Genomic DNA, 52,859 nt, shown 5'->3' with positions numbered 1-52,859 from the left:
GGGCCGGTGGTGGCGGTGTTAGCGCCGCTCTCCCTTAACGGTCTTCGTAACGCTGGTGCTTGAAGAAGATACCGGTGTCACCGAATTGGGACAGGGTGAACTCGGACTGGGTGACCAGTTCGCCGATTTTTACGGCGCTGTTGCGACGCTCTCGGGCATAGCGTGCGGTGACCCAGGGCCAGATGGATTTACGGATCTGCATGTCGGTGCCGTAGACGTCGTACACCTTGGTGCCCGCCGGGATGGCCGTGAGGTCGTCACGGAAATCATGGGGGGCGGTGCTGATGGTGTTTCTCAGATCCGGATTGGGCACGAAGTAGACCTGCGTCGGTGTTTTGACGCTGCCTGCCGCGCTGCCGTCCTGGTTCACTTTGGCCATGTCGCTCATCACCAGCAGCGTGGGCTTGGTGGATACCAGCGAGAACAGCGTGGTGGTTCCCAGGGTTTCATTCACTTCCGCCTGCACGTAGTTAGACAGTTCGTTGGCGAAGATATTGTGGTTGTTGCCCTGGCCGCTGAGGGTATAAAGCGCCGAGACGTTTTCCGAGCGCTTGCCGTCCACCAGCAGTTTCAGTGCCAGGCCGGGAGCGAAGCCTCGGTCGGACGGGTCGCCGGTAACGGACAGGCGTAGCAGGCCGTGGTCCGCGCCCTGGAACAGGCCGCTGTAGTCATGGCCCGCTACCGACTGGAACTGCACCTTGGCCAAAGCACCGCGCGGGTGAATCGGCTTGCTATAGCCTGGGGGCGCCACATCGGTGACATCCTGCACTTTCTTCCACAGTACCGAGTTGATCAGGCCGCCGATGTCGATGGGTTCGATGGCGGGCACTTCGCTTTCTTCGTAGCTGGTGCGCAGGGCGCCGTTGACCCACAGGTGGTCCTGTTTCGCCTGGGCCGACCAGTCCTGATAGTCGTCGGGCATGTTCAGGCCCCAGGGTTTGAAGGCGTTGTCCATGCCTACCAGGCTGGTGGCCAGCGCCGGGAAGTGACGACGAATCACGTCCACCATGGTGTGATCTTCCACCCAGTCGATGCCTCCGGCGGTGTAGACCTCGTCGGTGTAGTCGGTGGTGAAGAAGCGGTCGGTCATCAGACGGCGGGAGGCATTGAGGATGAAGATCTGGAAGGAAGTCTCGCCGAAGCCGAAGCCTTCCGGACGGGTTTCTTCTGCCAGCTGCCCGACCAGGGTGTCGATCATTTCGATGTCGTTGTTGTAGAGAGACTTCAGATCCGCTAACAGCTGGGGATCGCTGGTGAGGTCCTCGAAACTGGTGATTGGCTTGAGGCCGATCTGGCGGCGGAATTCGTTGTAGCGCGGCACGCCACGTTCCCGGTCACGCAGTACGTCGATGGCGGCCATGTCGATGTCGCCGATCAGCGGCATGGACAGGTTACGCAGGAAATCCGGGTAGTTGTTCAGGGTCAGCGACCCCGGATGGGTGATACCGAAGGAATACCACAGGCGGTCCTGACCCACGTCGCCGAGCAGGTCTTCCGCGTCGCCGTTACGGGTGTCCTCAATAGGAATTTCCTGATCGACGATGTTGGAACCGATGTCGTACACCTTGATCTCGTCGCGCAGCAGCGGGTGCATGCGGTACACGGAGACAAATTCTTCGGTCAGGGTGTAAGGCACGCCGTAGTTGTTCGGGGTACGCGAGCCGACCAGGCCGGCCAGGGCATGCTCGATGGAACTGGTGGGGCTGTCGCCCAGGCCGGTGTCGATACCGACCAGATCAAACAGGCTGCCCAGTTGACCCAGGTTGTTGTTGAGCACATCCAGGTCTTCCTGGAATTTGTCGCGGGTGTCGCGATCGCCGCCCAGGCCCCACCAGTTGGCGTACATGGCCCGCTCGAGCACCGGGTTGGCCAGAATCGCCGGGGTCCATTCCACGGTGTGGATCTTGGCCATCAGCGCGGAGTTGATCAGGCGCGCCTTGTCGAACAGCCACTGATCAGACTTGCCCGGATTGTTGGCCTTGAGCATGTCGGCGATGGCGTTGTGCTCCAGGGTGAACAGATGATGCATCATGCTCAGCCCCACCCACCAGTTTTCATTGAAGCCGGTGATGGGTTTGCCGCTGAGAAATTCCGTGGGCAGGCGGCCGTTGCCGTCCACTTTCAGCTTGCCGTCCACGAACGAGCGCACTTCGTCGTTGGTGTCCTTGTCGCTACCGTAGAGCTGCGAGCCATCCCACCAGTGGGTGTTGATGTTCTCGTAGGTGACGATGGATTCATCGCCGCTGACATCCGGGTCCGGGCGGGTACGCTGCACGGACATGGTGCCATCGCCCAGCACATCGCCCGGCGGCAGCGGGAATTCAATCGGGTTGGCCTCGGTGCGCGGACCATGGTCGAACCAGTCGTGCACCATGAACTGAATCCAGGAGGTGGCGATAAAATTCAGGGTGGTGGCAGGCTTGAAATCACCGCCACGGGACATGATCAGGTTACTGACTTCCCGGGGGTTGGGGGTCAGCAGGTTGCCACTGGCGTTTTCCGCATACACCGACGCCGGGTCTACGTTACGGCCGAAGTTGGCGTGGGCGGAGCCTTCCGCCGGATTGTCGAGAATATTACAGGTGCCGTCTTCGGTACGGGCGGTGAGACTGCGTTCGTCGCAGACAATGCTGGCGTTCTTTTCGTCCCAGCTTTCCATGTCGAACATGTTGTTTTCGAGCAGGTCTTCCCGCTGCCCGGCCAGTACCAGCAACGCACCCATAACGCCCAGGGTGCCGAATTTGGTGAGGGCCGGCCAGGTAACCCAGGGGGTCATAGCCATGATAAGCCTCCGTCTTTTGTTCTCGGGTATGTCGGATGACAACGCCCGGACTCTAGCAACGGGGTCGACCCCTCCACCCCCTCCTGCGGGAGGGGGTAAGCGGAAATCGCGAACCGGGTCATGGTTTGCAACGATAGGATTAAGGAGCCTCTGTAGGAGCGGCGCTCCTACAGGTGGGGTTTAGGAAGGCTATCTCGATGCGGCGCGCAGGACGGCTTCGGTGCGGCTGGAGACGCCGAGTTTGCTGTAGATGTTTTTCAGGTGCCACTTGGTGGTGGTGATGGAGGTGCCGGTCTTTTCGCTGATGCCCGCATTGCTCAGGCCACCCTGCAGCAGCTCGAAGATCTCCAGTTCTTTCGGCGTGAGTACCGAATCCGGGTCCACTGCCAGGGGATCGTTGGCGGGTGCCGCATCGAACACAGTGGGGAACAGCTGGGTATAGAAATCCGGCAACATCAGGGCACCGCTGCCCCATAGCCCCTGCATCAGGCTGGCCAGCCCCGGCGCTTCGTCAAACACGGAGCGGTTGATGTTGAGCAAACCGTAACGGGTGATCAGTTCATCCACCCGCTTGGCCTGCTCGCTGGCAGAAAGCCCCTTGCCGGTGATCACCAACAGGTTGGCCTCGATGATGGAGGCCCGAGTCATGATGCCAGCCGCCTTCACTACCGCCAGCAGCCGCTGCAACACGGCTTCCGCTTCGGCAAGACGGCCATTAGCGATCAGCCAGTAGGCCGCGGCAAGCCCTTTGCGTTCCCAGCTCTGGCTGTAGGTGGCCGGGGTACGCGTGGCGTTGTCAGCCACCCAGCCGGCCAGGTCGAAGCGTTCCGCTACCGCATCCAGTCGGGCCCAGTGACCGGTCGTGAACGCCTGGCGCATCATTTCCAGCACCGCCATGTTGACGAAGCGTTGGTAATTTCCCAGCTGCAAGATGCCGAGCAGTTTTTCCAGCATGCGCTCCGAGGGTTTCTGCTTGCCCTGCAAGTGTTGCAACCGCGACAGCGTCAGGTAGACGGTGGAAATCACTTCCGTTGCCGAGGCAGATGACACCATGGGCAACAGGTCTTCGCACAGTTGCTGGGCTTCTTCCAGCCGGTTCTGGTCGTACAACACCACCACCATCCCCGTTGCCCACAGGGACCAGGTGGGGCACTCCCTGGATGTGCCATGGAAATGCTCGTTGATAAAGGCCACCGCTTCACCGATATGGCCAAGCTGGTGATTGGCCAGGGCGGTAATCAACCCGGCGTAACCGGCGGTGAAATGATGCCCCAGCCGCAGCAGCACGTCCCGGGCCTGACAGGAAAACGCCAGTGCGGATTCCAGACGGCCATGCTGCAAATGGTAATAAGCCACCACGGCCAGGGAGAAGGCGCGGATATCCCGGTGCCCGCTACTTTCCATCAGCAGCGACAGATTGGCGCCTTCCATGAAGTCGGTGTCGTGTTGAAACAGTTGCAGGTGCATTTCCAGAAAATCGATCACCCGGGCATGGTTTCCCCAGGCAGCTTCGCCAGTGCGTGTCGCCTCCTTCAAGGCATCCAGGTAATAGCGGGCGCGAAAGAAACGGCGTGACAGGGTCAGGGTGCTGATCAGGGGCGCGGACAGCTCGTCGCGACTGAGAATCACGCTATCGGGCAGAGTTTCCGCCCAGTCGAGAATATGGGCGGTGTAGCCTTCGCGCAGCCAGTAATCGAACGCCTGCTCCAGGCAGTGAATGAACAGGCTGTCGTCCCCGGCCCGCTTGGCATGCCACACCGCCTGACGAAAATTCTGCTGACGCACGAAATAGCGGGTGGCCCGGCGATGAATCGGCGCGATGCAGTCGGGCATGTCGATGGCCACCCGGGCACGCAGGAAATCCTTGAGCAATGCATGGTAACGATACCAGCCGGGCTTGCCGGGTACCGGGATCAGAAACAGCTCCCGGGAGGTGAGCTCTTCGATCAGGCGGGCGGCGCGATCGCTTTGCAGCACCTGGTCGCACAGCTCGGCATTGAAACTGTCCAGTAGCGAGCTCTGCATGAACAGGGTGCGGGCGGTATCGGGCAGGCCCTTCAAGACCGCATGGCCGAAGTACTCCATCAACTCCGGCTGGCTGGCATCAAAGTCCTGCAGGGTCTGCATCCCTGAGCGCATGGCCGCCAGCAGGGCAATCTTGACCCCGGCCATCCAGCCTTCGGTGATGGTGAGCAGGTGGGCCAGCTCGTCCTCGTCCAGGGCCGTGCCACCCAGGCCTTCATTGAGCGCGGTAACTTCCTCGCGACGGATCTTCAGGTCGGCAGCGCCGATCTCCACCACCGCATCGTCCAGCCGCAGGCGACTGACATCAAAGGACGGCTGGGTACGACTGGCAATAATCAGATGGACGTCTGCCGGTGGCTGATCCAGCAGGGTGCTGATGACGCTGAGGGTTTCCGGGCTGCGGATATGCTGAAAGTCATCAAAGACAATAAACAGGGGCTCGCGGACCTGCTCCAGCGCATCAAAAAGGGCATCGGCAATGGAAGATGGTGGCAACTCAGCCACGTCAAAAGGCATGAACCAGGAGGTATCAAAGGCCGGCACCACTGCCCGGGTGCGTTCGGCAAAACGGCGCAGGAAGCGCACCGGATCATCATCCGCCGGGCGCAGGTTCAGGGACACAACCGCACGGGACTCGCCCCCGCTCTGCCACTGGCTGAGCAGCGTGGATTTGCCCGCCCCGGCCGGGGCCAGCAACAGGGTCAGCGGAACCCGGACACAATGATCCAGCAATGCCACCAGTTCCTTCCGGTAGAACCGACCCGCAGCGGGCCGGGACGCATCAGTCGCACTCATTTCTGGTCTGCCTAGCGTGTTTTTATTGTTGTCGGCCTGGATGGGACGCCAGTACCGATATGCAAACTAGCGGATATCGGTACGACCGGCCCGGCATTTGATCACAACTTGAGCAACCGGGTAGCACCGTGGCCGCAAATCACAAAGGGAGGGGGCGCAACGAAGGGGACGGGGAAAAGTCGAAATGGTGGAGCCATCAATACGCTAACGGTGCCAGCCCTTCGCGATGCAAGCATCGCTTCCCACAAGGACCTGAAGGCCCCGGCAGCCACAAAAAAGCCCCCTTCCCGTTAAGGAAGGAGGCTTTAAAGAATTCCCTGATTGGATCAGGGAATCGGCAGGTAGCCACCGTCCACTTCTTTGGTGACGATCGCCACCGCGTTGTGGGCATGCAGGCTTTCCAGGTGGTTCACACGCAGCCAGAAGTCCTTGTAGCACCCCTGCGGGTTCAAGGCCTGCTTGAGACGGCGCGCCGCATCCTCGCAGAACATCAGGTTCTGACCGTTAAGCAGGGCAAATTCCTGCTCGTCCACCCGTTTCACGGCGGTCTGCACCGGCGTTTTCAGGGAACCCTCGATGGAATCGATCAAGGCGGTGATCGGGAAGGCATCCCCTTCGGTGTGGTCCAGCAACACCCGCACCTGGGCCACGGAGCGCTGGCTGTGTGGGGTCGCCAGGATGCCCTCTTCGGTACCAAGCCATTCGAACACCGCATCCGCATCCACTTTGCCTTCGGCAAAATCGCGGCGGAACTGTTCCTGAATCAGCTGGCGGGACAGCGCTGCAGAACAGGGGCAGGTAGAGGAATATGGCACTTCCACGTACATCTCGATACGCATGCCTTCTTCACACAGGGTGCCCTTGATGCTCACCGGATAGCTCTTCCAGCCGGAGTAGCTGCTTTTCAGGGCCGGGCGACGCATGGAGTATTCAAAGTCCAGCTGCACAAAGCCACGCGTACTGAGGCCTTCATGGGTCTGCAGGAAATTACGCAGCAGCTGCTCGATGGACGCGGCACTGACCGAATGGTCGCCGAAGGTCTCTTCCAGCATCAGGAACAGCCGGGACATATGAATGCCCTTGGCGTCCGGATTGGCCAGGTTCACATAGGCCTGAATGGACGTGCTCACCGGGCGCTCGCCGGCCAGGGTGTCACTGACCCGGGCTGGCAGATGAATTTCGCTCATGCCGACCCAATCCAGGGTGCTATGGATGTGATCCACCATGGAATTGGACGCAACGTCCGGCATCTGTTTGGTGCCACCGGCACCCGTTTCACGTGTCATGGGATTCTCCATAGGGGCGTGCAAGGGGCCATGATAGGACCCTCCGGGTGAACAAAACGGTAACCCGGCCGTCATCGCCCTGACTGACAAGGGGGGCAAGTCTAGCAGAAAGTATCCCGCAAATTGACCATTTGCGGGCGCGGCTTTGTCTATGGGATTGACAGAAGCGGGCTATCAATCAGCCAGGCCGCTATCGTCAGTAACTCCAACCAGTTCCTGGAAGCGGGCCAACTCGTGCAGCGGCCGGAACATTTCTTCGCTACGGGCGTGGCGACGCAGGGTTTCCGAGGTCTGGATGGCAGCCTCCAGGTCGGTGAGGGCATTATCGATTTCGCCCAGCCCGGCCCAGGCGCAGGCGCGCTGGTATAGGGCATGGGAGTTCTCTTCATCCACTTCCAGTACCCGGTCGCACAGGCTCAGGGCCCAGCGCTGCTCGCCCAGCTCCAGGGCCGCATCCGCCTTCCAGGCCAGGGCTTCCGGGTCGTCCGGGCGCAGCTCCAGAATCCGGTCATAGAGCTCGATCTTGGCCTGGGCACTGGGCTCCTTGGTGGCCTTGAGCCAGAGGCTGTGGATCTCGTTGGTACGCTCGATCTCTTCCTGGTTTTCGGCGATGGTCAGGGACTTCTTGCGCAGCTCCCGTTCCAGGTCCGCCAGGCGCGCCTCGTACTCACTGGTCAGGCGGGCCATTTCCTTTTCCGCGTAGACTCGCACGTTGTCTTTCAAGTCACGGATGGTGGACCAGCCCACCAGGGCCAGAATGGAGGCGGCGCCGGCAATCAGATAGAAGAAGTAGGTCACCGTATTGGTGGCGTAGCCCATGGCCTTGTCCGCCACTTCCAGCTCCCGGTCGGTGACCAGCAGGTTCATCTGGTTACGGTACTCCATCATGTCCTGACGGAGGTTACGCAGCTCGCCAAGGATCCAGTTTTCCCGAAACTGGGAAATCACCGGCCCCTTTTCGATTTCGCTTTCAGCTTCCTGGCGGGGAGCCTCATCGGGTTCCGCCATTACCGTGGGCGCCAGGCCCATAAACAACACCCCCAGCAAAGCCAGGCGCGCAAGTCGCATTGTCTGCAAGACTCTATCCTCAATCTGTCGACTTACGTTCAAAAACGGCCCACGAAGCGGTCGCTTCAGGCCCAGGGTATGGTCGCATTAAGCCCTGCCATGCGCCACCACTGTGGCCACATTGGCCAGGACAGCTCAACCCCGGGAACGGTTTTGCCCAGCGCGCAATATTGATTCAACTAAGGGAGGGGTTTCGGCCCATGACAGGGCTTGAGGCAAACCCCGCGCAGGCCAGAGAAGACGTAGAGTGGCGCGGTTTTGGCGGGTTCCCGCCGGCAGTTACTTTGACTTCTAAATGTTTTATCTCTAAAATAGCTTATCACTTTTAGCAAGGAATTACTTGGCGTTGCCCTGAACGGTGCGAGGTCAAGGAGCCTCTGAATAACTCCTTGCATACTCAGTCTTTCAGGCTGGTTTGCAATCTAGGCGCGCTTTTGAAGGTGTATGTCCATCCATCGAAAAAGCGCAACAACGAGTGCGGGCCAGCCTGGAAGACCCGGAGGGCGAGGCCAGAAGGGCACATCTGCTGCGCTTTGTCGCTAGGAAAGGGAACCACCCTGTCCGTCGCGACAAAACACAACAGCTGCACCCTTCTGGCCTCGCTGAGTACGCAAGGGGCTTTTCAACAGCCTGCCAGCACTGCGGGATATCTTCGAAGCTGTGATTCCCGGCTACCACATGAACAAGAAACACTGGAATACCGTCAAGCTGGACGGCTCCATCCCGGTGGGGGAAATCCAGCGCATGATTGACCATTCCTATGCGCTGGTAGTGGGTGGTTTGCCGAAAAAAGTCCGCGAAGGCATGGCGGTCCGGCACGGCCGTGAGGCAGTCTACGCAGAACAGCAACAGGAGCGTTAACGGTGGCAGTGATTATTGGTGGTCTGATTGTTATCTGGCTTGGCCTTGGCATGGGCGGTGCCGCTCTGCGCTGGTTGGGCATTGAGCTGCATTACCCGGCTCGATTGGCGGCGCCCATGTTGCTGGCGGTGCTGGAAACCGTGTTGTTCCTGGTGTTTGTTCCCGGTACCGAGCTGCTGCCGGAAACTTGGGGCTGGCCCATGGCCGGCGGCCTGGTCGCCGCCGCCTGGTTGATCAACGGCGCGGTCAGTGGTCTGGATTGGTATCGCAACCGGTTGGTGAAAGAACCCCCGGTGACGGAATAACCCCCGGGGCTTCATGGGCCCGTAGGAGCGTGCTTGCACGCGAATTGCTTGCGGCAAGTCACGGGTTCGCGTGCAAGCACGCTCCTACAGGGGCCTTTGCGCTTACAAAGGACGCGTGTTGTTTTTACTCAGTGGCCTCTGTGCCCTCTGTGGTAAAAAAATCGCCTTTATCCTAAAAACTGCTCCACCCGGTAAATTCCATTACCCGATACACCCAGTACTTCCAGGTCGCTTCATCCGCGTAGACCCCGTAATCGGTACTGTGTTTCTCCCCGTCACGATTGTCCCAGCGTCTGGCAAAGGCGGATCGGGCATCGACCATAAGGGCGTGATCCGTTTTTGCCAGCACTCGCACGCTGCTTTCCAGGTTCAGGTTGTCCAGATTGCGGCGGGTGAAGTTAGCGGAGCCGATAATCACTTCCGAGCGTTCTGCTCCCCGTCGCAGCAGCATCTTGGTATGGCATTGCTCACCCTGGGTATTACACCAGCGCACCTCAATGCCCGCGGTCCGCAGCTCCGCCCCCACCTGGCGATTGGGGATGCCGTTTTTCTGGCGGCCGAAGGCATCCTTGTTGGGGTCCAGCAGCACGCGCACGGTTACGCCCCGCTCATGGGCCGCCAACAGCGCCTTCACCAGGGGGCGGTGGGACAGGTAGAACACAGAGATATCCAGTGCCTCTCCGCTGCGGCTGCGCTCAACGGCGGCCAGCAGGGCATCGCGGATGGCGCCTTCGGTGAGTACCTGAAGCTGGGCCGGGGCCGTGTCGGCAGGGGTCCCGGTCGAGAGTGTCGGCAGATCGGGCAGGCTGACGCCCGCCATTCGCGCCACGGCCAACTCGCTCTCCAGCATGTCCGCCACGGCCGGGCCCTGGAACGTGAGGCCCAGATTGCTGTGGGCGCTGCTGGCATCGTGGGGATTGGCCGTGGTGACCAGCGCGGTCCACCGGTCGCCTTCATCCACCACCAGGGTCTTGCGGTGGTTGGCCTTGAAGTTGAGCAGGGTAAGGTAACTGCGCAGGGTGACCTTGCCCGGCCCCATAGGGTTGGGCAGCCAGCCACCCTCGTTGCTGTTGCCCAGCCACTGACAGCAGATCCGCCAGATCCCTGACCAGCTCGGGTTGGAGTCGCGCAGGCGTGTCAGCGGGGTGGTGATCACCACCACCCCGGCGTCTTCCAGGCGCTCCAGGTGCTCGCTGTGCAGGCCACCGTAGAGGGTGTTGATCGGGTCACTGATCAGAATCACCGGCAAGTCAGGCTGCTGCTGTTTCTTGTCCAGCAGTGCTTGGGTCAACTGCGCTGACAAGGGGCGGTAGCTGGCATCGTCGGTGCCCTGAAAGGCATTGAACAGAAACATGTCCACCACCACCAGTTGCCGGGCCTGGCCGATCAGGCGCAGGGTCTCGTCGAAAATGCGCTGGCGCATCGCGCGCTTGCCATCGGCGGTTTCCCAGGTGTCATCCACCAGCAGGGTCAGGCCCTGGGCAGGCAGTAACGGCGACTCATGGGCCAGGCCGTCCGGCAGCGGTTTGTATCGATGCCAGAGGGCGGTGCAGGCGATCAGCGCCAGTAGCATGAGCAGGGCAAGTTTCAGTCGGATCATGGGCAGTCCATCCAGTGATTGCGGCTACCTTAACAGGGTGGGTCGTGAGCCTGAACCAAGTTGAATAATGGGTGGTACATACGTGCAACATTCTGCAAAGAATGTCGCCTCCCGGTAACTATCCTGCTACCGCACATCAACAGTAAGTCGGCACGCTGTCCATGAGAATGGGTTAACACTGATGTTAACAACAATAAGCCGGCCAGCGCGCCGGCCTGGAGTGTCCCATGAAAGCCCTTTCTCTTTTGCTGGCTACCGGCCTGGTAGCCCTGCTGGCCGCCTGTGGTGGTGGCGGTTCTTCATCGTCGCCGGCTGCCAGTAATCCGGTCCCGAACACTCCCGATCCGGATATTCCCGATGCCCCGCGGGCCGGGGAAGGGAACATCAGCGTGCTGTCCAACCGTGCGGACCTGATCAGTGGTGGTGATGCGCTGGTGGAAATTACCGCTGACGATAGCGCCTTGTTGAATGGTGCAATAGTGATGCTGGGGGATCGGGAGGTGACCCAGCAACTGACTGCCACCAGCGATGGGGGCCTCAAAGGGCTGTTGCAGGGTATGGGCCTGGGTGCCAATACCCTGACCGTGGTGTTGGCGGATGAGTCGGTGCTGGAGCAACAGATCATCAACCATCCCAACGGCGGCCCGGTGTTTTCCGGCCCCCAGTTGCAGCCCTGGCAGTGCACCAATGCTCAGGCTGTAGATGCCCAGTGCAATCAGCCAGCGGAGTACAGCTTCCAATATGTGCCGGCCAACAAACTGGAAAGCCTGCTGACCGGTTTCGACCCGGAAAACCCCGGATTGCCGGAAGCCTTCCAGCCTTATGATCCGGCGAATCCGCCTGCGGATGACAGCATTGCCCGGATAACCACTGATGAAGGGGTAGAACTGCCCTTTATCGTGCGCATGGAGGAAGGGGTTCAGAATCGTGACCGTTACCTGATCATGGCCCTCTATCAGCCGGATCAGCCCTGGACCGCCCTGGCACCGCAACCGCAATGGAACGGCAAGCTGCTGATTCATCATGGCGGTAACGTGGGAGTCAGTTATGGCATGGGTGAAGTGCCCCGCGGCGATATCGCCGGCACCGCGCCGGCGGGCGCCGAGCTGTTACTGGGTGACAGCATTACCACCGCTCTGGCGCGAGGTTTCATGACCCTGTCTACCGCCCAGGCCAACCTGGGCCATAACGCCAACCTGGTAACGGCGGCGGAATCGCTGATGATGGGCAAGGAGCGCATCATCGAACAGTACGGGGAAATCCGTTACACCATCGGCACCGGTTGCTCCGGTGGCTCCATCACTCAGCACCACGTGGCCAATGCCTATCCGGGCATTTATCAGGGGTTGATCGTGCAATGTTCCTACCCGGATGTCTGGACCACCGCCACCCAGTTCGCGGACTACAACCTGCTCAGCAACTACTTCGGCAACCAGCTGCCCACGGACCCTCAGGGTTTTCAGGAGGTGGTCACCTCGCTACTGACTTCCGGGGTGATTCCGGCCGCGCAGTGGTCCGCCTTCTATGGCCACTTGCCATTGAACCCGGTGTTCTCCGACCTGGCCTTCTTCCCGGCTGCCTACCCGAACCAGGAAGATTGCCCCGGTCTGCAGGAAGGGGTGGAAGTCTATGACGCCGAGTCGCAGCCGGACGGACTGCGTTGTGGATTGCTGGATTACATGATCAATCAGTTCGGCCCCCGTGACCCGTCGGTATGGTCCAGCAACGAGCAGTTGCTCGGTCGCGGTTTTGGCGGTATTCCGCTGGATAATGTGGGTGTCCAGTATGGTTTGAAAGCATTGCAAAACGGGGTAATCAGCGGCGAGCAGTTTCTCAAGTTAAATCGCGAAATCGGTGGGTTGAGCGTGGATATCGACTACCAGGCCGAGCGCACCGTGGCCGACCCGCAAGCCCTGCGTAATGCCTATCGCACCGGCGCCATCAACACCGCCGAGCATCTGGCCAAGGTGCCGATCATTGATCTGCGTGGGCCGGACCCGGGCATTGCCCACGATGCCTACCATTCCTGGCAGATGCGTGCGCGACTGGAGCAGAGCCAGGGCCATGCTGACAACCATGTGATCTGGTATGGACCGGCGCCGCTGTTTGGCGATACGGTTTTCACCACGGAAGCCCTGTTGGTCATGGACCTTTGGTTATCGGGCATCGAGCAGGACGACACTGCCACGCCGGTGGCCGAGAAAGTGGTGGCCAACAAGCCGGTCTATGCCCGTGACCGTTGTCTGTCGGTGTCGTCCCTGTTCGGCCCGGAGGGGCCCATCGTACCGTTGACCGGCAACCTGCTGTACCCGGAGCCGATCCTGCCGGGGCTGGATCTGTCCTTGTTGCCGCCGGCGCCGGCGGAAGCCGGGGTGGTGGTGGATGCGCTGACCGGCCAGGTATGTGGCCTGGATATCAGCGAGCTACCGGTAGTGGCCGAGCTGCCGGTGCTGGGGGACTTGCTGGGTACGCTGGGTGATTTGCTGGCGCCGCTTACCGATCCGATTCTGAACCTGCAACAGACCGTGGTGCAGACCCGTTTCGGCACCCCACGCACCGTGGCCGGTGACAGCATCGAAACCCTGACCAACAAGTGCCAGCTGAAACCGGTGGACCCGGCCGATTATCCTCTGGCCCTGGACCCGGACGCTTTTGCGGCTCAGGTAGCGGAAATTTTCCCGCAGGGCGTCTGCGATTACAGCAAGCCTGGCGAGGGGGTAATGCCCACGCAGACCTGGCTGCAGTACGGTGATTCACAGCAGGTGATTTACGGTGGTGAGCCGTTAGCCAGCGATGGGCAGAGCGCTCCCCGGGGCTGGGCGTCGCCGGCCTTCCAGGTGGAGATTCGCTGAACCCGGAAACCCGGATGTTAGAGTCCTGCTTGCAAGGCGAAGGGTGGGGACGACCTTCGCTTTGCGAGCAAAGCTCCAACGGCATTCTTGAGTGCCAGTAGTGGCTTGCAAGGGATCTCTAGCGATCCAGTTGGTAAGCCGTCAGCTCGCTGTCGTCATCAAAGCCCATGACGGTGCCGCCATTGAGCTGCACGGCTTTCCCGCTCAAGGTAACCGCTTCATCCCCCAGCACCCCGTCGTTAAACCGATATACCGGTTTGGGCGCCTCGTTCAGGCAGTGGTCGCGGAAACGGGCCTTGGCCTGCAGCACACTGTCCCGGGCGGTTTGCCAATGAGTGATGGCCTTCTCTCCATGGCGCTGCTGCAACATGGCTTCGGTGACTGTGGCTGACAGGGCCACGGCGGTGGCATTGTTGCCGCCAAAGCCTTTCGAATTGATCAGGCTGGCCTGCAAATCATCACGCTGCACATGCTCCATGGCGAAATCCAGATGCTGGCGGTGCACATCGCCGGCGATATGGTCGATGGTGCGGATGCCCGGCAAGACGCCCTGGGCAAAGCTGCCCAGGGCCGCCGCCAGCTGATCGCCCCCGGCGCTGCCCAGCGAGTGTCCCACATAGGCCTTGATAGCAGTGACCGGCCAATGGCGGATGCCGAAGGCGTCTGCCACCCGGTCCAGAATTACCGATTCGGTGACCCGGTTCTGGGGCGTGCCGGTGCCGTGGGCATGGACAAAGCTGTGCTCGCGCAGGCCCTTTTCGCCGATCAGCTGGCGGGTCAGGGCGGCGGCCTTGCCCACGGTCAGGTAGTTGCCGACCCCGGGAGCAGAAATGGATTTCTTGGCGCCGTCGGCGTGGATAAACACGTCCGGTACCGCACCAAGAATGTCGGCACCCAGCTCCAGTGCCAGGGCATCATCCATCAGCACGGTAAACTGGGCAGACTCGGCCATAGTGAAGCCGCAGTTGTCGGAAAACGGTCGGCAGGCACGACGCACATCGGCCTGAGTCGCCCCATCCAGTGCCGCCAGATCCTGGTCTTCCGCCAGCGCGCCCATGGCCCGGTAACCTTCCATGATTTCTGGCATCAGCGGTGCCTCGCTGGTGCCGACGATGGCCACCCGGACCTTGCCACTGCGAATGGCCTGCACCCCTTTTTCCAGGTTGTAGAGGAAGGTGGCGCAGGCGCCGAGCATGCCGCCGGTAGTCCCCACCGAGTGCAGCACATAGGCGTTGAGGAAATCCGCGGTCATTTCGCCCAGCCCCAACGGTACCTGTTTTGAGGTGATGCGCTGGCCGTTGGGGGGGAAGCGCATGACGCCGCCCAGGCCGTTGTCGTCCATCTGTGACATGGCGTTGCTGGCGTAAACCGCCACCTGGTCCGGGCGTACCTTGCCGGCCACGGTGGCCCAGTCGATACCCAGATCCCCCAGCGCATCGCTGATGCCGAAGATCGCCATCTGCAGGGCGCGGGGGTGATTGCGCGAGGCATACAGAGCGCCGGGGTCGAAGCCGTCCGGCAGTTGCCCGGCGGCGCTGACGCGGCGTGGGGCGTCATGGGGCACACGCAGGTCCAGCCCCGCAGGCAGGGTCACCCGGCTGCGGCGCTTGTCGATAGGAGAGACCTGCCAGCCAGCGGGTAGCGGGTCAGGCAGGTCCATGTTGCGCATTTCCAGGGTAACGGGAATGTCGCTGGTGCCGCTGATGGCGGCGTGGAGACGGTGGGCGTCGGGCAGGGCACGGATCAGCGTGGCCGCCAGCTGATCGTCCGGGGCGCGGCCGGTCAATTGGCCCAGCGAACGCAGAGTGTCCTGGCGGGTGATATCCGGCAGGGCATCAAAAATCAATCGCTGAAAGCCGAAATGCAAGGCGCTACGGCCGGCTGCATTGATGCCGCCCATGGCGGTAATAACGGGTAATGCTGACATAGTGCTCCCGGGCCTGTGCCCAACCGAAAACGGTGACTAGCCGGTCAGGGTACAGGTGAAATCCGGTTTTGCGTATACGACGGAGGGCGAATCCGGTCAGGAAAGTGCAACAGAGTTTGAAAGTGAAAGCGGATGTTTCGGAAATGAATTGTTGGAGGGGTGGCTTTGTCATTTCTACGAAGCCGCTGTAGGAGCGGCGCTCGAGCCGCGAACCGCGCTTGCGCGGGAATCGCCCGCAGGGGGATCAGGCATTCCAGGGCCTGACAGGTCTTTCTAAATGATCACTCCCTATCGCCTCGCTCCGCCTGATTCGCACCTCAAGAGGTGCTCCTACAGAGGGCAGGGAATGAGGACGCCGCCAACAAAAAACGGGGCCTGAAGGCCCCGTCTGGTCTGGCATTAAGCGTTGAGCGTATTACAGCAGCTCGATGGCTACCGCCGTCGCTTCACCACCGCCGATGCACAGGCTGGCCACACCGCGCTTGCCGCCGGTGCGCTTGAGCGCGTGGATCAGTGTGAGAATGATGCGTGAGCCAGTGGAGCCCACTGGGTGACCCAGGGCACAGGCGCCGCCGTGGATGTTCACCTTCTCGTGAGGAATGCCCAGGTCGATCATCGGCATCATCGCCACCATGGCGAAGGCTTCGTTGATCTCGAACAGATCCACGTCGTCCACGGTCCAGCCGGCTTTCTTCATCACCGCTTCGGTGGCACCGATGGGGGCAATGGTGAATTCGCTGGGGTGTTTGCTGTTGGTCGCGTGAGCCAGGATGCGGGCCAGCGGCTTGAGGCCACGCTCATTGGCCACGGATTCGCGGGCCAGTACCAGCGCAGAGCCGCCATCGGAGATGGAGCTGGCGTTGGCGGCGGTGACGGTGCCGTCTTTGGCGAAGGCCGGACGCAGGGTGGGGATCTTGTCGATGTTGGCGTTGCCGGGCTGCTCGTCGGTGTCGACAACCACTTCACCCTTACGGGTCTTCACGGTCACCGGCACGATTTCGTCCTTGAACCAGCCGTTGTCGATGGCGGCATTGGCGCGGTTCAGGGATTCGATGGCGTAGTTGTCCATGTCTTCGCGGGTAATGGAGCGCTTGTCAGCCACTTCCTGGGCGAAGGAGCCCATCAGGCGGCCGGTTTCCGCATCTTCCAGGCCATCCAGGAACATGTGGTCAAACACCTGGCCGTGACCCATGCGCATGCCGCTGCGTGCCTTGTCCAGCACATAGGGAGCATTGGTCATGGATTCCATACCACCGGAAACGACGATGTCGTTGGTGCCGGCCTTGATGGAATCATAGGCGAACATAGTGGCCTTCATGCCGGAGCCGCACAGCTTGTTGATGGTGGTGGCACCGGTGTTGTCCGGCAGGCCGGCCAGACGCATGGCCTGGCGGGCCGGGCCCTGCTTGAGGCCGGCGGGCAGTACACAGCCCATGATGACTTCCTGCACGTCTTCCGGCTTCAGGCCGGCACGAGACACGGCTTCACGGATAGAGGCGGCGCCCAGTTCGGGAGCGGAAACCGCAGACAGGGAACCCTGGAAGCCACCCATGGCGGTACGGGCACCATTTACAATTACTACAGCATCATCAGACATCGTTTTCTCCTGCCAGCAAAATAGTACCTGAATCCGTGACTTCATCGCGGCGCCTGACGCAAGCCTTTGCAGCCACAGAAAATTTGTCTTCAGTCGATCGTATTCCCTGATACGACGCTTCTTCAGAAAATCCCCCGTGACAACAAATTCTTACGCCATGCATCCACGCTGAAGTCACGGATTCGGGTAGCAGTTATCAAAATTTGGGGCGCATTGTACTTGAAACAAGGGGGATACACCCCATCTCACAGGGACCTGCCGGTCACGGACCAGGCATTGGCGATAGGATTCGTCTATTGCAGCCAAAGGCAATCATGGTAAACCCCCGGTCCGTGGTGGAGATTGCCGCCGGTAGCTTGTTATTATCATTCAGCCGCTGAGGGCAGGCATGCCCTCAGCGGGGAATTTCTTTCTGTTGCCGAGCCGCAACAGAACAACATGATGTCAGGGGAAATGACTATGGCTTTTGAATTACCGCCGCTTCCGTTCGAGAAAAATGCACTGGAACCGCATATTTCTGCAGAAACTCTCGAGTATCATCACGGCAAGCACCACAATGCCTACGTGACCAAGCTGAACGACATGGTTGCCGGCACCGACAACGAAGGCAAATCCCTGGAAGAGATCATCAAGAGCGCCCAAGGCGGTCTGTTCAACCAGGCCGCCCAGGTCTGGAACCACACCTTCTACTGGAACAGCCTGAGCCCCAACGGCGGTGGCGCTCCCACCGGTGATCTGGCTGCGGCCATCGACACCGCTTTCGGCTCCTTCGACGAGTTCAAGTCCCAGTTCAATGCCAAAGCGACCGGCAACTTCGGTTCTGGCTGGACCTGGCTGGTGAAGAACACCGATGGCAGCCTGGAAATCGTCAATACCGATGATGCGGATACCCCGATCGCCCACGACAAGGGCCAGACGCCGCTGTTCACCGTGGACGTGTGGGAACACGCCTACTACGTGGATTACCGCAATGCCCGTCCCAAGTATCTGGAATCCATCTGGAACCTGATCAACTGGGACTTTGCCGCCAGCAACTTTGCCGGTTAAGACGGCATATCCCATATAGGGGTACCGTTCAGGTAGTGAAAAAGGCCGCTTTTGCGGCCTTTTTCGTGTCTGTCTGGCGGTGGTGGGGGAAGTTTGCTAGCGTCCGTCCCGGGATATTGTCGGGGTTTGTGTGGTCCAACCCGCAGGTTCATGAAAATAACAGGTGTGATATGCGTTTTTTGGGAATCTTTTTTCTTGTGATGGGGTTGTCAGCCACCGCTGCCATGGCAGAAGGGCCGACGCCAGCCTCCGCCGAGCAAAAACAGAAAAGCCCCGAGCAGCAGGCCATGGATCAGTTGGCAGAAGCCGGCCTGCGCCAGGCACTGAAGGCCATCCAGAGCTCCGGTGGACTCTATCCTTTCGGCATGATTCAGTCCGGAGATACGGTGAGGGCGGTTGGCTATTCCGGCGACAGGGCCGACGCTCCAAGTGCAGAAGAGTGGGCCCAAGGCCTGTTTCGGCAGCTGCGTAAGATCGGCATGGAGCAACCGGATATCGAGCTGATGGCTCTGTTTCGCCTACACGAAGTCACCGCCGAAAATGGTGAAAAAGTCACGGGGGTATGGGCCCAGGTAGATCACCGCGATGTTCGCCCCTGGGTGATTTTCCTGCCGTTGCTCAAGAACGAAGAAGGCAAGCACGAGCTGGGCGATATGGTCTACTACGCCACCGAACAGCCGTTGTTCGAGAAAAGCGGCGAATAAATTTTTTAGATACAGGCAGGACTAAATGGGCGCTGTTCGGCAGCGCCGCAGTGCCCCCTGTGGCACTATCTGTCAATCGGCCCATGAACCGGACTATCCGGTATGCAGGACACAGGAATGACGCGAGATCGTGAAGTAAATCTGGGTAATCTGAATGATGTCACCGTGGATGATCATGGTGATGCCGGTCGCCGACCTTCTTCTGCCGGCAGCAACAAGCCCACGGAGAAGGGGGTGGGCAAGCCTCCCAAGGCCCCGAAAAAGCCGGTGCCGCCCTCCAGTGGTGGCGGCGGCGGTGGCTGGATGATTGCCTGTCTGGTGCTGGTGGTGCTGATCGCCGTGATGGGGGTCTGGTTCCAGAAACAGATGACCGTGCTGCAGTCACAGATGGACGAGCGCATTTCGGAATCCAGCCAGAAGCTGGGCAACCTCCAGTCCCGGTTATCTGCCACCGACGAGAGCCTGAACCAGTCGTCCGGGCAATTGCAGGATACGGTCCGCGCTCACGGCAAGAGGCTGGAAGAAAACAACACCGAAATCCGCAAGCTCTGGGATCTGAGCAACAAGCGTAACCGAGCGGATATCGCCGAGCAGAGCAAGAAATTGACCGCCTTGTCTGCCACCCTCAATGAGGTAAAAAAGGCCCAGGCCGGAGTGGATGGCAAACTGCAGGGGATCAGCAAGGACACCGCTGCCCTGAAAAAGCAGGTGGACAGCGCGGTGGCTGCTGTCAACAAGAGCAGTGAACAGTGGCAGACCCGCATCAGTCAGATGCAGACCCAGGTGGATGTGCTGGCGGAAAATATCAATCAACTGGAAAGCCAGCAGCAAAATCTGAAAAGCGGTCTGGCCAAGGTGGAAAAAAACCAGGCCGGGCTGGCAGCGTTGAAAGATCGGCTGGATGAGACAGAGGCGGCGATCGCGGCTTTTGATTCTTACCGGCTGCAGGTCAATAGTCGTTTGGACAAACTGGAAGGGCGCTGATCGGCCACGGGGGGTGGTGATCAGCTAAAAACAACAAGTAAAAGAGCGTCTTGCCATGGCCAAGTTGCCGGAAAGTAAAGAGCGGCGTTTACAGGGGTTGAATCAGGATGTACTGGCGGTAGCTACCCCGGTACCTGGGCCGGATCTGGAACCGATCAATCTGCGCACGCCCAAAAAAACCAAACCCATCTCGGTCAGCGAGGGTGGCCACTCCGGCTTGTTGTGGTTGTCCCTGGTGCTGGCGGTGATCGCCGTGCTGTTGGCCGCCAGCCAGTGGCTGGCCCACGCTGAAACCAGTCGTGAACTCAGTGAATTGCGAGAGCAGTACTATCAGCTGGCATCGCAGCGTCAGGGTGAGGCAAAAGAAGGCGCGCGCAGTCCGGCAAAAGCGCCTGCCACTTCTGACGTGTCTCCTGGTGATGTGGTGGTCAACAGCCTGCGTGACGATTTTCGCGAACTGAATGCGAAGGTACGCGGGATCACCGTTACCATGGCAAAACAGCGTAACAGCAACAACGAAAGCGCCGAGCTGGCCACGCGCCTGAACGAGATGGACAGCAAGTTGAATGGCCTGTCCTCACGGATCAGTCGTCTGGCCGAGCGTCCGAAAGCGGCGGCGATCCCGGTGGCACAACAGGCTCCGGACAACAGCGCCCAGCTATCCGCCCTGGCGGGCAAGGTGACCAAGATCGATAAAGACCTGCAGGCGCTTTACCGGATTCTTCAGGGGGGCTGATCCTGCTGGTAATTAACGATTAGCCTGCTAGAATACCCGCCCATTGCGCCAGTGGTGGAATTGGTAGACACGCCAGATTTAGGTTCTGGTGCCGAGAGGTGTGGGGGTTCAACTCCCTCCTGGCGCACCATCTCAAAGAAAGGCCGTAACAGCATTGCTGTTACGGCCTTTTGTTTTTTGGGCAAGCTTACGCCGGTTCAGTTGCGCCTACTGTAAAGATAGTTGCTCGCCCCTGAGATCGTCGGTCTGTAAAGGCCTCGAGGAAACGGCCCCGGGTTCTCCATAAACATTACCGGTTGGTTTATCCAGGTTTGGCAATAGGTTGCCCAGGTTTCTTATACCGCCACACTCTGGCCAGGGTCACTATCAAGTTAATTTCATTTGCCGCTAGTTTTTACCTTCTTTTCATACCGTTCAACTCTCATAGCCCTAACATGCGCCCTGTCGAATCCGCGAATCGGGGAAGGGTATGCGGTATTACCTCAGCAAGATAAAGGCCGACGAAGATACCTGGGAAATTCACACGGTGAATTGCCGGCATCTGCCAAATGGCACCGACCAGCGCATTTATCTGGGTGATTTCACCCACTGTATCCACGCCTTGCCAGTGGCCAAGCTCTACTTCCGCACCTTGCGGTTTTGCCCGGAATGCTCTCTGATCGCCTAGGTAGCTACTTGCGAGTTTGTCTCGCCCCGCGTAAAACAAAAGGGGAGGTGTCATTATGCGAGTACATACGCAAGGCAGAGAGCAAAAGACCGAACACTTTCCGCCGGGTAAAAAGCTTGAGGGGGATCGTGTGCGCCTTCTGGCGTTGGTCGCGTTGGCGGTGGGGGCGATGGTGTTAGGCGGGTTAATCTATGCAGAAGGCCAGGCCGCACACAGTTCATTGCATGGTATCAAGGCATCGCTGATGGAGGCGGTGGACTCACTCTAGACCATTTGGGGAAGCCGCCCGGCGAACCTCCCCGTGTTACCAGCCTAAAACGCGTTCTGTACGGTAACGGCCGTAGTCATTAGTGCCGTGTCCAGCACCTGGCGCCGCCGTGTCGGGTCCATCATGTTGAAACCAAAAGCCTGCAGGTCGTCTGCGTTGGGCTCCAAACGAATTACCCGCTTGCCCGCTTTTTCCAGTTTACTCACCTCCTGATCCACGATACCGGTCATGTAGCGGCGTACCCGACGCTCGATGGCGGCCAGGGGTGAGCGAGGCTTGTCCGGCTGCCGTGAGGCCATGGGCGCGAGAATGATTACCTCGTCTACGGCGCTGTCCACCAGTAGGTCCGCCGAGGTGGGAGAGGCGACACCGCCGTCAATGTAGCTGCGGTTGCCCAGGCTGACCGGTGGGCACCAGAAGGGGACCCCATAGGACGCGCAGACCGCATCGGCAATGGAGGCCTGCGGGGTGCCACCTTTGCCGAAGGGCACCCGTTTGCCGGTGGTGGTATCCACGGCCATGATCCAAGTGGCGGGGTGGGCTACCCAGTCTGCCCCTGCGGTAGCGTCGTTGATCAGTCGCCGGAAGGGCGCCATGTTGAACTGGCCCCGCGGCAGCAGGCCGCAGAAGGCAGTCAGCGGCGAGACTTCACCACGCAAGCCTTTCAGTACCAGCCGGGCACCGGTAAGGCTGGCGCCGGGCAGGGGGGGCAGGGCGCCGCCAGTGTCATGGTCATGATCCCAGCGGCACTGTTGGCTGGTGCCCTGCTGGCAGGCCAGCAACTGGGCCACGCTGACGCCGCTGCCCAGCAGGGTGGCCAGTACCGCGCCTGCTGAGGTGCCGATGAGAATATCGGCGTCGCGGGCATCCCAGTTCAGTTGCTGTTCCAGATGATGCAGGGCGGCGATGCTCCAGGCGCCGCCGGCGACGCCGCCGCAGCCCAGAACCAGGGCGCGACGTGGGGGCGTTTGGGTCGTGTTTGTCATAATCAGGACCTGTTCATATTAAAAGACGGGTTGGCTGGCAGGAGTCAGTGAGTAGCTGCCGGCATCAAAGTCCTTGAGCAGACGCTGCATTTCCAGCGTGCTCCAGGGGAAACCCACGCTGTTGAATCCGTTCTTGTCCAGGTAGTAGCTGGAGCAGCCGCCGGTGTTCCAGACCGTACCCTGCAGGTCTTTCTGCACCTTGCGGTTATAGGCTCTCTGGCTGTCGGCTTTCACTTCTACTCGGCTCAGTTGCTGGTCGCGCATGGTGTGCAGGGTGCTGAGGATATAGTTGATCTGCGCCTCGATGACGATAAAGGCGGAGTTGTGGCCGATGCCCAGGTTTGGCCCCAGCACCATGAAGGCGTTCGGCAAGCCGGCGATGGTGGTGCCGCGATAGGCCTGCATGCCGTCTTGCCACATGTCACTGAGTGACTCACCGGCATCGTTGAAGATGTGATCAGCAATGGGCGGTTCGGTGACGAAGAAACCGGTACCCAGAATGATCGTGTCCACCTCGCACTCGCTGCCGTCCTGACCCACCAGGGTGTTGCCGCGCACTTCCTGCAGGCCGGTAGCGAACACATCCACATTGCCCTGATTGAGCGCCGGGTAATACTGGTTGCTCATCAGTACCCGTTTGCAGCCCAAGGTGTAATCCGGGGTGAGCTTGTCACGCAGGGCCGGGTCCTTGATGGCCAGCCGGATATGCGCCTCGCCCAGTTTCTGGATCTGCCGAAGCAGGGCGGGTTTGCGAAAGCCGATGCCGAAGGTTTCAAAGCCGCCGTAGAGGGTCTTGCGCCAGGCGTTCAGGGTGAACGGCAGGCGGAAGAAGTTTTCCTCGAGTTTGGGGATGGGGTGGTCTGGCTTGGGCAGCACCCATTGCGGGGTGCGCTGGAACAGGGTCAGGTGCTTTACCTTCGGCTGGATTTCCGGCACAAACTGGATCGCCGAGGCGCCGGTGCCGATTACCGCTACCCGTTCGCCGCCCAGGTCGTGGTCATGGTCCCAGCGGGAGGAATGAAACAGCTTGCCCTGAAAATCCTTCAGGCCGGGAATGTTGGGAATGATTGGTTCGTGCAGGTAGCCGGAGCAGGCCACGATAGTGCGGGCCAGGTAGAGCCGATCGCCGGTCTGCACTTCCCAGAGGTTTTTGCTTTCCCGCCATTGGGCTCGTTCCACCGCCTGATTGAAGCGGATGTAATCGGGAATGGTGTGGCGCTGGGCGGTGTCGCGCACATAGTCGAGGATTTCCGCCTGCCCGGCGAAGGCCCGGCTCCAGTCCGGTTTTTGGGCGAAGGAATAGGAATACAACGCCGAGGGCACATCGCAGGCGCAGCCCGGGTAGGTGTTGTCCCGCCAGGTGCCGCCCAGATCTGCGGCCTTTTCCAGGATCACAAAGTTACCGAAGCCGGCTTCCCTGAGGCGAATGCCCAGGCCAATGCCGCTGATGCCGGCGCCCACGATCAGGACGTCATAAATCGGAGTATTGGCTTGCTGTGTCATGGCTTGTCCGGGGTCACTGGTTGGGTTGCGGGCTGAAGAAATCCATGGCCCGGTTAGTCAGATTCAGGTTGGCTACCTGCTTGGCGAGGGCGTAGACATCCGGATAGATCACCCGAGCTCCGCCCTTGCCGAAGGTGCGGTAAATGCGTTCGGCCAGTACCTCCGGTTTGCCGGTGGGGATATAACGTGACACCGGACCTTTTTTCACCTGGCTGCGCGCATGACTTTCCAGGCCGGAATGGATCGGTCCCGGATAGACGGTGATCACATTGACGCCCTGTTTTTTCAGGTCCAGCCGGGCAATTTCCGAGGCCAGGCCGATGCCGGCCTTGGCGCCGCCGTAGTAACTGCAGCCACGGATCGGCACGCGCCCGGCCATGCTGGCCACATTGATCACGCATCCGTTCTGGGCCTCCATCATGGCCGGCAGCGCCAGGTCCATGAGTCGCATGGGGGCGGTGAAGTTGATATCCAGCAGGCGCTTGCCTTGTTCCCAGCCGGTGCCGGTGATGCTGATGATGTCCATGATGCCGGCACAGTTGATCAGCACATCCACTGGCCCGCGGCGGTCCACCAGCGATTGCCACCAGGCGGGTAGAGCATCAATAGCGGTCAGGTCGCAGACTTCGGCCTGGGCATCATGGGTATTGGCGGCATGCTCGAGCGCCTCCGCATTCAGATCCACCAGGGTGATGCGGGCGTCAGGATGATGTCGGCGAAACTGCCCGGCGAGCTGGCCGCCGATGGCGCCGGCGCCGCCGGTAATCAGGATATGCGTTGGGGTCATGATTATTTGCTCTTGTTGTCGTGATTGGCGATGGCGAGCCAGCAGGCATCCCTGGCCCGTTTCAGGTCGTCGTCATCCAGGGTCAGGTAGCCCAGCCGTTCCGCCTTGAACACGCCCACAAAGGCCCCCCAGAACAGGGCGATGGCCAGGTCCGGTTTCATGATGTCGTTGAGCAATCCGGTGCGCTGACCGATCACCACCATGATGCCCAGGGGAATCAGCAGGCCCTGTTCCTGATGACGGCTTTCCGCGTCCAGGTAGTTGTGGTGATCCTGCATTTCCAGAAAACGAAAGGCATCCGGCTCCTCGCGGGCAAAGGCGGTGAGCCGGGCCCACAAGTTGTCGAACAGGCTGCGTGACGGGTGCATCAGATCCAGGTCGCTCAGCAACCGTTCCTGAAGACGACGTTTGCTGTCGCGGAACACGGCATTGATCAATGCTTCCTTGCTATCGAAATAGCGATACAAGGTGCCGACACCGACACCGGCTTCAGCGGCAATCGGTGGTACCGGTGTGCCGTGCAGGCCGTGCTCGGCAAACACCCGTAGAGCGGCACGAATGATCTGTTCGTGCTTGCGAGCTTCCTTGTTGTCGACCGGGGTCGTCCGGGCAGGGGTGGCCATGGCAGGTCTCACTCGACAGATGAATGAATGTTCATTCCGGAACTGTGCCATTGATTGATGTTTTTGTGGAAGGGTCATTTGGGGACAAATGAGAGAGGCAAGCCGTATGAGCGGCGATAGCCCAACAAAATCAAAAGCCTTTTCACCACAGAGGGCACAGAGCACACAGAGCAAAAGCCGCCTTTTGCTCAGTGATTTCTGTGCCTTCTGTGGTAAATCAGTCTTTTCAGAGTTTCGGCTACCGCGCCGCCAGCGACGCTCCTACGGATGGGGGTAGGGGTCAGATCAACCCCTTCTCCCGGGCGGCAAGCTCGGTGAGTTCGGCGGCGAGGGTGACCGGGCGAGCGTAGGAGCGGTCATAGTGGGCCCGGGCCAGGGCGTGGCATTCGGCACTGATCTGATCGTAGAGTTCTCGCGGCAACAGCCCCCGGGATGGGGGCAGGGCGCGCAGGCCGAAGCGGTCATAGGGGATCTGTTGTTTGCCGGCGGCCTTGAGCAGCTCCGGTACCCAGCCCTGGGGGGAAAGCTGGGTCTGGTAGCGCAGGTTCTGAAAGTCCATCTCTGCCGCCAGCCGGGCCGCATCGGTGACCACGAAATAGTTGTCCACCACCTGGCAGAGCAGCAGATTCAGCCGTTTCCAGACGATTTGCTTCTCTTCGTTAGTGTAACCATTCCAGTGCACCACCTCGTGACTGAAGCGGCAACAGCCACGACAGACCGTATCACCGAAGACGGTGGAACAGACGCCGATACAGGGGGTGTGGATACGATTAACTGCCATGGCGGAAGATTAGCAGAAAAGGCGGGGCAGGGTAGAGGAGGGACGAATCACTTGGCGGGAATTTGAGCACCTACCTTCATCTTGAGCAATACTCGCAAATCGGCCATAGTTAGCACCTTCATAAGCATTATCTTGCGCGGAATAATAAACAGGGTCGCCCCAGATCAACGGGAAGCGGCATCACTGGAGAATAATAATGCGATTGGCTGTGTTGCTGGCAGCTTGCCTGTGGACGCTTTCGGGATGCTCCAGCCTCGGTGTGGGAGTCCCCTCGACCCCCGGTGCCTTCATCCATGCCCCCCAGGGCAAGACCTTTAAACCCATGGATACGCTGGACCCGCGTAATGCCATGGTCTACATCTATCGTCCGATTACCCGTTGGGGCTATGAAGAGGTTCAGGCGCCGGTGTTTTTCCTGGACGCTTCCCAGCTGTTCGGTCTCAAGGCCGGGGCCTATAGCTGGCTGGAATTGCCCGCCGGCACCCATGACTTCTACGCTCGCCGCCCGCTCAGTGTGCTCTATCTGAAAATGGTGTTCGAGATGCCTTTGGAAGTGGAGGGCGGCAAGGACTACTACTTCCGCTACTCGGAAACCCGCCCGCTGGATATGGAAGAGCTGGTTGCCAATCCCCAGGATTACCAGCAAGCCGGGCCGTTACAGCAGGTACCCCGTGCCGTGGCCCTGCGCGAAATCGCTGACCTACGTCTGGATGAGCCGGGCGTCTACTATGCCGGCAAGGACAGTCAGGTGCCGCGCTGGGCGCCGTTCCATACCTACGCGACAGAATAATGATCGCTGCGAGTGGCTAGCTGCTCGCAAAAAAAAAAGCCCCGGCATGCCGGGGCTTTTTTCTGGAGAGGAATACACTTTCTACCAAGCCGCTGTAGGAACGGAGCTTGAGCCGCGAACAGGGCCATCGCGAACACGTATAGACCTTTCGAGTTCGGTAATGCCTGATCTCCCCCGGATCAAGTCCTTGGCAGGCTCTGCGGGCGGTTTCCTCGCTACGCGAGGTTCGCGGCTCAAGCGCCGCTCCTACAGCGGATTTTTCTGTTAGCTAGCAGCTAGTCACTCTCTGTCAGCCGTCGCTTGGTCTGCAGCAGCCGCTTCCACTGTTCCACATACTCCGGCAGGGCCGGGGAGGTCTGGTTGAAGCCGGTGATTTCCTGCAGGGTCTGGGGGCTGATGGATTTGCCGCCATAAACGTTGGCCACCCGCAGCAGGGCATGGGTGTGTAGTTTGCGCTGGGACTCGAAGCGCTGATCGTAGTACACGTATTTGTCGTCCCAGCCGAGAATGCGGGTGTGGACCTGGAACTGCTGGTAGGGGCGCAGTTCGCGGATATAGGAAATCTCGGTATTGGCCACCACGCCATTACAGCGCGCCTCGATCATGCGGTTGAGCAACCCGGTGACCACCGCATGTTCCAGTCGGCAGCGATCCATGAACTTCAGGTATTTGGCATTGTTCAGATGCATGTTCAGGTCAATATCCAGCAACCCCACCCGGTATTCCTGGGTGACAACATCAAACAGCTGGTGTGTGGGCGGCCGTTTACGACGGCGAGCCGCGCTGATCAGTTCGAGCATCCGATCTCCCTATGCCACGGTAGCCCGTGACCCCTTTTATTCTTTCGAAGACTGAATCGGCAAAAAAACGCGGTTCAGTATAACGGTACCAGTGCCAGTTCACACTATTCACTGATGTCAAAGTGGTCAGTTTTACAGTCTTTGCAGTCCTGGCCAACGTATGGCGTGCATTGCGGGTCGCTATGGACTGTGATTCAGAGGTAGTGCTGATGGTCAGGCACAGGCCAGATGCAGACTGAACAGGCTGTCACTATCGGTCCAGCAGGCGGAGGGTGTGAAACCGGCGGCGACCAGTTCGGCGGAAAATCCTTCGACGGTGAATTTGTAGGAATTTTCCGTATGAATACGGGTGCCGGCGGAGAGTGTCAGGCTATTTTTGCCGAGCTGGATGTGCTGGTCCTGCAGGCATTCCAGGTGCATTTCGATACGATTTTGCGCGCTGTTGTAGAACGCCAGATGGCGCATGGTGTCGGTATCGAAACCACAATCCAGTTCCCGGTTCAGATGATGCAGTGCATTCAGATTGAAGGCAGCAGTGAGTCCCCCGGCATCATTGTAGGCGGCATGGAGTTGTTCGCAGGGTTTCTGCAGATCCGCTCCGATCAGCAGGGAACCGCCGGGGCCCGCCAGTTCGCGCAGGCCGCGCAGGAAAGCCGCTCGCTGTGTCGGTTCAAAATTGCCGATGGTGGAGCCAGGAAAAAAAACCAGACGCCCCGGCTGTTGTAACCCCTCCGGCATGGCCATGGCCTGGCAATAATCCGCGCAAACGGCGCTGATATGTATCCGGGGGAAGTCGTCGGCCAGGCGCCGTGACGCGCCAAGCAGGCATTCCCGGGAAATTTCCAGTGGCATGTAGTGAGTCGGTTGCCAGGCATCGAGTAATACCCGCACCTTTTCACAACTGCCGGCACCGGGTTCGGCGATGGTGTGGATGCCGTCCAGCCGTGAATGAATCTCCCCGGCGTAGCGATGCAGCAAACTCGCTTCGGTGCGGGTGGGGTAGTACTCCGGGGTGCGGGTAATCCGGTCGAACAGGCTGGAGCCGGTTTCGTCATAGAAAAACTTGGGATGCAGCGTCGGTGTCGGTGCCCGCAGGGATTCACTGACTTCGGCCAGCATGTCGGTGGTGGGTGGCTGCAGGTCGAAGAAAGTCAGGTTGGGGCCGAGCTGTTGCTGGTTCACGACGGGTCTCCCGCAAGCCGGATGCCACTGAACTGCCAGCGGTGATGAGGGTAGAAAAAATTACGATAGCTGGCCCGCAAATGCTCCCGACTGCTGGCGCAGGAGCCGCCGCGCAGCACCATCTGGTTGCACATGAACTTGCCGTTGTATTCCCCCACGGCCCCCACCGCTGCTTGAAATCCCGGGTAGGGCAGGTAGGCACTGGCGGTCCATTCCCAGACATCACCGAACAGGTGAGCCATGGCGGTATCGCGGGCCTGACCGGGTGGGTAGCTACCGTTTTCCACAAAATGTCCTTGCAGGGGTTGCGCTGCCGCCGCGTGCTCCCATTCCTGTTCCGTGGGCAGCCGCTTGCCGGCCCAGCGGGCATAGGCATCTGCTTCGTAGTAATTCACATGGGCGAGAATCTGCCCAGCTTGTAGCGGTTGTAGTCCTGCCAGAGTGAAGTGCCGGTCAAGATCCTCGTGCCAGTAAAGCGGCCGCTGGCTATGTTGCGCCTGTACCCAGGCCCAGCCGTCAGACAGCCATAACTCCGGTCGTCGATAACCGCCATCCTCGATAAATGCGCGAAATTCGCCGTTACTGACCGGACGGTTTGCCAGCGTAAAAGGCTCCAGCCAGACCCGGTGGCGGGGTGTTTCGTTATCGAAAGCAAACCCCTGGCCGCTGGCACCGATTTCCACCAAACCGCCACTGAAAGATTGAAAACTCAGCGGTGCAGGGCTGTCTGCTTTGGCAAGAGGCTGGCCGAGAGTTGGCGCCAGCGGGTTGAAGGAGAGGCTGTATTTCAAATCTGTCAGCAGCAACTCCTGATGTTGCTGCTCATGATTGAGTCCCAGTGTCACAAGACCCGTCAGGCCCGGTTGTTGTTCGATAAGGCGGACCATGGCGTCGTCTACCTGCTGTCGCCAGGCATAGACGTCTTTATCGGTGGGGCGTGACAACAGATGGCGTTGAGGGCGGGCGAACTGTTCGCCAATGCCGTTGTAGTAGCTGTTGAACAGGTACTCGAATTGCGGTTGGAACACCCGATAGTCGGCGAGGTGGGGCTTGAGAAGGAAGGTCTCGAAGAACCAGGTGGTGTGGGCCAGATGCCAGCGGGGCGGGCTCACGTCGGCGCAGGCCTGCAGCCCCATGTCCTCGGTGAGCAAAGGGTCACAGAACTGTTCGCTGAAGGCCCGGATACGCTGGTAGCGCGCCATCAGTGTGGCGCTGGCGTCTTGTCTGGCGGTATCTGGCAAGGTTTGCCCTCCCAATCCGGTTGTCAAAGAGTGGCATCCACTTTGAGCGAAAGCAACAATGTGACGCGTGAACGGGGTGGGTATACTGCGGGGCAGCATTTGTAATGGGTTGCTGCTGTTGGCGCAGCAACAGCCCATGCCCTTTCACCACAAGGAGAGCATATGAATATTACCGATAAAGTTGCCGTGATCACCGGCGCCGCGTCCGGTCTGGGCCAGGCCACTGCTGAAGCGATTATTGCCAAGGGCGGCAAGGTCATGATTCTGGACCGTGACGACAAGCGCGGCCCGGAAGTGGCGGCGGAGCTGGGTGCCAATGCAGCGTTTGTGCAGACCGATGTGACCGACGAGGAATCCGTCAAGGCGGCCATCGACGCCACCGTGGAAAAATTCGGTGCCATTCATGTGTGTGTGAACTGTGCCGGTGTAGGCTCTGCCATGAAGACCGTGGGTCGTGAGAACAAGCCCCATGATCTGGGCGTGTTCAACATGGTGGTAAAGATCAACCTGATCGGTACCTTCAATGTGGCCCGTCTGGCCGCTGCTGCCATGGCCGAGAACGAGCCGGGTGAAGATAACGAGCGTGGCTTGATCGTGAACACCGCTTCCGTGGCGGCCTTTGATGGTCAGGTTGGCCAGGTGGCTTACGCGGCTACCAAAGGTGGTGTGGTCGGCATGACCCTGCCCATCGCCCGCGACCTGGCGCCGCTGGGCATCCGCTGCAACACTATCGCCCCAGGCATCTTCAACACCCCGCTGATGAACGCTGCCCCGGACAAGGTGAAGCAGCCGCTGATCGAAATGACCCAGTTCCCCAAGCGTCTGGGTAACCCGGCGGAATACGCTCAGCTGGTCTGCCACATGATCGAGAACAGCTTCCTCAACGGCGAGACCATCCGTATTGATGGCGGTATCCGTATGCAGCCTCGGTAAGGCAGCTGCGAGCGACTAGCTGCTAGCTACGAGTGAAAAGAAAAAGCCCCGGATGTCCGGGGCTTTTTTCGTTCTACGAAGCTGCTACAGGGTGGGATCACCCCTCCAACGCATAACACGGCACGTAATGACTTCCCGGCAGCTTCATGCGGTGTTGCTCCACAAAGGCCTGGAGCAACTCATCAAGGTGCTGCATTAGCTCGCCCGGGGCGTGAAGGCGGTAGGGGCCGTGTTGTTCGATGGCGTGGATGCCCTGTTCCTTCACGTTGCCGGCGACGATACCGGAGAAGGCGCGGCGCAGGTTGGCGGCCAGCAGGTGGACCGGCTGGTTGGGGCTGAGATCCAGGCTGGCCATGGCCTCGTGGGTGGGCTCGAACGGTTGCTGGAACTCCAGGGGGATTTTCAGCCGCCAGTTGAAATAGAAGGCGTCGTCGTTATCCCGGCGGAACAGGGTGAGGCGATCAATGCCTGCGCACATGGCCAGGGCTACGGCTTCCGGATCATCAATGATGATCTGGTAGCGCTCGGCAGCTTTCTCTCCCAGGGTGTAGCGGATAAAGGCATCCACCTGGCGAAAATACTCCGCGCTGCTGGCTGGTCCGGTCAGCACCATGGGCAGCGGCATATCGGCGTTGTCCGGATGCAGTAGCACGCCGAGCAGATAAAGAATTTCCTCGGTGGTGCCTACCCCGCCAGGGAAGACAATAATGCCGTGACCCACCCGCAGAAACGCCTCCAGTCGTTTCTCGATATCCGGCATGATCACCAGTTCGTTGACGATAGGGTTGGGGGCCTCGGCGGCGATAATGCCTGGCTCGGAGATTCCCAGGTAGCGTCCGCCTTCAAAGCGTTGTTTGGCATGGGCCACGTGGGCGCCCTTCATGGGGCCTTTCATGGCGCCGGGACCGCAGCCGGTGCAGATGTCCTTGTGGCGCAGGCCAAGCTGGTAGCCCACGCTCTTGCTGTAGTCATATTCGACCCGGGAAATACTGTGGCCCCCCCAGCACACCACCATATTGGGCGAGGCCCCGGCTCGAAGCGCCCCGGCATTGCGAAGGATATGGAACACCGCATTGGTGATGCCCTGGCTGCTGCTCAGGTTGAAGCTGTCGTTATTCTGGATTTCGTTGGCCACATAGACCAGATCGCGCAGCACCGCTGACAGGTGCTCGCGAATCCCGCGAATCATGCGTCCGTCCACGAAGGCACCAGCAGGGGCATTGTCCACTTTGAGCCGCAGCCCGCGATCTTCCTGGATCACCTCAATATCAAAATCCTTGTAGGTCTCCAGCACCTGGCGGCTGTCATCGGTGGGCGTGCCGCAGTTCAGTACCGCCAGGGCGCAACGGCGCAGTAACTCATGCAGGCCGCTGCCGGAGGTGTCCCGCAGGCGTTCGACTTCGTGCTGGCTAAGCACTTCCAGGCTGCCTTCCGGGGCAACAATAGTGGATACCGTTTCGGTCATAGGGTCGGGTCCGTCGCAAAATAAACGTTATTCAGGGGCTGCCTGGCAACACCTGCGGCTATAGAAGCCGCTGTAGGAGCGCCGCTTGAGGCGCGAACCTTGCTCTAGCAAGGAAACCGCCCGACAGCAGGGCAAACCGTCAAAGCAGCTACAATCCCCAAGAGTACCTCAGATGACAATCCCTGTGAGTGAAGAGTTGCAAGCTCCTGATCCTTAGGGTGACGACAGACTCTTTTACAATTCACCGGGAACGCCAAGCCGGCGCAGGCGTCGGAATCTTTATCAAGTCTGGCACACTGACTGCATGGTTGACCTGTGTCATCTGGCTGTCTTCAAGGGGCGCCATACTTGGTCGATTGGGAACCGGCAGAAAGCCGGCCCGTTAATGAGGTTTTATCTGGAGCAAAGCATGTTGCTCAAATATCTGAATCAGCTGGAACAGGCGGTGAAGGCCGCGGCCGAACACCCGGATACGGATTCCATGAACCGCTGCGCGGATTGTGTGGCCACCCTGGATGCCTATCTGGATGCCCAGATGGAACCGGTACAGCGCCGGGGCCGGGAATTGATGGACGGGCTGATCCCTTCGGATTTGCAGAGTCGCGTTTGTCAGCGGGTACATTGAGAAAGCTGCAAGCTTCAAGCTTCAAGCTGCAACACGGAGGTCGGGTGGTGCCAACCTGGGGCCTCCTCCGGCCCCGCGCTGAGAGCAGGAAAAAATGGTCTGAGAAGTGGCCGGCCTTATCACCTAATGGCTTGTTACGTTTGAATCGCGGCTAGTGGGCTACTTCAATGGCAATGCATCGGGCTCGTGTTGCAGCTTGAAGCTTGTGGCTTGAAGCTGATTTTCACAGCCGGTTACGCTGATGCCGAAGCGCTTTTTCCCTTTCTTCCGGAAACAGGTCCGGCTGCTGCGGGGCTTTCAGGTCGCGCAGGCGAGCGCCAATACCAATCAGGCGGGCGGGGCCTTGGCGGCGTTCCCATAGTTGGCGCAGCAGCGCCTCGAAATGGGCCGGGTCCAGATCGTCACCCACTTTGTCGCAGCTCAGGCTGACAAAATCCTGATATTTCACCTTGGCGGTGAGCCCGCTGATCAGATAGTGCTGATCAAGCTTGGCGAAGCGGGCCTTGAGCTTTTCCAGCAGGCCGTCGAGCTCTCGCAGCCAGGCATTTAGATCCACCTGGTCCTTGTCGTAGGTGCGCTCCACGGACACGGATTTGCGACGCCGGCCAGTTTGCACCGGGCGATTATCTTCGCCACGACTCAGGTGATAGAGCCGCTCGCCGAAACTGCCGAAGTGCTGTGACAGTTCCAGCCGACTCATGCTCTGCAGGTCGCCGCAGGTATACAGATTCAGCCCGGCCATGCGCTCGCCGGTAACCCGGCCCACCCCGGAAATCTTTTTTACCGGCAAGGCAGCCACAAAGGCGTCTACCTGGGCGGGGGGAATCACAAAGAGCCCGTCCGGCTTGCGCCAGTCGCTGGCCACCTTGGCGAGAAACTTGTTGGGGGCCACGCCGGCGGACACGGTAATCCCCAGTTCCCGACGAATGTCCTGCCTTAACGCCTCGGCAATCCGGGTTGCGCTATTATCGAACTGGTCGCTGGCGCTCACGTCCAGAAACGCCTCGTCCAGCGACAAGGGCTCGATCAGGCTGGTGTAACGGCGGAAGATGTCATGGATCTGTGTAGAGACCTTGCGATACTTGTCGAAGTTGGGGGGTACAATCACCAGTTCCGGGCAGAGTCGCAGAGCCTGGGACGAGGCCATGGCAGAATGCACCCCGAAATGGCGGGCCGGGTAATTGCAGGTGGCGATAACACCGCGCCGGTGAGGGTCGCCCCCTACGGCCACGGGCCGATGACGCAAGGTCGGGTCATCACGCATTTCCACGGCGGCATAGAAGCAGTCGCAGTCCACGTGGATAATCTTGCGTGAGGCCTGTGCCATGAATGAACTCTGGGATGTGGCAGGATTGAAAATCGGGTGGCCTGTGTCGCATGGGCTGCCCTGAGGAGAGTGTAACATCGGCATTACCGGTAACCGCACACCGCAGGTCCTGATTGTTGGCGCTGGCCCCACCGGCCTGGCGCTGGGGATCGGCCTGCGTCGACACGGCATTGATTGCTGCATTATCGACCGGCTCGCCGAGCCGTCACCCTGGTCCCGGGCCTTGGGGCTGCATGCCCGTAGCCTGGAGATTTTTGCCGCTCTGGAAGTGCTGGCACCGATCCGCAAGTCCTCGCGCACCATGCGAGCGGTGTCCGTCTATGGCGACAAGGGCTTCCTGTTTGAGCTGGATCTGACCAGCCTGGATGCCCCGTACCCCTGGGTACTGAGCTGCCCCCAGTCCGATGTGGAAAAAGCCCTCACTGAGCGCTACCGGAGTCTTGGTGGCGAGCTGATTCGGGGCACAGAATTGCTCGATTTTACCCAGGATGGCGCAGGGGTCCGTGCCCGGATACGACAGGGGGCCGACGTGGAAACGGTCAGCTGTGATTTGCTTGTCGGGGCCGATGGTGCCAGTTCCACCGTGCGTCAGCAGCTGGGCATCGGCTTCAATGGCGTCGATTACGACGAACATTTCCTGCTGGCCGATGTGGACTGGCAGGGGCCCTGGCGCAGTGACAGCTCCCATGGCTTCCTGCAGGAAGACGGGCTGCTGATCGCTCTGCCGTTACCAACGGGGTGGCGATTGATCATGGCCCGGGATGAGGCCTGGGAAGGCGAACTGAGCCTGCAGCCCTTTACCGATCGGCTGACGCCTATTCTTGGCGAGACGCCGGACCTGGGTGAGCCTCGCTGGATCAGCCGCTTTTCCGTGCAACGGCGACTGGCCCATCACTACCGTCGCAACCGGGTGTTCCTGGCCGGCGATGCGGCCCATGTACAGAGCCCGCTGGGCGCCCAGGGCATGAACACCGGCCTGGCCGATGCCTTCAACCTTAGCTGGAAACTGGCGTTCTACCTTAAGGGTTATGGCAACGGAGCCTTGCTCGATAGTTACGAGCAGGAACGCAAACCGGTGGCAGATAAAATGCTGCACGGGGTGGACATGTTATCGCGGGCCTCGTTGGTGAAGCTGCCCATGCTGCGCCGAACCCGCGATTCCCTGCTGAAAATGGCCGGCGGACGACCCGGGCTGACCCGGCGCCTGCTGCGTACCGCCAGCCAGCTGGACGTGCATTACCGGCAGTCGCCGCTGGTGGGCTGTGGCCCGGAAGCGGAACTGGGCTGGCGGCATCGCGGCCCGTTGCCCGGCGACCGCCTGCCTGACGCAGCCTTGGGTTCCGTGCGTACCGGTCACCTCCATCAGCTCCACGACCTGCTGCGCAAACCGGTTCACCACCTGTTACTGCAATTGGGCGAGAGCCCGGGCCATAAAGAGCGGCTGGGGTTGTATGCACTCAGTGATCGTCTGGGCCAGGAATACCGTGAGCGCGTTCACCTGACCGTAGTCGTGGCCCGGGATACACCGGTGGATGAGATCCCAAGAGAAGGCACCATCCGTATCTGGCGGGACCACCAGGGCGAGTTTGCCGCCGCCTTTGGTGAAGGCCCAAGAATGTGGCTGATGCGCCCGGACGGGCACCTGGCCTATCGGGCGCCGGTGAGCAATGCCAACCATCTGCTGGAATATCTGGATACGGTGTTGGGGAGAAAGGGTCAGTAGCGCGTAGCGTCACCGTGAGTCTGGGCGAGCCGTGCCAGTTGAAAAGAAATTGATAATTGATAACGGCGCGGATGGGTGTTGCTGTTGTCTTTGAATGCAAGAGGCCGCACCCATGCGTTTAGGCGCGGCCTCTTGCGTTTCAGGACTTGATGCCCTTTCCCGCGAGTTATCAATTATCCATTCTCAATTATCAATTAAATCCGCCGCCACCGCTGAATCACAAAATGCGCATTCATGGCTTTGCCGGCGAGCTTGCCGATACCGGCTTTGGCTTCGGGTTTGGCGCGCCAGTGGTGTGGGGTCATGGCCAGCAGGTTCTGTAATTCCAGCTCGTTATCGGGAGTCCACTCCAGGTGGATATCCTGACTGTCGATCTGCGTAAAACGCGCATCCAGAAACTTGCCCGCATCGAAACCCGATTGGCGAACCTCTTCATAGAGGGCCTCACGCAGGGGTAGCAGATGCTGCTCACCGGTCCCAACCACAATCAGTTCGCCGCCGGGTTTCAATACCCGGGCAATATCATCGGTGAACAGCCGGGTGAACAGCACAAATATCCGTTGCTGACTGTCATTAAACAACGGTAGCCGGGCGCCACTGGCCACCAGCCAGGTCAGTGCCCTGTCCCGTTTCGCCGCTGCATCCACCGCAAACTTGGAAATATCCACGCCGACCCCGTTATCGCTTCCCAGCCGCTGGGCGAACTGGCAGGTATACCAGCCTTCGCCGCAACCGATATCCAGCCAGGGCTGATCATCGTCGCCCAGCCCGGCCAGCAAGGCATCGGCCAGGGGCTGATAACGGCCCAGTTCCAGAAATGCCGTACGCGCCTGCACCATGGCCTTGTCATCACCCGGCGCGCGCGAGCGGCGGTGCTGGGCCAACAGCAGATTGGTGTAACCACGCTTGGCACGGTCGAAGCGGTGGCCGTTGTCGCAGTGCCAGCTATTACCGGTGAGTTGCAGGGGATGGTCGCAGCAGGGGCATTTGAGGTTGGGCATAGGAAAAGGCTGAGTATTGGCGAAGAAGGGCAGTGAAGCATAAGCGGCGGTGTGCGGATAGTGTAGGTCGTCGCTGATTTTGTGACTTATGGCGAATGCATTTTTTCGCCAATCAAGGCGCTTTTCTGCAGGCATAGTGGGCCTAAGTCAAAGAAAAGCAACACAGAGTGGCGGAAAAAGGGGCCGTCATAAGTTGCAATATTAGTGGCGGCCTAGACTAGGGTTGGTATGTTGCCTGGCGTTCAGCATGCTGCAATTTGGCTTCTGCGGCCAGATTTCTCAATTCTCTGTAATAGGCCCGGTAACTGCTTTCCAGTACGGCTTTAACTGCCTGGTTGCTGCTTTTCAACTGTGCCATGGCTTGCTGATGCAGTTGCTGTATCTCGGCGTTGAGATTATCGACCATGGCCGGCAATTGCTGGCGAGTGCGATCAATGAAAGCGATCTGGTTGTCCATGCGAATGGTCTGGTTACGAAGCTGGCCAAGCTGCCGGCGAATCCGTACCTGATCATCATCCAGATTGTTCGGAATCAATTGTGATTCCAGTGAGCGTTGCTGTGCGGCAATACTGTCCAACTGGTTCTGTAAACTCTGCCGCTGGCGTTGATAGTCCTGCAGCTGGCTTTGCAGTAATTCAAGTTTTTGCCCCAGGGTTTGCCGCTGCTTTTGCAGGTATAGCAGGCTGCTTACCGCTTCCTGCAGGCGGCTGGATTCGCTCAGCAGATCCTCATCCGGGTTGTGAAGGCAGCGCAGCAAGAAGGCCTGGCGGACCTGCTCATCCAGCTTCGAGGGAAAAATAACGGCAAGCGGGTCAATAAACTGGCTGCTTTTCAGTTGCTGTAATTGCGCCAGGGCAAAGTCCGCCTGCTCCCCCGCTTTATTGTAAAGAGCCAGTGCCAGGCCAGTTTGATCGACAGGCTGGTCATTGGCGGCGCTGATCAATCCTGAAAGAGTCTGGGTGCGGTAGGGATAATGATGGGCTGTGCGTAAAAACCAGTCCTTGGCCTGCTCGGGTTGCTGTTCCAGGCGGTAGCTTTCCGCGATCAGCAGGCTGGCCTGTACGGCAGAAGGGCTGTCGGTTTCCACCTGCGTAAGTAATTGCCGACTTTGGGAGTAATCTTTTGCCGCCAGTTTTTGTGCGCCTTGGCGAAGTAGTAGATGGTTACTCAGCACAAAACGGGCAGCGGGCTCCAGCTTATTGGCATCACGCAACGCGGTATTGTAGTTCGGCGTTTTGCTTGGCGTTTCTTCTGTCAGCGGAGCCATGGCCCTTTCCAGGCTTGCCTGTACTGGCTTTGTCAATAAAAGGAACAAAAGTACCAGAAAAACAACAGCTTCCTGCTGTATAAGGGATGTGATCCGGTTCACGTTAGTGTTTTCTCCAGGCGCCATTAACAGACATAAAAGTGTAGAATCCCGCTTTCTTTTTAACCAGCGCAGCACATTACACAAATAAACGGTGGCGATGAAGCCGCACTGTTTCGCTGGATGGATGATCGGCAAGGAAAGCCATGTTAGGGGAACGTTTCGTTTTACGCTGTGGCGCTATGGTGCTGGGCTTGGTGGCGAGTGCTGCCTGGGCGGCACCGGATGCACAGCAGCGCATGTTCGATCGCCTGCAGGAGCAGGAACGCGAGCGTCAGCAGCAACAACTGGAAGAGATGCAGTTGCCCGGTGACCAGCCCGGGTTGCGCTTGCCCGTGCCTGACACCTCCACACCTTCGGTCCGTTGTTTCCAGGTCGACACTATTGCTCTGAAAACCCTCAATGATGCGCCTGTTCCTTTTGGCCGCTGGTTCCAAAAACCGGTGCGCGAGGCGGAAGGTACCTGCCTGGATATGACAGGCATCAAGGCCTTGCAGGCACAGCTCTCCAATCGATTGATCGACAAAGGCTATGTGACCAGCCGGGTGCTGATTCCCGAGCAGGATGTGTCCTCCGGAAAGCTTCTTCTGCTGGTGGTTGCCGGGCAGGTGGAAGGCTTCGAGGCTGTTGGCATGCCGCTGCGCGTGCTGGAATGGGCCGTGCCGGCGCAGCCCGGTGATCTGGTCAACCTGCGCGATCTGGAGCATGCGGTGGAAACCCTGGCCCGGCTGCCGCACCTGGATGCCAAGATGGATCTGGCGCCGGGAGAAGAGCAGGGCGGCACCGTTGTGCTAGGTCAGGCCGACTGGCCGCGCCGTTATCGTGGCACTCTGGTGGTGGATCAGGAGCATTACGGAGATATCAACCACGGTACGGCCCAGGCGGGGCTGGACTGGGGTAGCCCTTTCGGGCTCACAGACCGGCTGTCCCTGTCGCTCAACAGCGATCTGGATACCGAGTTCACCGACCGTGCCTGGGGGGTGGGGCTGAGCTATGACATCAGCCTGGGGTACTGGAATCTGGCCCTGAGCTACAACCGCCAGGAATATGAAAACGAAATTCAGGGCATCTTCCAGACATTCGACTCTACTGGCGCCACGGATACCTCCCGGCTGGAGCTGACGCGCACCCTCTACCGTAGCAATCGCTCCCGGCTATCCTTGTCCCTTCTGGGCACCTACACGGATGCAGAAAATTTACTGGAAGACGCGGTTATCCGGGTCAGTTCCTACCACTTGCACACCCTGGGCGGGCGCCTCAATGCCAAGCACCTGTGGGGGCGTACTCAGCTGGCCGGCACGCTCACCATCGAGGAAGGCCATGGCGCCGGCCCGGCCACCAACCTCCCTGGCGGACAGTCAATTGCAGACATCACGCACACGCGCTATCAGACATTTCTTACAGCCAGCCGTTTCATAAAACCGTTATATGGCACTCTCGCGCTGCGTATTAATGCCCAGTACGCCGATGAGACCCTGTTTCCGTCCGAGAGATTCTCTCTGGCATCCCGGTCTGTGGTGCGGGGGTATCAGGATATTTCCGTCAGCGGTAACACCGCGGCGGCAGGCAGCTTGCAGTTTGATTTCTTTCCACCGATCCCCAGCCCGGTATCGGTGACGCCCTTTGCGGCCTATGACATGGGGGTGATCCCCGGTAACAGCAATGAGCCCCAATTTACCCGGCTGGATTCCGCCACAGCGGGTGTTCGGCTGGGTTACCGCTCATTGCGCTTCACCACCGAAGTGTCCTGGCCCATGGAACAACATTCAACGGAACTGACTGACAGCGAGTACACCGTCCATGCCTCACTTTATGCCGAATTCTGAACCGTCATCTGGCCCGGTGTCGCGGGTGAAAAGTGGCCTGGTTTACGGCCTGTCGCTGCTGCTGATCTGGCAACCCATGCTGTTGTCCGCCCAGCCCATCACGCCAACACATGGCACCAATGGTCGGCCCACCCTGGATCAGGCGGCCAATGGCGTGCCGGTGGTCAATATCAAAAACCCCAACGGCAAGGGCGTCTCGCAGAATTTCTACAACGACCTCAACGTCAGCGATAAAGGCCTGGTCCTCAACAACAGCCAGAAGCTCACCCAGACCCAGCTGGGCGGTTACATCGAAGGTAACCCCAACCTGAAAAACGGCTCCGCCAGCCTGATCCTCAACGAAGTGATCGGTCAGAACCCCTCCAACCTGGCCGGTTATATCGAAGTAGGCGGTGCCCGCGCCGATGTGGTGGTGGCCAACCCTAACGGCATCAGCTGTAACGGTTGTGGCTTTATCAATACTAACCACGCCACCCTGACCACCGGGCAATCCATCATGGAAGACGGGGAATTGCGCGGCTTTGATGTGCAGGGCGGTGCCGTGTCCATTCTTGGTAATGGTCTGAATGCCTCCAACACCGAACGCTTCGACATTATCGCCCGCTCCGTGACCTTGGCGGGTGAACTGCATGCGGACCGTCTGAACATCGTCACCGGCCAGCAACAGGTAGACCGGGAGACTCTGGCCACCAGCAATGCCACCACCGATGGCGACAAACCCGAGTTCGCCATCGACTCCTCGGCCCTGGGCGGCATGTACGCAGGCCGCATCCGACTGATTGCTAACGAAGACGGTGTTGGGGTGAAGCTGGATGCGCCGGTGGCGGCGCAGAATGGGGATTTGCAGTTGTCGGCCAATGGCAAGATCCAGCATTCCGACCTGGCTGCGACCGGCAATATCGCCATTGATGCCAACCAGAATGATGTCATGTCCACAGGCACCGTGTTGGCAAAGGTAGACTTGAGTTTACACGCCGCCGATTACACCAATAGCGGGGATGTGGTTGCCGATGGCATGGCGGATATTCAAGCCACCACCGTTACCAATACAGGTACTCTGGGGGGGCGGGAAGCCCTGACCGTTGAGGCAGACTCGATTCTCAATGATCAAGGTGGTGCGCTGCTCTCTGAAAACGACATCAATCTGTCTGCCGATCGGGTCACCAACCGATTGGCGGATATCTATACATCCGGAAATATCACTATCAACGGCAGCGATGGTGAGAGTACGGAAAAGCTGGAAAACCGTTCCGGGCGAATTGAGGCGGAAGGCGATATCAGTATTCGTGCTTCACAGATTGATAATGTGCGAGATGTTCTTGAGTGGGAAGAAAAACTGACAGAGGGGAGTATCAAGCACACATGTCATGAGTGTTCAGGTGATCACTTCACCATGAGTTATAAGTTTAAGGAGCACTTTTTCCGTGAGCTGGATGATGCTACATCAGATAGAAGTATTCTTGCCTCCGGTGGAAATACTTTCCTGCAAGGCTCAGTGCTGACAAACGAAACTAGCGATATTCTAGCGATCGGCAGCATGAACCTGGAATTCGATCAGATCAATAACCTTGGGTTACATTCCGGAGAATATTTACTGATTACCCGATATGGGGGTTACATGACTGATGGAACGCACATCAGAAATGTAATCCATGGTGTACAGCCATATAACAAACGCAACTATAGCGGTGGTGCAGCTTATTGGGGTGGCGGAGCCGATAAAGATCTTGAGTACATGGCTCTCTATCCTAACCAGCATAACCCTTATTATGATCCTGATAACTTGATTGATCGTGAAGATACGATACTGCACAGAAATAATCGCTTTATCAGCCAACATAAAGATACTCTGGATTCAACTGAAATCCTTGGTGCAAATATCGTTTCCGGTGGGGATTTGTCCCTGGGTAGTGCAGAAGTCATTAATGGAGATTTTGGTCATCAAGAGGCGGGGAACCTGTCAGAACAAGACTTGATCGCCGTAGGTGATGGAGCCCTGGGTGGCAATGTGGAGGACTTTATTGTCAACGTTAATGGCGGCTTGTTCTCCATTGCCGACCCGAACCATCCCTACCTGATTGAAACCAACCCTTTCTTCTCCACCCGCGATGGTTTCCTGGGCTCCGAGTATCTGCTCAACCGGCTGGGCTGGGATCCAAATGGCGCCATGCGTTTGCTGGGCGACGGGTTTTACGAACAGCAACTGATTCGTCAGCAGGTGGTGGACCTGACCGGTCGCGCCCTGCTGGACCAGGAATATGTGGATGCCAACGCCCAATATCGTGCCTTGCTGGATAATGGCCTTTTCGCCGCCGAAGAACTGGAACTGACCGTTGGGGTGGCTCTCAGCCCGGATCAGGTCAATGCCTTGACCGAGGACATGGTCTGGATGGTGGAACAGGAAGTGGCTGGTGAAACCGTACTGGTGCCGCAGCTCTACCTGTCACCACAAAGCGTAGTAATCGACGACAACGGTGCCCTGATCGCCTCCGGTGGGGACATGGTGATCGATGGCGGCAGCATCGTTAACAGCGGGACCATCCACATCGGGGGTGATACCCATTTCACTCTCAATGAAGAGGGTCTGCAAAATCTGGGCGGAGATATTATCGGTGAAGGTTTGGTGGATATCGACTCCGAAGGCGATGTCCGCAATGTCAGCGGTACCATTCGCGGGCGGGAAGTCGCACTTGAAAGCGCTCAAAATATCATCAATCAGCGTTTATCTTACCAAAATGAAGTGATCGGCAGAGGCTGGCGTGAATGGGACACTGAGATGGGCGCAGCAGCGACCATTGAGGGTCTGGAATCTGTATCGCTTGATGCCGGCGGAGATATTCGTATCTCAGGTAGTCGCATCCAGGGGGGCAATGTCGCCCTCAATGCCGAAGGCGATATCGTCGTCGATACCGTGGCAGATCAATCCGGAAGAAAAGGCAACTACCACGGCGGCAAGCTCAGTGAGTCCCGTGTCCGCCATATCGGTAGTGAAATCACCGCTACCATGAATCTGCTGGCCAGTGCCGCCAACGATTTCAACATCATCGGCTCGGACCTGGCCAGCGATGGCGGAGTGCAACTCAGCGCGGGGAACGACCTGCTGGTCGCTTCTGCGGCCAACAGCGACAGCTACGATTTCAGGGTGCGCCACAATGGCGAAACCAGCCATAACATCCAGCGCAGTGTGCGCCAGCAGGGTTCTTCCGTTACCGCTGGCGGCGATGTGGTGATGGAGTCCGGGAATGATCTGACCGTGATTGCCAGCCGGCTGGAGGCTGGGGAAGATCTGTCGCTGATGGGTAAGGGGGATATTAGTATTCTAGCCGCCGAAGACACGAATTACCGCTATAGCTATGAAGAGGACGACGGTAGCTTTGGACGCAGCAAGACAACAACGGTCGAGAATGAAACGAAAAATGCGATTGGTAGCGTCTTAAACGCCGGCGCTACCCTTTCTTTGAAGACAGAAACGGGTGATGTGGAAGTAATGGCGTCTACTGGCCGTGGTGAAAAGGGAGTTGAGGTTCAGGCCGGTCGAGATATCCATATTGAGTCCGGAGTAAACAGCACTTACACACGCACGCAAATTACCGATAAGAACGCCGCCAGAATCAAAACCCGCGACACAGGCAGCATGAGTCAGACATTGGCCCAAGCCGGTCTATCCTCAGGGGCGGACCTGTCCCTGGATGCGCAAGGCGATGTCGTGCTTGGGGCTGCCCAACTTGAAGCACTGGGTGATCTGCGCATCGGGGATGCCGCCTTGGCAACAGCTGAGAACGGCGCCCTGCGGTTGGACGACGACGGTAATCCCATCATTGAGCGAGGCAGCATCGATAATCTTTACATCGGTACCGTTGCCCTCGAAAACGAAAACTGGGATGTAAGAACCCGATCCCTGCGCGGCCCCGTCAAAGAACTGGCGAAAGCCAGCTCTGCGTTGATGGGCGTCGGTGCGCTATATATGCCTGGACTGGCGCTTGCCGGTAAAGAGTCGGAAATAAAGATCTCGGAGAGTACAGAGACTCGGGCTCATGAACGCCGAGAAGTAGGCTCGAGGCTGCAAGCGGAAAATATCCAGTTATCCGCAGAAAATGACATGACTTTGACCGGTTCCAGCCTGGCTGCGGACGAAGAAAGCGGCAAAGTCGTCATGCTGGCTGACAATATTCTGCTGGATACGGCAGTAACGGAAACCACCACGACAGAGCGGAATGAAACGGAAACCGCGTCCAGCATTGATCCTTCGCTGAAAAAAGATGAGGTCAGCCTGGGCGGCTTGCGACTGACCGAGCTGGAACAGAGCACAGTCACCAACAGCTTGACCCATAGTGGTAGCAGTATTACGGGAAACCAGATCGTTCTTGAGGCAGACAATGCACTCAGCCTGATCAATGCGGATATCAACGCAACGGGTGAAGATGGTGTTTTATCGCTGGCAGGTGAAAGCGTCGAGATCACCGGGGTGCAAGATGAGAAAACAGTCACAGATACGCTAAAAGAGAAAACCACAGAAACCACGGTGGGTATCCGCAATGCCTATGTGGATGCTGCGTATGCCGTTGAAGGTCTCAAGAAGGCAGTAGATGCTGTTGATGATGCGCGTGATGACCTGAAAGATGCCGAAAGGCGTGTCGAGCGGGGCGAGCTGGCGAAAGAGGCACTGGAGGACTATCGCATTATGCTGGCTGCGGCCTCCGCCAACCTGGTCCAGACGGAACTGGCATCGACCCAGGCTTTGGCGGCCACCGCCGCCGGGGCAGCAGCAGGGGGCACCGGCTTTTACGTCAGTGGCAGTGCCCAGCATAGCGAAACCACCTCCACCAGCACGACAACAGAAAAAACCTGGCAAGGCAGCAGCCTCAATGCTACCGCCATGAGCATCAATGCGGACAAGGCAGCCAGTATCATCGGTAGTGAGGTTAATGCCGGTGTTCTGGACCTGAATGCGACGGATATCCTTATCGGAGCAGGCACCAACGAACAAAGCAGCCGCTTTGAGCAAGAGAGTAAAAACGGCGGCTTCAGCGTCAGCACCAGCGGCGCGGGCAGTTGGAATGCCAATGCCGGCTTTAATGAAGCCGAGTCAGAGAGCCAGGCGACCCAGTACGTTAACAGCCAGCTCAATGTGGGCCATCTGAAGAGCACCAGTGACAGCCTCACCGTCAAAGGGGGCGTCGTTACCGCCAATACGGCGACTATCGACACCGGCACCCTGCACATTGAAAGCCTGCAAGACACGCACAGCAGCAGTAACAGCAGTGTGGGTGCCAATGTGGGCATCGGTGGCGGCACCAGTAGCACCGACAAACCGCAAAGCGGCAGCGCGGGCTTCAATACCGGTAAAGGCAGCAGTGAAGGCGCCCGGACCAATCAGCAAAGCGCGATTCTGGTGGCCGACGGCGAAAACAGCCAGGTCACGGCCAAGGACAGCACGCTGATTGGCGGCATGATTGCCAATGCCAGCTACGAAGAAAACCCCGAAACCGGCGAATTCGCCCTGGTTGACCACGGCAACCTGAACTTCAGCACCGACACCCTCACCGTCGAAGACCTGCGCGATTATAGCAAGAGTGATCAGCAGGGTGGCGGGCTGCAATGGAGCAAGGCCACGACAACGATCAGCGCCCAGGATTCGGGGCATCGGATGGAAGGAGAGACTCGTGCCACTATTGGTGGGGGCAATGTCACTGTGGGTGACCAGAATCTGGATGATCATGCAGACTTCGCCAGCCTCAATCGTGACGTCATTGAGTCTCAGGTGGTCACTCTTGATCAGCAGACTGGTGGATTGAATGCCAGTGTGACGGTGGATAATCGCATGTTCAGTGTGAAAGGGTGGGGCGAAATCGCCGGGCAGCACAAGAACCTGGGTAGAAACTGGCAGTTGACAGCGGCAGGGCTAGAAAAGGACGCCCAACGTATCAGCACGGACTTGGTACCTGGCAAGGTCGCCGAAATACTGAAAGAAGCTGACAAATATTCTTTGGGTCTGTTGCCCTTTGATGGCGCCGATAATGGCGGCTTGTTGTCGCAATTGCCGGTTATGGTGGGGTCCCGCGATATCGCTGGCGGTACCCGCCAGCTGCGCCCTGCCGACGATCCTCATGTCCTTGCGAATCCAGACCTCTATATCTCTGCTGATCAGTTACCTGGGTATGCGGATTTGGCACCAGAGGGACAGCGGGCGCTTCAAGGCTTGTTGGTAACGAAGGAGTTCATTGGCATCACCCTGGACAATGCGACCTTCCATAATGCTACCAACGGTATGATGAATACGCCTGCCGAGTCGATGGTTAACGCCATTGAACAATCAGGCAACACGACCGTGCTAACTCAGAATTATAATCCTCGCCACGGCTTCCTATCCGACCTGTTTGAAATCGGCGCGGATAAGTTAGGTTACCCATTAACTCAAGGATTGGGCTGGATCGGGCTGGATGTAAATCTGATGACAGGCGCTGCAGCGCAAACGGGTGAATTTATGTATGACGTTATGGGGGCGAGAGGGGTGTTGGGGAAAGAAGCGAACTTTGCCAACCATTCCCAGGCCAATATTTTAACCTTGTCGGGCTTGAACATGCTGGATGCGGCGGAATATAAGGCTTTCTGGGACAAGGAATATGATGTCTCCCCCTTTCAGTTTGTCTCCTACGGTTCGCCGGTGCCGAATCAGACCATGTTTGAAGCGCTTCGGGATAAGAATCTGAGCTATGTCGGCTCATCGTCCAATGCTGGGGATTATGTGGCCGAAGGGTTGGGTGGCAATGCCGGCATCTGGCTATATGAGCGTGATGGAGCCAACTTCTCGAACCATGCACCAAGTGGGCCGTCCTGGTTGTACAAGCTGCCAGATGCCTCTTTGTTATTGACCGGAGAAAAATACCCGAATAGCAATAATTCCAATACGTTATCTCCGCATTCTGGCTATCAGTGCATTGTCAATTGCGGAGGAGTAACACCATGAGAATTTGGAAAATAATTTTAGCGTTTGGTTTGCTTGCCCTTATTGTTAGTTGTGCTTCTGGGCGTTGGGAGACTACGACACCGGAGAAACGCTACCAGGCAATGGTGAATTCCGATCCGAACAGAGCAGCAAAAAACCGAAGGGCAGGGGAGTGGACAAACACTTTCTCTGTGTTAGCGCCAGAAGGAGAGTGGCTTTTCATGTCGTCAACCCCCTTTGGTCATATTTATTTCAATGGCGGCCCAGAAGGAGTCGCTGGTCGCTATGTGGGGTATGAATCCAGATTTTTAATACGGCCCATGAATTCTGAAGATGACGCGCTGGAGCTAGAAGCATTTAAGGCGGGTGATTATGATACCTATATTGAGAAGGCAATAAAACGAACGATTGGGAAACACGAAAAAAAGCAGGAAAGCTACTCTGACGGAAGAGGAGGTAAACATCCCTGGGTTCCAGGTGAATTCAGCATAAGCATGATTCGCGTCCAGGAGATGAACTGCCGCCTCTATCAAAGCAGCAATCATCAATATGTCTGGTCCCAGGAACTTGGGACTGAAGGGCCTGGAGCTGAAGAGTATAGTGTTGGAATATCCTGCCCAGGTTTTTTCAAGGGCGACTTTGTTAGCTTTAGTTGTGGCAATACCATTAGAATCAGCAATATGCATAAGATGCATGGTGTTGATATCGATCACGAAGCGATTGTTCAAGACTTGAAAAAACGCATTCAGCGCTCACTTGATAGCGTGCAATTTGATGGTGACTTCACACTGGTAGTGCCGGAAAAATATAGATGATTGACTCTTCGATAGGTGTCCTTCATTGGCTGGCCTTTTTGAAGTTTCTGAACCATGGGGGTCAGGTCTCCCATTTCCCACGAAAGGCTTTAACCGCCCGATTTACGGTTGATCGCCCGCAGCCGAAGTGCTCGCCAATTTGGGATAGCGAGTAATGCCCATCAAGCCATGCGCGAGCCATGGCTTGGTTCCGATTTTTGTAAGTTTCTTGGTAGTGAGACAGGGGGTTAATCGGCTTCAGTCGCTGTGGCCTTGGGGTTTCGTTAGTTTCCTGTTGGGCTCAAGGTGGCGCTGTGCCGCTTCAATAAACTGGTCTGAGCCAAGATAAATTTGGTTGCGCAGTTTCTCCCAGGGAGATGGCTGGTTGCTGCCTTCGGCAACAAACTGCTTGTAGCCTGTGCGAGAGCTCTCCAGAGTGTCGCTGAAAGCTTGCAATATCCATTCGGTTGTCAGGCAGGGTGGGGTTTCAGCTAGCCCTGCAGTAGGCCGATAGCTTCTCCAGGGCCACTCAGCAGCAGAGTGAAGCATGCGTGCGCGTACGGGATTCAAGACAATATAACGCGCCAGTTCGAGCAGGTAACTTTCCTTCTCTACCAAAATTGCCTTGAATCGACCTTGTAGCAGATGACCTGCACGCCTATGGCGCGTGTTGAAATATTGAGCATAGACACCGTTTAAATGCCGCATTCCTTTTGACAAAGTGGCATCGCCGGTTTCGATAAGAAGATGGTAGTGGTTGCTCATCAGGCAATAGGCATGACATTGCCAGTGATAGGTTTTGGTGCAGTAGGAAAGGATGTTGAGAAAATAACGTCGATCCTTGTCATCGACATAAATATCCTGCCTCGCATTGCCGCGGGCGGTTACATGATATAAAGCGCCAGAGAATTCGAGACGTACCGGCCGAACCATTCCTATCTCCCAAGGTTTTTAGGTGATAGTGCGGTCTAGCCAGGATAAGGAATATCAGCCAATGTTCATTATTGCCTGGAGATATCTCGGATAGCCTTTGTGGGAAATGGGAGACCTGACCCCCTTTGGTTCCGGACCCCCTTTGGTTCCTTTGGTTCTCCGTGAGCGGCTTCATGACCTGGGTTGGTTTATGAAATGCCTGAATGAGTATCTTGCCAGGCGAGCCAACGAGGAGGATTGCTGCAAAGGTCGCTTTTGGAAAAGTCGCCACAAGTGTCAGGCGCTTCTGGATGAAAAGGCTCTGCTGCAATGCATGGCCTATGTGGATCTTAATCCTGTACGAGCTAATTGGCGAGAACACCAGAGCAGTCCGATTACATCTCAGTCTAGCAACGTGCCAGAAAGCTGGCAGGGAGTCAGTGCGCTAAGCAACCAGTTCTTCTTCCGATGATAGGCGCGGAGACAGTCTATGCAGACGATGATCACACGCTTTGTCGGTTCCCGGCAGATGGACTATCTGGAGATTTTTGACTGTACGGGTAGGGCGGTGAGAGACGATAAGCGAGGGTCAATACCCGAACAAGCGTTGAAAATACTGGATCGCTTGGGGATAGATGAAAAAGTTTGGCTTTCGCATATGAGACCCAGAAAACGGCGTCATCCTGTTGCGGTAGGTGCCTGGGTCCAGCTCCGTGACTATGCACAAGAAACTGGCAGAAAATGGGTGGCAGGACAAAGCCAAGTGAGATGGTAAGGTTTAAAAATTAGCCCCATCAGGATTGATGGGGCTTAATATTTAATGATATTTTCGCACTAAGCCTACAGACAAGAGCATCAACAATATGAAGTGGGGTAGGCTGCCTCCGCTACTACCTCCGCTACTACTTCCACTGTCTTCTTTATTCGTTGATTGACGGTCTTCTTTTGTTTCGAAACTTCTGGCGTAAATATCCGGAGCATCTTCATCGTTTTCAATCCAGCTTTCCCATGCGGCCACCAGTATGCCATTTCTGTCCATATGTAGGGATACATGGTTTTCCTCCGTGTTTGTGAAGCTGGTTGCTTTCGTAGGGCTGCCCATTTCGCCATTGGCAGTTAGCTCTTGAATATAAAGAGATTTTTCAAGTCCGCCGTTATTGCTTCTGCTCCAGGCAATGAAGGCGTTGCCTTTGTTTCCTTGAGTTATGCCGGAAACAATATCACTACTTGATGTGCTGTTGGTGAAGAGTTTTCCGAGTGTGCCGTTCTTTCCAATAATTCGACCTTGGGGTGATTCACTTCCTTCTTTTCCAGTGTCCCAGAAAGCAAGGAATGAGGTGTCGTCAAAATCCGCAACAAATATATTGCTGGGATAGTCTTCGAATTCACCAAGAGATAATGGATTCCCTATTGGGGAATTGTTTTGGGAGAAAAGTGCACCACTGATGGAGTATTCTGGCTTGGGGCGTGGGTCTTCTTGCGAGGCTATGGAGTTATCCCCGCTGGCCCAGGCAATCAATACGTTGTTGTCATTGTCGAGTGAGACGGAAGGTTTTCTTCCTATATTGCTGGAACTATCTAGCCGAAGGTTTGTTACGGTGTTACCAATTAGTGAACCATTTTTATTATAGCGTTTGAATTTTATAGCATTGTTCTGTTTTTCTTTTGTCTTTCTGTTCGGGAATGTTTGCCAGGCGATAACAAGGCTGTTGGCATTGCTTGATAATGCTGGAAGAGCCTCTTTGTCGGTTGTGTCAGAAACGCTTAGTGCTGGAGCGGACGGTGAGCCATCCGGGTTAAAAAATTGAATAGTTAGATCATAGTCGTTATCTGTCTCATCATCAGGGGTTGAGGTTTCTGACCAAGCGAGAGCAAAACTACCATCTTTCCACATGGTTACAGCGAAATGTGGATAGTCATTGGCTCTGGGTATTCTGGCGATATTGCTCGTTGATGGTACCAGGGTCATTTCTGGCCCAACGGCTTCTCGATACTGGTTGTAAAACTGGCCAAGAATGGCGGGGCCGTCACTTTTTGTACGATCTTCTGATGTCCAAACGATAAGACGATTATTGTTTTGATCAGAAACAATGTGAGGCGTTGCTTCGTATCCCGAAGAAGTGGTGTTAACCAAATTTTCAGGACCAAGGGGTTCCAGTGCAGAAAAAGAAGTAGATGGAACTATGCTAAGGGCAGCAGCTAATAACGCTAATGCTTTAAAAAAAAGTTGGTTTTGGGGCATGATTGGTCTCTGCATAAAAGGTGAGAATTATATTTTCGAAATTTCACGGCAGGAGATTATAGTTTCGATGCTGAGTTTTTTATGTAGGAGAAGGCTTACATGCAATATATAAAGTAATTTTTGTGAACTAAATTCCATGAAATTGTGCTTGGCCGTATCTACTATCCGATGACTATAAAGAGGGATTGGATAGAAGTGTACGGTTTCGATAGCCGTTAAGAGAGTTTGTTTGAGATAGAGAATCATTGTCGAAAATGATGAGTGCGGCTTTGGTGGCCTTAAGCCGCTAGAGGGTAAGCAGACTGGACAATACAGGGTGGGGGCTTGGTCTACAAAGCAAGGGCATCTTGAGCCTGGTTAGAGTGCGACGGGAGACGTGTTAACGTGAATGCCGGCTCAAATTTATTGGCTGTCATCAAGGAGCATTCTGTGACGACATCCCTGCCGTTTTCCCTGCTGGAACTGGCCTCGGTCCGTGAAGGCGACACCATCGGCCAGACCCTGGCCAACAGCGTGGCCTATGCCCGCCATGCGGAGTCCCTCGGCTTCAGCCGGTTCTGGCTGGCCGAGCATCACAACATGGAGGGCATCAGCAGTGCCGCCACGTCGGTGCTGATTGGTCACATCGCCAATGCCACGGAGACCATCCGGGTCGGCTCAGGTGGGGTGATGTTGCCGAACCATCCGCCACTGGTGATCGCCGAGCAGTTCGGCACTCTGGAGATCCTGCATCCCGGTCGCATTGATCTGGGGCTGGGCCGGGCCCCGGGCACCGACCCGATGACCAGCCGCGCCCTGCGCCGCGAAGGCCTGGGCGCAGAGCAGTTCCCCCATGACGTAGCCGAGCTACAGCGGTTGCTGGGTCCACTGGATCGTTCCCGCCCGGTCAACGCCATACCCGGCGCCGACACAAACGTGCCGATCTGGTTGCTGGGCTCCAGCCTGTACAGTGCGCAGCTGGCGGCCCAGCGAGGGTTGCCCTATGCCTTTGCCGGGCATTTTGCACCGCGTTTGTATCGCGAGGCGCTGCGCCTCTACCGGGAGCAGTTTCAGCCGTCGGCTCAGTTGGACAAGCCCTACGCCATGCTGGCGGTACCGGCGGTGGCAGCGGATACCGATGAGGAAGCCCGCTTTCTCACCACCACCAGCTATCGGCGCGTTTTGTCCCTGTTCCGGGGCCAGCCGCTGTGGATGCGTCCGCCGGTGGAAAGTATGGACGGGTACTGGAATCCGGAAGAAGAGGCCGGCGTCAGAGGGTTTCTGGCCCTGCAATTGCTGGGGACTGCCAACACTATCCAGGGGCAACTGGATCAGTTGCTCGATAGCGTGGAAGTTGATGAATTGATGGTGACTGTCGATCTGTACGATCCGGAAAAGCGTCGCCACGCCCTGGATATTCTGGCGTCGCTGCCGCAGTTTCGTCGTTAGCGACTAGCACCAGACCCCGTTGGAGCCTTGTTCAGAAGGCGAAGGGCCATTCGCTTTGCGAGCAAAGCTCCAAC

At 58.0% G+C, this 52,859-nt stretch carries 38 protein-coding genes, 1 tRNA gene and 1 pseudogene; 18 read left to right on the top strand and 22 right to left on the bottom strand.

Annotated features, from left to right (window positions below):
• Positions 1–34: 34 nt before the first annotated feature.
• The 4 genes from B3Q33_RS11490 to B3Q33_RS11475 form a co-directional block, all read right to left on the bottom strand.
• Positions 35–2,782, bottom strand: coding sequence for a peroxidase family protein (locus tag B3Q33_RS11490; RefSeq protein WP_273009806.1), 2,748 nt, complete (start codon positions 2,780–2,782; stop codon positions 35–37).
• A gap of 189 nt (positions 2,783–2,971) precedes the next feature.
• Positions 2,972–5,602, bottom strand: coding sequence for a LuxR C-terminal-related transcriptional regulator (locus B3Q33_RS11485; RefSeq protein WP_286827539.1), 2,631 nt, complete (start codon positions 5,600–5,602; stop codon positions 2,972–2,974).
• A 326-nt stretch (positions 5,603–5,928) separates the two neighbouring features.
• Positions 5,929–6,888, bottom strand: coding sequence for a GTP cyclohydrolase FolE2 (gene folE2, locus B3Q33_RS11480; protein WP_232221982.1), 960 nt, complete (start codon positions 6,886–6,888; stop codon positions 5,929–5,931).
• A gap of 174 nt (positions 6,889–7,062) precedes the next feature.
• Positions 7,063–7,956, bottom strand: coding sequence for a TPR end-of-group domain-containing protein (locus B3Q33_RS11475; RefSeq protein ID WP_272961572.1), 894 nt, complete (start codon positions 7,954–7,956; stop codon positions 7,063–7,065).
• A gap of 636 nt (positions 7,957–8,592) precedes the next feature.
• On the opposite strand from B3Q33_RS11475, the pseudogene B3Q33_RS11470 reads away from it, so the two are divergent.
• Positions 8,593–8,817, top strand: a pseudogene (locus B3Q33_RS11470) (MmcQ/YjbR family DNA-binding protein); the annotation flags it as partial.
• Positions 8,818–8,819: 2 nt separating this feature from the next.
• Entirely contained in the window at positions 8,820–9,122 is a 303-nt protein-coding gene (locus B3Q33_RS11465; RefSeq protein WP_035249380.1) for a hypothetical protein, read from the top strand.
• 172 nt (positions 9,123–9,294) lie between these two features.
• On the opposite strand, the gene B3Q33_RS11460 is transcribed toward B3Q33_RS11465, so the two are convergent.
• Positions 9,295–10,722 (bottom strand): phospholipase D family protein, encoded by a 1,428-nt coding sequence (locus B3Q33_RS11460; RefSeq protein WP_035249383.1) that lies wholly within the window; start codon positions 10,720–10,722, stop codon positions 9,295–9,297.
• Between the two features lie 227 nt (positions 10,723–10,949).
• Here B3Q33_RS11460 and B3Q33_RS11455 point away from each other — a divergent pair, with 227 nt between their 5' ends.
• Complete coding sequence (locus tag B3Q33_RS11455; RefSeq protein WP_272962696.1) at positions 10,950–13,574, top strand: DUF6351 family protein; 2,625 nt, start codon at positions 10,950–10,952, stop codon at positions 13,572–13,574.
• 118 nt (positions 13,575–13,692) lie between these two features.
• Here B3Q33_RS11455 and B3Q33_RS11450 read toward each other — a convergent pair whose 3' ends face one another.
• Both B3Q33_RS11450 and B3Q33_RS11445 read right to left on the bottom strand, forming a co-directional pair.
• A complete protein-coding gene (locus B3Q33_RS11450) occupies positions 13,693–15,501 on the bottom strand; it encodes a beta-ketoacyl synthase (protein WP_272962697.1) in 1,809 nt (602 codons plus the stop codon).
• Positions 15,502–15,916: 415 nt separating this feature from the next.
• Positions 15,917–17,098, bottom strand: coding sequence for an acetyl-CoA C-acyltransferase (locus tag B3Q33_RS11445; RefSeq protein ID WP_273009934.1), 1,182 nt, complete (start codon positions 17,096–17,098; stop codon positions 15,917–15,919).
• A 459-nt stretch (positions 17,099–17,557) separates the two neighbouring features.
• On the opposite strand from B3Q33_RS11445, the gene B3Q33_RS11440 reads away from it, so the two are divergent.
• From B3Q33_RS11440 to B3Q33_RS11410, 7 genes are all read left to right on the top strand, one after another.
• A complete protein-coding gene (locus B3Q33_RS11440; protein WP_035249390.1) occupies positions 17,558–18,145 on the top strand; it encodes a superoxide dismutase in 588 nt (195 codons plus the stop codon).
• Between the two features lie 170 nt (positions 18,146–18,315).
• Positions 18,316–18,849, top strand: coding sequence for a hypothetical protein (locus B3Q33_RS11435; protein WP_035249392.1), 534 nt, complete (start codon positions 18,316–18,318; stop codon positions 18,847–18,849).
• A 117-nt stretch (positions 18,850–18,966) separates the two neighbouring features.
• Entirely contained in the window at positions 18,967–19,833 is an 867-nt protein-coding gene (locus tag B3Q33_RS11430) for a hypothetical protein (RefSeq protein ID WP_272962698.1), read from the top strand.
• 55 nt (positions 19,834–19,888) lie between these two features.
• Positions 19,889–20,569: a hypothetical protein gene (locus tag B3Q33_RS11425; RefSeq protein WP_272962699.1), complete on the top strand. Its 681-nt coding sequence runs from the start codon at positions 19,889–19,891 to the stop codon at positions 20,567–20,569.
• A gap of 45 nt (positions 20,570–20,614) precedes the next feature.
• A tRNA-Leu gene (locus B3Q33_RS11420) sits at positions 20,615–20,699 on the top strand.
• Positions 20,700–21,038: 339 nt separating this feature from the next.
• Complete coding sequence (locus B3Q33_RS11415; protein ID WP_272962693.1) at positions 21,039–21,236, top strand: hypothetical protein; 198 nt, start codon at positions 21,039–21,041, stop codon at positions 21,234–21,236.
• A 55-nt stretch (positions 21,237–21,291) separates the two neighbouring features.
• Positions 21,292–21,504, top strand: a complete 213-nt coding sequence (locus B3Q33_RS11410; RefSeq protein ID WP_035249401.1) for a hypothetical protein — start codon at positions 21,292–21,294, stop codon at positions 21,502–21,504.
• A gap of 44 nt (positions 21,505–21,548) precedes the next feature.
• On the opposite strand, the gene B3Q33_RS11405 is transcribed toward B3Q33_RS11410, so the two are convergent.
• The 5 genes from B3Q33_RS11405 to B3Q33_RS11385 form a co-directional block, all read right to left on the bottom strand.
• On the bottom strand, positions 21,549–22,490 hold the full coding sequence (locus B3Q33_RS11405) for a patatin-like phospholipase family protein (RefSeq protein ID WP_035249403.1): 942 nt from the start codon (positions 22,488–22,490) through the stop codon (positions 21,549–21,551).
• 18 nt (positions 22,491–22,508) lie between these two features.
• Positions 22,509–23,993, bottom strand: coding sequence for a flavin-containing monooxygenase (locus B3Q33_RS11400; protein WP_272975060.1), 1,485 nt, complete (start codon positions 23,991–23,993; stop codon positions 22,509–22,511).
• Positions 23,994–24,006: 13 nt separating this feature from the next.
• Positions 24,007–24,780 (bottom strand): SDR family NAD(P)-dependent oxidoreductase, encoded by a 774-nt coding sequence (locus B3Q33_RS11395; RefSeq protein ID WP_272962691.1) that lies wholly within the window; start codon positions 24,778–24,780, stop codon positions 24,007–24,009.
• 2 nt (positions 24,781–24,782) lie between these two features.
• Positions 24,783–25,403, bottom strand: a complete 621-nt coding sequence (locus B3Q33_RS11390; RefSeq protein WP_035249408.1) for a TetR/AcrR family transcriptional regulator — start codon at positions 25,401–25,403, stop codon at positions 24,783–24,785.
• 280 nt (positions 25,404–25,683) lie between these two features.
• Positions 25,684–26,184 carry a DUF1289 domain-containing protein gene (locus tag B3Q33_RS11385; RefSeq protein ID WP_035249410.1) on the bottom strand — a complete coding sequence of 167 codons (501 nt, stop codon included), beginning with the start codon at positions 26,182–26,184 and terminating at the stop codon, positions 25,684–25,686.
• Between the two features lie 196 nt (positions 26,185–26,380).
• Here B3Q33_RS11385 and B3Q33_RS11380 point away from each other — a divergent pair, with 196 nt between their 5' ends.
• Positions 26,381–26,974, top strand: coding sequence for a DUF2846 domain-containing protein (locus B3Q33_RS11380; protein WP_272962690.1), 594 nt, complete (start codon positions 26,381–26,383; stop codon positions 26,972–26,974).
• 275 nt (positions 26,975–27,249) lie between these two features.
• Here B3Q33_RS11380 and B3Q33_RS11375 read toward each other — a convergent pair whose 3' ends face one another.
• The 3 genes from B3Q33_RS11375 to egtB all read right to left on the bottom strand — a co-directional run bounded on the left by B3Q33_RS11375 (position 27,250) and on the right by egtB (position 30,158).
• Positions 27,250–27,774, bottom strand: coding sequence for an acyl-CoA thioesterase (locus B3Q33_RS11375; RefSeq protein WP_035249412.1), 525 nt, complete (start codon positions 27,772–27,774; stop codon positions 27,250–27,252).
• Between the two features lie 213 nt (positions 27,775–27,987).
• Positions 27,988–28,956 carry an L-histidine N(alpha)-methyltransferase gene (gene egtD / locus B3Q33_RS11370; protein ID WP_035249414.1) on the bottom strand — a complete coding sequence of 323 codons (969 nt, stop codon included), beginning with the start codon at positions 28,954–28,956 and terminating at the stop codon, positions 27,988–27,990.
• Positions 28,953–30,158, bottom strand: a complete 1,206-nt coding sequence (gene egtB / locus B3Q33_RS11365; protein ID WP_273009962.1) for an ergothioneine biosynthesis protein EgtB — start codon at positions 30,156–30,158, stop codon at positions 28,953–28,955. The genes egtD and egtB overlap by 4 nt, the downstream gene beginning before the upstream one ends.
• 201 nt (positions 30,159–30,359) lie before the next feature.
• Between egtB and B3Q33_RS11360 the strand changes: the two genes are divergently transcribed.
• Positions 30,360–31,130, top strand: coding sequence for a 3-hydroxyacyl-CoA dehydrogenase (locus B3Q33_RS11360; protein WP_035249419.1), 771 nt, complete (start codon positions 30,360–30,362; stop codon positions 31,128–31,130).
• Positions 31,131–31,227: 97 nt separating this feature from the next.
• On the opposite strand, the gene ppnN is transcribed toward B3Q33_RS11360, so the two are convergent.
• Complete coding sequence (gene ppnN, locus B3Q33_RS11355) at positions 31,228–32,595, bottom strand: nucleotide 5'-monophosphate nucleosidase PpnN (protein WP_272962689.1); 1,368 nt, start codon at positions 32,593–32,595, stop codon at positions 31,228–31,230.
• Positions 32,596–33,004: 409 nt separating this feature from the next.
• Here ppnN and B3Q33_RS11350 point away from each other — a divergent pair, with 409 nt between their 5' ends.
• Positions 33,005–33,220: a hypothetical protein gene (locus B3Q33_RS11350; protein WP_035249423.1), complete on the top strand. Its 216-nt coding sequence runs from the start codon at positions 33,005–33,007 to the stop codon at positions 33,218–33,220.
• A 223-nt stretch (positions 33,221–33,443) separates the two neighbouring features.
• Here the strand turns inward: B3Q33_RS11350 and dinB are convergent, their stop codons facing one another.
• Positions 33,444–34,547, bottom strand: a complete 1,104-nt coding sequence (gene dinB / locus B3Q33_RS11345) for a DNA polymerase IV (RefSeq protein ID WP_272962688.1) — start codon at positions 34,545–34,547, stop codon at positions 33,444–33,446.
• A gap of 76 nt (positions 34,548–34,623) precedes the next feature.
• On the opposite strand from dinB, the gene B3Q33_RS11340 reads away from it, so the two are divergent.
• Positions 34,624–36,270: an FAD-dependent monooxygenase gene (locus tag B3Q33_RS11340; protein ID WP_349677893.1), complete on the top strand. Its 1,647-nt coding sequence runs from the start codon at positions 34,624–34,626 to the stop codon at positions 36,268–36,270.
• Between the two features lie 194 nt (positions 36,271–36,464).
• Here the strand turns inward: B3Q33_RS11340 and B3Q33_RS11335 are convergent, their stop codons facing one another.
• Both B3Q33_RS11335 and B3Q33_RS11330 read right to left on the bottom strand, forming a co-directional pair.
• Positions 36,465–37,271, bottom strand: a complete 807-nt coding sequence (locus B3Q33_RS11335) for a putative RNA methyltransferase (protein WP_272962687.1) — start codon at positions 37,269–37,271, stop codon at positions 36,465–36,467.
• 217 nt (positions 37,272–37,488) lie between these two features.
• A complete protein-coding gene (locus tag B3Q33_RS11330) occupies positions 37,489–38,538 on the bottom strand; it encodes a hypothetical protein (protein ID WP_272962686.1) in 1,050 nt (349 codons plus the stop codon).
• Between the two features lie 245 nt (positions 38,539–38,783).
• Here B3Q33_RS11330 and B3Q33_RS11325 point away from each other — a divergent pair, with 245 nt between their 5' ends.
• From B3Q33_RS11325 to B3Q33_RS11315, 3 genes are all read left to right on the top strand, one after another.
• Complete coding sequence (locus B3Q33_RS11325) at positions 38,784–40,463, top strand: ShlB/FhaC/HecB family hemolysin secretion/activation protein (protein WP_272962685.1); 1,680 nt, start codon at positions 38,784–38,786, stop codon at positions 40,461–40,463.
• 76 nt (positions 40,464–40,539) lie between these two features.
• Positions 40,540–47,430, top strand: coding sequence for a hemagglutinin repeat-containing protein (locus B3Q33_RS11320; protein ID WP_272975062.1), 6,891 nt, complete (start codon positions 40,540–40,542; stop codon positions 47,428–47,430).
• Positions 47,427–48,224 (top strand): hypothetical protein, encoded by a 798-nt coding sequence (locus B3Q33_RS11315; protein ID WP_272962683.1) that lies wholly within the window; start codon positions 47,427–47,429, stop codon positions 48,222–48,224. The genes B3Q33_RS11320 and B3Q33_RS11315 overlap by 4 nt, the downstream gene beginning before the upstream one ends.
• Before the next feature lie 61 nt (positions 48,225–48,285).
• Here the strand turns inward: B3Q33_RS11315 and B3Q33_RS11310 are convergent, their stop codons facing one another.
• The 3 genes from B3Q33_RS11310 to B3Q33_RS11300 form a co-directional block, all read right to left on the bottom strand.
• Positions 48,286–48,405 carry a helix-turn-helix domain-containing protein gene (locus tag B3Q33_RS11310; protein WP_272962682.1) on the bottom strand — a complete coding sequence of 40 codons (120 nt, stop codon included), beginning with the start codon at positions 48,403–48,405 and terminating at the stop codon, positions 48,286–48,288.
• 56 nt (positions 48,406–48,461) lie between these two features.
• A complete protein-coding gene (locus tag B3Q33_RS11305) occupies positions 48,462–49,136 on the bottom strand; it encodes a transposase (protein ID WP_272962681.1) in 675 nt (224 codons plus the stop codon).
• 796 nt (positions 49,137–49,932) lie between these two features.
• Positions 49,933–51,357 (bottom strand): hypothetical protein, encoded by a 1,425-nt coding sequence (locus tag B3Q33_RS11300; protein ID WP_272963092.1) that lies wholly within the window; start codon positions 51,355–51,357, stop codon positions 49,933–49,935.
• Positions 51,358–51,786: 429 nt separating this feature from the next.
• Between B3Q33_RS11300 and B3Q33_RS11295 the strand changes: the two genes are divergently transcribed.
• Positions 51,787–52,785 (top strand): LLM class flavin-dependent oxidoreductase, encoded by a 999-nt coding sequence (locus tag B3Q33_RS11295; protein WP_272963091.1) that lies wholly within the window; start codon positions 51,787–51,789, stop codon positions 52,783–52,785.
• Positions 52,786–52,859 lie beyond the last annotated feature (74 nt).

The sequence above is a fragment of the Alcanivorax sp. UBA3183 genome, assembly GCF_002364155.1.
GTDB classification, from domain to species: Bacteria; Pseudomonadota; Gammaproteobacteria; order Pseudomonadales; family Alcanivoracaceae; genus Alcanivorax; species Alcanivorax jadensis.
Note: the sequence above shows the minus strand (reverse complement) of the source record. Positions and strands in the feature narration are given on the sequence as shown.

What these genes read in the sequence shown, in the direction of transcription:
- B3Q33_RS11490 (WP_273009806.1), bottom strand. Translation starts at nt 2,782, where the DNA reads ATGGCTATGACCCCCTGGGTTACCTGGCCGGCCCTCACCAAATTCGGC.
- B3Q33_RS11485 (WP_286827539.1), bottom strand. Translation starts at nt 5,602, where the DNA reads ATGAGTGCGACTGATGCGTCCCGGCCCGCTGCGGGTCGGTTCTACCGG.
- folE2 (WP_232221982.1), bottom strand. Translation starts at nt 6,888, where the DNA reads ATGACACGTGAAACGGGTGCCGGTGGCACCAAACAGATGCCGGACGTT.
- B3Q33_RS11475 (WP_272961572.1), bottom strand. Translation starts at nt 7,956, where the DNA reads ATGCGACTTGCGCGCCTGGCTTTGCTGGGGGTGTTGTTTATGGGCCTG.
- B3Q33_RS11460 (WP_035249383.1), bottom strand. Translation starts at nt 10,722, where the DNA reads ATGATCCGACTGAAACTTGCCCTGCTCATGCTACTGGCGCTGATCGCC.
- B3Q33_RS11455 (WP_272962696.1), top strand. Translation starts at nt 10,950, where the DNA reads ATGAAAGCCCTTTCTCTTTTGCTGGCTACCGGCCTGGTAGCCCTGCTG.
- B3Q33_RS11450 (WP_272962697.1), bottom strand. Translation starts at nt 15,501, where the DNA reads ATGTCAGCATTACCCGTTATTACCGCCATGGGCGGCATCAATGCAGCC.
- B3Q33_RS11445 (WP_273009934.1), bottom strand. Translation starts at nt 17,098, where the DNA reads ATGTCTGATGATGCTGTAGTAATTGTAAATGGTGCCCGTACCGCCATG.
- B3Q33_RS11440 (WP_035249390.1), top strand. Translation starts at nt 17,558, where the DNA reads ATGGCTTTTGAATTACCGCCGCTTCCGTTCGAGAAAAATGCACTGGAA.
- B3Q33_RS11435 (WP_035249392.1), top strand. Translation starts at nt 18,316, where the DNA reads ATGCGTTTTTTGGGAATCTTTTTTCTTGTGATGGGGTTGTCAGCCACC.
- B3Q33_RS11430 (WP_272962698.1), top strand. Translation starts at nt 18,967, where the DNA reads ATGACGCGAGATCGTGAAGTAAATCTGGGTAATCTGAATGATGTCACC.
- B3Q33_RS11425 (WP_272962699.1), top strand. Translation starts at nt 19,889, where the DNA reads ATGGCCAAGTTGCCGGAAAGTAAAGAGCGGCGTTTACAGGGGTTGAAT.
- B3Q33_RS11415 (WP_272962693.1), top strand. Translation starts at nt 21,039, where the DNA reads ATGCGGTATTACCTCAGCAAGATAAAGGCCGACGAAGATACCTGGGAA.
- B3Q33_RS11410 (WP_035249401.1), top strand. Translation starts at nt 21,292, where the DNA reads ATGCGAGTACATACGCAAGGCAGAGAGCAAAAGACCGAACACTTTCCG.
- B3Q33_RS11405 (WP_035249403.1), bottom strand. Translation starts at nt 22,490, where the DNA reads ATGACAAACACGACCCAAACGCCCCCACGTCGCGCCCTGGTTCTGGGC.
- B3Q33_RS11400 (WP_272975060.1), bottom strand. Translation starts at nt 23,993, where the DNA reads ATGACACAGCAAGCCAATACTCCGATTTATGACGTCCTGATCGTGGGC.
- B3Q33_RS11395 (WP_272962691.1), bottom strand. Translation starts at nt 24,780, where the DNA reads ATGACCCCAACGCATATCCTGATTACCGGCGGCGCCGGCGCCATCGGC.
- B3Q33_RS11390 (WP_035249408.1), bottom strand. Translation starts at nt 25,403, where the DNA reads ATGGCCACCCCTGCCCGGACGACCCCGGTCGACAACAAGGAAGCTCGC.
- B3Q33_RS11385 (WP_035249410.1), bottom strand. Translation starts at nt 26,184, where the DNA reads ATGGCAGTTAATCGTATCCACACCCCCTGTATCGGCGTCTGTTCCACC.
- B3Q33_RS11380 (WP_272962690.1), top strand. Translation starts at nt 26,381, where the DNA reads ATGCGATTGGCTGTGTTGCTGGCAGCTTGCCTGTGGACGCTTTCGGGA.
- B3Q33_RS11375 (WP_035249412.1), bottom strand. Translation starts at nt 27,774, where the DNA reads ATGCTCGAACTGATCAGCGCGGCTCGCCGTCGTAAACGGCCGCCCACA.
- egtB (WP_273009962.1), bottom strand. Translation starts at nt 30,158, where the DNA reads ATGGCGCGCTACCAGCGTATCCGGGCCTTCAGCGAACAGTTCTGTGAC.
- B3Q33_RS11360 (WP_035249419.1), top strand. Translation starts at nt 30,360, where the DNA reads ATGAATATTACCGATAAAGTTGCCGTGATCACCGGCGCCGCGTCCGGT.
- ppnN (WP_272962689.1), bottom strand. Translation starts at nt 32,595, where the DNA reads ATGACCGAAACGGTATCCACTATTGTTGCCCCGGAAGGCAGCCTGGAA.
- B3Q33_RS11350 (WP_035249423.1), top strand. Translation starts at nt 33,005, where the DNA reads ATGTTGCTCAAATATCTGAATCAGCTGGAACAGGCGGTGAAGGCCGCG.
- dinB (WP_272962688.1), bottom strand. Translation starts at nt 34,547, where the DNA reads ATGGCACAGGCCTCACGCAAGATTATCCACGTGGACTGCGACTGCTTC.
- B3Q33_RS11335 (WP_272962687.1), bottom strand. Translation starts at nt 37,271, where the DNA reads ATGCCCAACCTCAAATGCCCCTGCTGCGACCATCCCCTGCAACTCACC.
- B3Q33_RS11330 (WP_272962686.1), bottom strand. Translation starts at nt 38,538, where the DNA reads ATGGCTCCGCTGACAGAAGAAACGCCAAGCAAAACGCCGAACTACAAT.
- B3Q33_RS11325 (WP_272962685.1), top strand. Translation starts at nt 38,784, where the DNA reads ATGTTAGGGGAACGTTTCGTTTTACGCTGTGGCGCTATGGTGCTGGGC.
- B3Q33_RS11320 (WP_272975062.1), top strand. Translation starts at nt 40,540, where the DNA reads ATGCTGTTGTCCGCCCAGCCCATCACGCCAACACATGGCACCAATGGT.
- B3Q33_RS11315 (WP_272962683.1), top strand. Translation starts at nt 47,427, where the DNA reads ATGAGAATTTGGAAAATAATTTTAGCGTTTGGTTTGCTTGCCCTTATT.
- B3Q33_RS11310 (WP_272962682.1), bottom strand. Translation starts at nt 48,405, where the DNA reads ATGGCTCGCGCATGGCTTGATGGGCATTACTCGCTATCCCAAATTGGC.
- B3Q33_RS11305 (WP_272962681.1), bottom strand. Translation starts at nt 49,136, where the DNA reads ATGGTTCGGCCGGTACGTCTCGAATTCTCTGGCGCTTTATATCATGTA.
- B3Q33_RS11300 (WP_272963092.1), bottom strand. Translation starts at nt 51,357, where the DNA reads ATGCCCCAAAACCAACTTTTTTTTAAAGCATTAGCGTTATTAGCTGCT.